Here is a 56,310-nt window from a genome sequence, read left to right as displayed (position 1 = left end):
GCTTCCCCGGGCTGGCCCTGGCGCCGGGGCGGACGAACGAGCCGATCACGTCGTTCGTCAGTAACAGCGTGCGAACCCTGTGGGTGACGGTCGGCGCCGCCCGGTGACCTGACGGCGGCCGGGTCGTTCGGCAGGGCATGAAGAAACTCGCCACCCTGGCCGCCCTCACCATGGCGGGCCTGGCCCTCGCCGCCCCGGCCGCCTCCGCCACCACCCAGACCGCCTCCTCGCCGGACGCCACCGGCGGCCTGACCGACGGCCTCACCCTCTCCCCCGCCGACCTCGCCCTGCAGACCGCGGGCAAGCTCCCCGTGGTCGGGCACACCGCGAACGAGGTGGAGGCCGTCGGGACCAACCAGATGAGCCACCCGGGGCTCAGCGGACAGATCGGCTGACGGGTCGGCGGCCCGCCGAGGCGCCGAACCGCCGACCCGCCGAACCCCCAATCTGTCCCGGGCGACCGGCCGACCCCCGTACGGTCGGCCGCCCGAGTCCTGTTCCCGCAGCTCAGCCCGTGAAGAGGCCGTTGAGCTCCGGGTACGTCAACCCGCCGTCGAGGGCGGTGTACGTGCCGCTCCCGTACACCTCCTCGGCGGCCCGGCGGACCGCCGCGTACGCCGCCTTGGCCAGGCCCGGACCGAGGCTGATCCGGCCTACGCCGAGCTTCGCCAGTTCGGCGACCGACGGGGAACCGGGGCCGGCGAGCACGTTCAGCGGCACGGGGACGGCCGCGACCAGGGCCGCGATGGTCTCCGGGTCGGCCACGCCGGGGACGAACACACCGTCGGCGCCCGCCTCGACGTACGCCCGCAGGCGGCGGACCGCCTCGTCCAGCCGCTCCTCCGGGGCGCCCAGCCCGAGCAGGAACACATCGGTGCGCCCGTTGACGAAGAGCGGCACGCCGGCCTCGTCCGCCGCCGCCCGGGCTGCCGCGATCCGCTCGGCGGCCTCCGCCACCGGGCGGCCCTCGTCCTCCAGGTTCACCCCGACGGCGCCGGTGGCGAGCAGCGCGGTGACCGTCTCGCCGACCCCGGCGGCGGTGTCCGCGTAGCCGGCCTCCAGGTCCGCGGTGACCGGCAGGTCGACCGACCGGACCACCTCGGCGGTCCGCGCCAGCACCTGCTCGCGGTCGGCGCCGCCGCCGTCCGCACTGCCGAGCGACCAGCAGACGCTCGCGCTGGCCGTGGCCACCGCCCGCGCCCCGGCCGCGGCCACCAGCCGGGCGGAGGCCGCGTCCCACACGTTGGCCAGCACCACCGGATCGCCCGGGCGATGCAGCTCCCGGAGCAGCCGGGCCTTCTCCTGCCGCGTCGTCACGTCTGCGGGCCTCACCTCGCGGCCGGGCTCATGCGGGTGCTCACGGCGATCCGGTTCCAGGCGTTGATGGTGGCGATCAGCCCGACCAGGTGGGCCAGCTCCGCCTCCTCGAACTGCCCGGCGGCCTCCGCCCACACGGCGTCCGGCACGTGGCCCTGGGTCAGCAGGGTGACCGACTCGGTGAGGGCCAGGGCGGCGCGCTCACGGGCGGTGAACCAGGGCGCCTCGCGCCAGGCCGGGAGCGAGAGCAGCCGGTGCTCCCGCTCGCCGTGCTTGACGGCGTCGGTCGAGTGCATGTCGATGCAGAAGGCGCAGCCGTTGATCATCGAGGCGCGCAGCTTGACCAGCTCGACGATCACCGGGTCGAGGCCCGTCCGGGAGGCCTGGTCCACGGCCACCATCGCCTGGTAGTAGGCGGGGGCGTGCTTCGGCATCGAGAGGCGCAGGTCCGGGCCGGGCACGTGGTCGTGGGCGCCGTTCGCCGTCTCGGCCCCGTTCGCCGTCGCGGTCTCATTCGTCGTCGTCATGGCTGCCAGCCTAGACACGCGGTGGCCCGCCGCTCTGGTGCATTCGGCGCCGGGTTCCTTGGGCCACTTCCGGCACACGAACGGCCGTGCGAGGATCGCTGGCAGGACGACGACAGGGGGCAGGGTCGTGTGCACGGCGTTCGTCAGCATCGAACCGGGAGCGGCGGTACCGGTGCTGCTGCTGTCCGTCCGGGACGAGTACCTCGGGCGCGCCTGGCTGCCGCCGGACCACCACTGGCCGGACCGGCCGGAACTGGTCGGCGGGCTGGACCTCGCCGCCGGCGGCACCTGGCTGGCCGTCGACCCCGCCCGGCGGACCGCCGCCTGCCTACTGAACGGCTTCGGCCCGCTCGCCCCCGCCCACACCCGGCGAACCCGCGGCCGGCTGCCGCTCACCGCCGTCACCGAGGGCGGCATCGGCCACCTCGATCCCACCCCGTACGACCCCTTCCACCTCGTCCTGGCCCGGCCGGACGGCGCCACCGTGACCAGCTGGGGCGGCGGACGGCTGGAGGAACGCGAACTGCCCGCCGGGCTCAGCGTGGTGCTCAACGACGGACTGGAGGGCCAGGCCGCCAACCGCACCGCCTCCGCGCGGATCGGCGCGCTGATGGCCGCCCGCGCCGACCACTTCCGGGACCGCTTCGCCGCCGCACCCCGGCCCGAGCCGACCGGCGACGGGCCCACCGCGCAGGCCTGGGGTGCCTGGCTGCCGATCGTCACCGGCGACGGGCTCGCGCTGGACCAGGACGCCGCGCTGGTGCAGCGGCGGGACTTCGGCGACGGGCGGATCTGGGGCTCCTCGTCGATCTCGCTGCTCGCCCTCGGGCCGGACGGGCTGCGGTACGACTTCGCGGCCGCGCCGGTGGCGGCGGGCGAGTCCGGCTGGCAGCGGGTGGCGGTCGGCTGACCGGCGCGGGCCCGCCCCCAGCGGGCCGGGCACACCCGGCCGGGGGGATCCGACGGCGAGGACCGGCGGTGCAGGGCCCGACGGCGAAGGACCCGGCGGCGAAAAGGACTTGAACCTGACGCTGCGGGAGGCGGCATCGTGGCGGGCGTCGAACCGGAGGCCGACCCCAGGCAGCCGGCCCGGAAGCCGAACCCAGGGAGCCGCGATGCACCGCCTGCCCGCCGTCCTGACCGTCGCTCTGCCGCTGGTGGGCACCCCGCTCGCGGTGACCGCCGTCGTGCTCCTCGGCGACGCGGCGCACCGGGCCGTCCCGTCCATCGCCGTACTGGCCGCCGTGGCAACGGCGTTGGTCGCACACCTCGGCCCCCATGTCGCCCAGGCGTACGGTCGGTGAACTTCGGGCCGCGGGGCTGCCGGACGTCTACATGCCCGTAGTAGCTTCGCGGCGGCCCCCGGAATGGGCCGGCCGCCGACCCCCGAGCGAAGGTGCGCGATGTCCACCCTGACTTACCCGGAAGCGATAGGCGTCGGCCTGCTGCAGGGTGTGACGGAACTCTTCCCGGTCTCCAGCCTCGGCCACAGCATCCTGCTGCCCGCCCTGATCGGCGGCCGGATCCGGCACGACCTCGACATGACCGCCGAGGGCTCCTCCTACCTCGCCGCCCTGGTCGCCCTGCACCTCGCCACCGCGCTCGCGCTGGTGGTCTACTTCCGCAAGGACTGGGTCCGCGTCATCGGCGGCCTCCTCGGCTCGATCCGCCACCGCCGCGTCGAGACCCGCAACGAGAAACTCGCCTGGCTGCTCATCCTCTCCACCATCCCGGTCGGGGTCGCCGGACTCGTCCTGGAGAAGGCACTGCGCAACGCGCTCGGCAAGCCCCTCCCCGCCGCGGTCTTCCTCGCCCTCAACGGGCTCGTCCTGCTCGGCGCCGAGCGGCTCAAGCGCGGCGGCAACGGCCGCCGCCGGGCCGGGCACGCCGCCCCCGTCGACGAGCCGGGCACGGACCCGGCGGTCGCCTCCGACCACCGGCTGACCAGGCTCGGCTACGGGCGGGGCGCCTGGATCGGCGCCGCGCAGATCCTCGCGCTGTTCCCGGGCGTCAGCCGCTCCGGCGTCACCATGAGCGCCGGCATCCTGCGCGGGCTGCACCACGAGGACGCCGCCCGGTTCTCCTTCCTGCTGGCCACGCCCGTCATCCTGGCCGCCTCGGTGCTGAAGGTCCCCGAGCTGTTCAAGCCGGAGAACTCCGCCGTGCTCGGCCCGGTCGTCGCGGGCAGCGTCGCCGCCTTCGCCGCCGGGTACGTCTCGGTGCGGTTCCTCACCAGGTACTTCGAGACCCGCAGCCTGACGCCGTTCGCGGTCTACTGCTTCCTCGCCGGCGTCGGCAGCGCGGTCTACCTGTCGATCTGAGCGCCTGCTCAGGCCGTGAGGCCCAGAGCGGCCAGGCGGGCCGGGTCGGTGAGGACGTCCATGGCGGTGATGCGGCCGTCGTGGATGGTGAACGACATGACCGACAGCGGGCGGCCCCCGGCGAAGGACACCACGCCGGGCGAGCCGTTGACCAGCACCAGGCGGCCGTCGGCGGCGAAGCGGGCGAAGGCGACCGCCTGCGCGGCGACGTCGGCCGCGCCCCGGCGTAGCACGCTCGGCACCAGCGTGCCACCGTCGGAACGGGCCACCACCTCCGGGTCGAGCACGGTCAGCAGCGCGTCGAAGTCGCCGCCCCGGGAGGCGGCGAGGAAGGCCTCCACCACCTCGCGCTTACGGGCGTTGTCGGTGTCCGCGGCCGGGGTCGCGCCCTGGACCCTGCGGCGGGCACGGCTGGCCAGCTGCCGGGTGGCGGCCGGGGTGCGGCCGAGCACCTCGGCGATCCCGTCGAACGGCACCTCGAACAGGTCGTGCAGGACGAAGGCCACCCGCTCCGCCGGGGAGAGCGTGTCCAGGACCACCATCAGCGCGATCCCGACCGAGTCGGCGACCAGGACCTCGTGCACCGGGTCCAGCGTCACCAGCCCGCTCACCACCGGGTCCGGCAGGCGTGGCGGCCCCTCCTGCTCGGGCAGCGGATCCTCCCGGCGGGAGGTGCGGGAGCGCAGCTGGTCCAGGCAGACCCGGCCGACGACGGTGGTGAGCCAGGCCCCCAGGTTGCGCACCTCGCCCACGTCGCTGCGGCTCAGCTTCAGCCAGGCCTCCTGGACGGCGTCCTCGGCCTCGGTGATCGACCCGAGCATCCGGTAGGCCACCGCGCGCAGTTGGGGCCGTTCCGCCTCGAAGCGCTCGGCCAGCTCGGCCTGACCGGCCTGACCGGCCGGCTCGGCCTGACCGGCCCTGGTCCGCTCGGCCGGCTCGGCCGGCTCGGCCGGCTCAGCCGGTGGGATTTGCTCGCTCACCCTGTCACATCCTCTCGTCGGGATCCGTCGGTCCAGTGACGGACGCTAACGAAGAGGGGATCACCGTGGCCACCGCCCGCATGAGGACCCCGCCACGGTCCTGCCGGTCGCGAGAAGGGCACCACCTGGTGCCCCCCGGATGTCCGTGCCCCGCGCGAGAATGGCCGGGTGACCAGCTCCTGGACCTCCTTCGGCGGCGACCTGCACCTGGACCTCACCGAGCGGCGCGCCGCCGGAAGCGGGCTGCGGGCCGCCCTGGAGGACGCCCTGCGCGAAGCCGTCCAGGACGGGCGGCTCGCCCCCGGCACCCGGCTGCCCTCCTCCCGGGCCCTCGGCGAGGACCTCGGGATCGCCCGGAACACCGTGGTCGAGGCGTACGGCCAGCTCACCGCGGAAGGCTGGCTCGACTCCCGGCAGGGCTCCGGCACCACCGTCGCCCGGCGGGCCGTGCCGGAGCCGCCCGCCCCGAACAGGCGGGCCGGCGCCCGGCCGGTGCCCCAACGGCGGACCGTCGCCCGGCACGACCTGACGTCCGGTCGGCCCGACATCTCGCTCTTCCCCCGCACCGCCTGGCTCGCCGCCGCCCGCCGGGCCCTCGCCACCGCACCGCACGAAGCCCTCGACTACGGCAGCCCGCTCGGCCGGATCGAACTGCGGCAGGCGCTCACCCACTACCTGGCCCGCGTCCGGGGCGTCCGCACCGACCCCGACCACCTGCTGATCTGCACCGGCGTCACCCAGGGCCTCGGCCTGCTCTGCGCCGCCCTGCGGGAACGCGGCGCCCGCGCACTGGCCGTCGAGGAGTACGGGCTGCCGCCGCAGCACGCCGTCGTCCGGGCCGCCGGGCTCGCCACCGTCCCGCTGCCGCTCGACGACGACGGCGCCCGGGTCGACCTGCTCGACGCCCGCCCCGGCGCCGCCCTCCTCACCCCCGCCCACCAGTACCCCACCGGCGCACCGCTGTCCGCCGAACGCCGGGCGGAGACCGTACGGTGGGCGCGCGAACAGGACCGGTACGTCATCGAGGACGACTACGACGGCGAGTTCCGCTACGACCGGCAGCCCCTCGGTGCGATGCAGGCCCTCGACCCGGAACGGGTGGTGTACGCCGGAACGGCCGCCAAGAGCCTCGCACCGGGCCTGCGGCTGGCCTGGCTCGCCCTGCCGGACCCCCTCGTCGAACCGGTGGCCCGGCTGAAGGCGCTGGCCGACACGATGTCCCCGGTGCTGGACCAGCTGACGCTCGCCGAACTGATCACCTCCGGCACGTACGACCGCCACGTGCGGCGCTGCCGGCTGCACTACCGGCGCCGACGCGACCGGCTGGTCGCCGCACTCGCCGAACACGCCCCGCACGTCCGGGTCACCGGCATCGCGGCCGGCCTGCACGCCGTCCTCCGGCTGCCGCCGGGCTCCACCCCGGAGGCCGAACTCCTCGCCCGGGCCCAGGACGCCGGTCTGTCCCTCAACGGCCTCGCCAGGCACCGCGCCGTTCCGTCCGCGGACGCGGACACGGACGCCAACACGGACGCCGACGCCTCGCCCGCCCTCGTCATCGGCTACGGCACCCCACCCGACCACGCCTTCCCCGACGCCGTGCAGGCCCTCTGCGACCTGCTCCGCACCGCGTGAGGGCAGGCGCCGGGGGAAGTGCCCCGCCCGCCCCCTCGGGGGTGGGGGCGGGCGGGACGGCTGGGGTGGACTACTTGGACCGGCTGCCCAGTTCGAAGAGGAGCATGATGAAGCCGGCGAAGACGTGGATCCCGGCGGTGTAGATCACCAGCCGGAGGTAGACCCGCTTGTTGGCCCACTTGCCGGCGTCCATGGTCTTCGGGCCGGTGGCAGTGTCGGCGGCGCCCTGGGTGACGACGGCGGCCTGGGCGACGGCCGGGTTGGCGGTGGCGGGATCGGCCATGGGGATCTCCTCCGGGGTGTTCTGACGGCAGGTCAGTGCGTCGCGGCGGGGCCGCCGCCGAGGCAGAGTTCGCCGCCGGGGCTCTGCAGCAGGGTGTGGACGAAGAGCAGTTCGACGCCGTGGTCCGATTCGGCGGCGATGCAGTGCGGGGTGAGCGAGTCGAAGTGGGCGGAGTCGCCCACGGCGAGGTGGTGGACGCGGTCGCCGAGGGTGAGCCGCAGGGCGCCCTGCAGGACGTACAGCCACTCCTCGCCCGGGTGGACCCGGACCACCGTGTCCTGCACGCCCGGCGGCACGTGGACCCGCAGGGCCTGCATGGCGCGGCCGGGGGCACCCGCCCGGCGGTAGCCCCAGCCGCCGGCGCGCCCGGGTTCGATGGCGACGCCGCGGACCACCGGGTCCGGCTCCGCCATGGTCTCGCCGAGCAGCCCGGACACCGAGGTGCCGTACGCGCGGGCGAGGCCGAGCAGGACGGGCAGGGAGGGCTGGCGCCGGCCGGTCTCCAGGCGGGACAGATACGCTGGGGAGAGGCCGACGCGCGCGGCGGCCACCTCCAGGGTGAGGCGGCTGCTGAGGCGGTGCTCGCGAAGGCGGGCGGCGAGGCCGGAGACCTCCTGGTCGTCGAGTCGGTCGCCTGCGGCGGGGGCGCCGGTGGAGCTGGTGGTCATGTGTCCAGTGGACACCCGACGTGCCGCACGGGCAAGGATTTTGCCTCTCAGGCAAGGCACTTCAGGAGTAGAGCCGGGCCCAGGGCCTGGCCAGCCGCCGGACTCACGGCCGCGGGATGTTCCGCAGGTTGCTCCGGGCCAGGTCGATCATGCGCCCGACACCACCGGAGAGCACCGTCTTCCCGGCTGCCAGCGCGAAGCCCTTCAGCTGGGCAGCGGTGATGTACGGCGGGATGGACAGCGCGTTGGGGTCGGTCACCACGTCCACCAGGGCCGGCCCCGGCCGCTCCAGCGCCTCGGCCAGCACCTCCCGGACCCGGGCCGGCTCGGCGACCCGCTTGGCCGGGATCCCCATCGCCCGGGCGATCCCGGCGTAGTCCACGTCCCCGTTGTCGATCTCGGACTCCGGGTAGCCGGAGACCAGCATCTCCAGCTTGATCATGCCGAGCGCGCCGTTGTTGAAGACGATCGTCTTCACCGGCAGCCGGTGCTTGGCCACGGTGAGCAGCTCGCCGAGCAGCATCCCGATGCCGCCGTCGCCCGCCATCGCGACCACCTGCCGCCCCGGGCAGGCGAGTTGGGCGCCGATCGCGTGCGGGAGGGCGTTGGCCATCGAGCCGTGCAGGAACGAGCCGATCACCCGCCGGCGGCCGTTGGGCTGCAGGTAGCGGGCGGCCCAGACGTTGTTCATGCCGGTGTCCACGGTGAACACCGCGTCCTCGGCCGCCACCTCGTCCAGCACCGAGGCGACGTACTCCGGGTGGATCGGCAGGTGCTTCTCGATGTCCCGGGTGTAGGCGCCGACCACGTCCTCCAGCGACCGGTAGTGCTTGCGCAGCATGCCGTCGAGGAAGGCGCGGTCCTGCTTCCCCTCCAGCAGCGGCAGCACGGCCCGCAGGGTGGCGGCGACGTCCCCGTGGACGGCCAGGTCGAGCGCGGTGCGGCGGCCGAGCCGGGTCGCGTCGTGGTCGACCTGCACGGTGTGCGCCTGCGGCAGGAAGGAGTCGTACGGGAAGTCGGTGCCGAGCAGCAGCACCAGGTCCGCCGAGTGCAGCGCCTCGTGGCAGGCGCCGTAGCCGAGCAGGCCGCTCATTCCCACGTCGTACGGGTTGTCGTACTGGATCCACTCCTTGCCGCGCAGCGAGTGACCGACCGGCGCGTTCAGCGCCCGCGCGGCTTCCATCACCTCGGCGTGCGCCCCGCGCACCCCCGCGCCGCAGAACAGGACGACCCTGCGGGCCGCGTTGAGCATCCGCGCCAGCTCCTGCACCTGGGACCACGGCGGCGCGGCGACGGCCTGCTCGGTGAGGAAGTGGCTGGTGCCGGTCGGCCCGGCGGCGGGCAGCGCGGCGACGTCCCCGGGGAAGACGAACACCGAGACGCCGTGCGAACCGAGCGCGTGCTGGACGGCGATCCGCAGCAGGCGCGGCAGCTGGGCGGGGGTGGAGAGCATCTCGCACCAGTTGCTGCAGTCGGTGAACACCCGCTCGGGGTGGGTCTCCTGGAAGAAGCCGGTGCCGATCTGGCCGGACGGGATGTGCGAGGCGAGCGCGAGGACGGGCAGGCCACTGCGCTGGGCGTCGTAGAGGCCCTGGATCAGGTGGGTGTTGCCCGGGCCGCAGGAGCCGGCGCAGACGGCGAGCCGGCCGCTGAGTTCGGCTTCGGCGGCGGCCGCGAAGGCCCCGGCCTCCTCGTTGCGGACGTGCACCCAGCTGATGCCCTCGGCCCGGCGGATCGCGTCCACGACGGGGTTGAGGCTGTCGCCGACGACGCCGTAGACCCGCTCCACCCCGGCCTGCCGGAGGACCTCCACCATCTGTTCGGCCACGCTCGCCACGGGTGCGACTCCTTCGCTGGGGCGCCGGTCGGCAAACCTCGCCTCCACGGTCCGGCGGGTCGGGGCGGCCCGCCGCCCGCGTGGGCCGAACGGGTGAGCCCGTGGGCGGGCGGCGGGGGCGCTCCGGCGGCCGACCCGGCGCTACTCCGCCGCGAGGTGGTCCTGGTGGCCGAGCTTGCCGGCCGCCAGGCCCGCCTGCGGGTGGCGGCGGGCCGGTTCGCGGCCGGGCGGCTGGGCGAAGCGCTCCTGGCCGGGCGGCGTGGTGGTAGGCAGGGTGACCGGCGAACCCGCCTTGACCTGCACCTCCTCGCCGTCGTGCCGCAGGTGCAGGACCTCGCCGCTGCGCAGCGTGTACGTCGTCTCCTCGTGGGTGATCCGGACGCCGAGCAGGTGTCCGCGCACCAGTAGGGAGAAGCTGAGCCGCATCAGCCCGGACGGCAGCCGGGGCCGGAAGGAGAGCGTCTCGGCGTGGTCGCGCAGCCCGCCGAAGCCCGCCACCAGGGCGATGCAGGCCCCGGCGAGCGAGGCCATGTGCAGGCCGTCGCTGGTGTTGCCGCCGAGGTCGTGCAGGTCCATCAGGGCGGCTTCGGCGGTGTAGTCGTACGCGAGGTCGAGCTGGCCGACTTCGGCGGCGATGACCGCCTGGGTGCAGGCGGAGAGCGAGGAGTCGCGGACGGTGAGGCGCTCGTAGTAGGCGAAGTTGCGGGCCTTCTGCTCGTCGGTGAAGGCGTCGCCGCGGACCTGCATGGCGAGCACCAGGTCGGCCTGCTTGACCACCTGCTTGCGGTACAGGTCGAAGTACGGGAAGTGCAGCAGCAGCGGGTACTTCTCGGGCGGGGTGTTCTCGAAGTCCCAGACCTGGTGGTCGGTGAAGCCGTCGGCCTGCGGGTGGACGCCGAGGTCCGCGTCGTACGGGATGTACATCGCGGCGGCCGCGTCCCGCCAGGCGGCGGTCTCCTCGGTGTCGACGCCGAGGGCCGCAGCCTCGCTCGGGTGGCGGACGGCGGCCTCGGCGGCGGCGCGCAGGTTCGTCTGCGCCATCAGGTTGGTGAAGACGTTGTTGTCCGCGACGGCGCTGTACTCGTCGGGGCCGGTGACGCCCTCGATGCGGAACCGGCCGGCGACGTCGTGGTGGCCGAGCGAGCGCCACATCCGGGCGGTCTCGACGAGCAGTTCGAGCCCGTAGTCGCGCTCGAACTCCTGGTCCCCGGTGGCCCGGACGTAGCGGGCGACGGCGGCGGCGATGTCGGCGCCGATGTGGAAGGCGGCGGTGCCGGCCGGCCAGTACCCGGAGCACTCCTCGCCGCGGATCGTCCGCCAGGGGAACACCGCTCCGGCCAGGCCGAGTTGGGCGGCCCGTTCGCGGGCCAGCGGCAGGGTGGTGTGCCGCCAGCGCAGGGCCTGGTTGACGGCGGCGGGCAGGCAGTAGGTGAGCACCGGCAGGACGAAGGTCTCGGTGTCCCAGAAGCTGTGCCCGTCGTAACCGGGACCGGTCAACCCCTTGGCGGGGATGGCCCGTTCCTCACTGCGGGCGCCGGCCTGCAGGACGTGGAAGACGGCGAACCGCACGGCCTGCTGGAGTTCGACGTCGCCCTCGATCTCGATGTCGTTGGCCTCCCAGAACTCCCGCAGGAAGTCGGCCTGTTCGGCGACCAGGCCGTCCCAGCCGGTGTACCGGGCGGCGGTGAGCGCGGCCTCCACCTGGTCCCGGACTGCGGGCAGCGAGCGGGTGCCGGACCAGCCGTAGGCCATGAACTTGGTCAGCCTCAGCCGCTGCCCGGGGCCGAGCACGGTGGTGACGCTGATCCGGCACTGGTCGGCGTCGGCCTCGGCGACGGTGTCGGACCGCTCCGGGCCGTCGATGACGTGGTCCATCCCGGCCGCGACCCGGATGCCGCTGTAGCGGGTGCGGTGCACCAGGACGGCCTTGAGGGCGCTCGCGTGGTGCGCCTCGGACAGCAGCGGCGCCTCCAGGACGGCGGCGGCGCGCGGATCGCCGTCCGGGCCGCCGGGCAGCTGCTCGTTGGCGACCAGCTCGGACTGCAGCACGACCCGGACCGGGCCGTCCACCGCCTCGACGCTGTACTCGACGGCGGCGATGGCGCGCTGGGTGAGCGAGACCAGCCGGGAGGAGCGCACCCGGATCGTCCGCCCGGCCGGCGAGGTCCACTCGGCCTCGCGGTGCAGCATCCCCTCGCGGAAGTCCAACCAGCGCCGGTGGCTGACGAGTTCGCCGTAGCGGAGGTCGAAGGGCTCGTCGTCCACCAGCAGCCGGATGATCTTGCCGTTGGTCACGTTGATGACGCTCTGGCTGGACTCCGGGTAGCCGTAGCCGCCCTCGCCGTACGGCAGCGGGCGCAGCTCGAAGACACCGTTGAGGTAGGTGCCGGGCAGGCCGTGCGGCTCGCCCTCGTCCAGGTTGGCGCGCAGGCCGATGTGCCCGTTGGAAAGCGCGAAGACGGATTCGGCGCGGGCCATCGAGACCAGGTCCAGGCCCTGTTCGGTGATCTGCCACGGGTCGATCGAGAAGGTGTCCGAGGGGCTCACGACGTCCCTCCCAGCAGCTCGGAGAGGTCGTCGACGACCACGGTGGCGCCGTTGTGGCGCAGTTCGGCGGCCTGTCCGGTGCGGTTCACCCCGACCACCGTGCCGAAGCCGCCCGCCCGGCCGGACGCGACCCCGGCGAGCGCGTCCTCGAAGACGGCGGCGTGCGCGGGCTCGACGCCGAGCGCGCGGGCGGCGTACAGGTAGGTGTCGGGGGCGGGCTTGCCGGGCAGGCCCTCGCTCTTGGCGACGGCGCCGTCCACGATCACGTCGAACAGCTCCTCGATGCCCGCCGCCCGCAGCACGTCCCGGCAGTTGGCGCTGGAGGAGACCACCGCGCTGGGCAGGCCGGCCGCGCGCAGCCGGTGCACGTAGTCGACCGAGCCCTGGTACGGCTGCACGCCCTGCTCGCGGATCAGCCGCAGCACGGTGTCGTTCTTGGCCCGGCTGATCCCTTGCACGGTGCGGGAGTTGGGCGGGTCCTCGGGAGTGCCCTCGGGCAGGTCGATGCCCCGGCTGCGCAGGAACGCCCGGGTGCCGTCGAGGCGCGGGCGGCCGTCCACGTAGGTGTCGTAGTCGGTGACGGCGTCGAAGGGGACGAACGGGCCGCCGGTGCGGGCGGCTTCGGCGCGCAGGAAGGCGTCGAAGGTGTCCTTCCAGGCCGCGGCGTGCACCTTCGCGGTCTGGGTGAGCACCCCGTCGAGGTCGAAGAGGAAAGCGCGGATGTCGTCCGGTAGGCCCAGCATGGGTGCAGTCTTACCCGCGAACGGGGGGAAGGTGCCCATTTCCCGGCGGCGCGTCGCGGAAGGGCGGCTTCCGGTTGGCGGCCGCCGATCCCGCGGCTGCGGCGAGTCGGGCAGCAGCGTCCAGGGTGCCCGCCCTGGCCGGGGCGGGCGCCCTGGAGTCCGGTGGGTACGGTCAGCCGCCGCTGCCGTACGTGGTGTTGGCGCAGATGTCGTCGTCCGCCGAGCGGGCGTCGTTGGTGACGGTGGTGGGCAGCGGCTGCGGGGGCGCCTGCACCCCCGGGGTGGCGGCGGGCGCGCCAGTGCCGGTGCCGAGGCCGACGGCGGCCGCGAAGTCCTGGCCGACGATCACCGAGATGCCCCGCCCGCTGCCGGGCGAGACGTCGGCGCCCGGGAACAGCGCGGCGACCTTGTCGGCGTTGGCCTTCTGCCCGGTGCCGTACTCGATCGTGGTGGTCTTGTACCTGGTGCTCGCCGCCTGGCCCGCCAGGGTTGCGCTGAACTTGGCGGCCTTCAACTGCTCGGTGCCCTTGCCGGCCAGGCCGTTGGCGGTCGTCCCGTTGTAGACCGCCACCTTGATCGCGGCGTTGGACGCGTCCGCGGCCGGGGTGGTGGGCGCGGGCGGCTGCGGGGCCGCACTCGTGCCGCCGGCGGGTGCGTCCGGCTGCTGGCCGGTGGCGTTCTGGCCGTCGATGGTCTGGTCGGCCTTGAGGGTCTCCCAGAGCTTGTTGGCGTCCGACGGGATGAGGTCGATGTTCTGGTCCTCGGTGCGGAAACGCCAGGGCACCGTCACGAACTTGAGGTCGTGCATGTCGATGTTCTTCATCGACAACCCGAAGGAGAGCAGCTTGTCCGCCGAGTCCAGGCCCGGGTCGACGGTCAGCGACTTGGTGGCGGCGTCGGCCAGCGGCAGCAGGTTGGTGGGGCTCAGCCCGTCCTTCTTGATCTTGCTGATGAGGGAGCCCATGAAGGCCTGCTGGCGCTTCATCCGGCCGATGTCGGAGCCGTCGCCGATGCCGTGGCGCAGGCGCACGTAGTCGAGCGCCTTCTGGCCGTCCACGGTCTGCTTGCCCTGCGGGAGGACGAGCGCGCCCTTCTTCTTCAGCTTGGGGTTGATGTCCCCCTCGTAGATCGCCTGCGGGAGGCAGATGTCCACGCCGTTGACGGCCTTGGTCATCGCGGCGAAACCGTTGAAGTCGACCACCATGGTGTGGTCGACCCGGATGCCGGTCATCTTCTCCACGGTGTTCTGGGTGCAGGCCGGGTTGCCGTCGTCACTGCCGCCGGTCGCGAAGGCCGCGTTGAACAGGTCGGAGTTGCCGCCCTTGGTCCACTTCCCGTTGGGCAGCTTGCAGGACGGCAGCTGGACCATCGCGTTGCGCGGGATCGAGATGCCCACGGCGTGCTTGTGGTCGGCGTAGACGTGCAGCAGGATCGTGGTGTCCGAGCGGGCGCCGCCGTCCTCGCCGCCGCCGAGGTCGGCGTTGTTCTTGCCGCGGCTGTCCGAGCCGATCAGCAGGATGTTGACCGGCTTGTTGCCGTCCGCGTCGGCCTTCGCCTCGGGCGGGCGGTCGGTGGCTATCGCGTCGCCGTCGAAGGACTTGATGTTGCCGTTCAGCTTGAAGTAGATCGCGCCGCCCGCGCCGGCGATCAGCACCAGCACGCCGGCCGCCGACCAGGCGACGATCTTCTTGACGTTCTTCTTCGGCTTGGCGCTCTTGCGCGCCGCCGCCCGGCCACCACCGCCGCCGGACTCCGCCCCGCCGGCGCCGCCACCGCCTCGGCCGCCCTTGCCCTGGGCAGCACGACGGGCCTCCGCCCGGCCACCGGAGCGCGGCGACGGCACGGCGCCGCCGCTCTCCGTGCCCTCGGCCGTCAGCGCGCCGGGCGCGTCCTCGCCCCGAGCCGGGCCCTCGCCCCACTGACCTGACATGCGCGTACCTTTCACCGACGGAAGCGACGCCCCGGACGATCTGGCGCACCGCACACAGAGAGACGGCCCGAACCGTTCCCAGGTTGCACATACGACCGTCAGCATCAACCGACGATCGTGGCTTCCGATCATATTTAGGCCCGACGCGATCACGGACCCCCGGTTCGTGGGCAACCCGACCGACAGTCGGGCCACCACCAGGCAGAACACCCGAAACCCCCCGATTCCGACGTGACCCATGCCACTGCGATCCGCTCCCCCAGCGCCGCCGAGCCGCGCCGGGGCGGCGACGAAGCCGGCCGCGAAACTCCCGCTCAGCGAATCGGGCCGGGTGGAAGCCCGCCACTGCGCCGGGCCCCCGCAGACCGACCGGCCGGCGGGAACGGAGAACTGAAGCTCACGGAACACACCCTGCTCATTCACGCCGACGAGCGGGTCCGAGCGGGCCGACCGAGGCGGAGGAGGCCCCCTCGACGCCACCCACGCGAGATTCGACCACGCGAAATTCGGCCACGCCGGGTGGCCATCCCCTACGGCGGGCCGCAACGCAGCTGCGCCGCCCGCCTCCGATCACCCCGAACCGCGCGCGCCACTTACGTCTGCGCGCTCGACGGGACCGCCGTGCCCCTGAGCGGAGGGCGCCGCGGGCGTGGGGACCGGGCCGGATCGAACGTCAAGTCCTTTACCCGGTAGGGCAATCCCTCGATCAACCTTGCCCCCGCACCCCTTGCCCGGCTCATGACAGTCGGCCATCCTGGCTGCCGCGCCACCGCGGCCACCCCCACGGCTCGAACCGGCGTGTGAGTCGCCTGCCCGTCCCCCACGAAGGAGCAAGCATGCGCAACTTCCTGATACGCCTCGTCACCCTGGCGGCAGCAGCCACCACCCTGGCGGTCCCCGCCGCGCCGGCCTCCGCAACTGCCGTACAGGGGCTGGCGTTCCGGCCCCTGCAGTACAACACCAACGGCTACAACTGGGGTGGCTACGCCGCCACGGGCAGTGGGTTCTCCTCGGTGTCGGCGACCTGGACCGAGCCGCGTGCGACCTGCAACTCCACCAATGACCTCTACGCCCCCTGGGTCGGCATCGACGGGTACGGCTCCTCCACCGTGGAGCAGACCGGGGTGGCGACGGACTGCTCCAGCGGCAGCCCGGTGAACCAGGCCTGGTACGAGATGTACCCGGCGAACCCGGTCTACCTGAGCCTCAGCTCGTACCCGGTGTCCGCCGGCGACGTCATCACGGCCTCGGTGACCTACGCCGGGAGCAGCAGGTACACCCTCAAGCTGACGGACTCCTCGCGCGGCTGGACCTACACCACGACCAAGTCGCTCTCCGCACAGCGGACCAGCGCCGAAGTCATCATCGAGTCGCCGACGGGCTCCTACCCCAACTTCGGCACGCTGAGCTTCACTTCGGCCACCGTCAACGGCACGTCCCTCGGGTCCTCCGGCCCGGTCGCCCTCGACCCCAGCGCGAACGGCACGTACGAGGCCCGCACCAGCGGGCTCGGCTCCAGCGGCACCAGCTTCACCGAAACGTTCCTGCACCAGTAACCGCCCAGAAACCCAAGCGGCCCAGAAGCCGAAGCGGCCCGCTCCCCGAACCCGGAGAGCGGGCCGCCCGGCGTACGGCTCTCAGGCGAGGTGGGCGGAAAGGAAGTGCTCGGCCACGGTCCGGTTGCAGTTACGCCGCGCTCCACGCGGTCGGCGTCGCGGGCGCAGGCCGAATGTGGCAGGCCGCAGACCCGTCGGGAGCGGCCCCCGGAGCTGCCGGGCCCCGTTCGCCCCGGGTTCGTTCGTCCGCCGCTTCGCCCCATCGATCGGCTGTTGTACTGTCCCGAGCATGCGGAGCATCGGCGGTAGCATAAGGAGCATGAGCGAGCCTACCCAGAAGTACTCGATCACGATGCCACGCGACATTGCCGAGGCGGCCCGGGCCCGCAGCGGCCCGTCCGGACTGTCCGCCTATGTCGCCGCCGCGGTCGCCCGCCAGATCGAACGGGACAACCTCAACGAGATCATCGCCGTCGCGGAGGCCGAACACGGTCCGATCACCGACCAGGAGATCCAGCAGCGCCGCGACCTGCTGCGCCGCACCCGCGACGAGCAGCACGCCTCGAACGCGAGCGCCGCATGAGCGGGGACGCCGCCGCGCCGGGAGGCACCCTCGTGCTGGACAGCGAGGGGCTCGCCAAGGCCGTCCTACGGGACCGGGAGGTGACGTCCTGGCTCGCGCTCGCCCGGGCGGACGATCTCCGAGTAATCACCAGCGCCGCCACCCTCGTCGAGGTCATCCACCCGCGCATCAACCGGCCGGCCTTCGAATGGACTCTCTCCCGCCTCGTCGTCGAGCCGATCACCGAAACCATCGCCCGTCACGCGGCCGACCTGCTCACCGCCTCCGGACTGCACGGCCACAAGTACGCGATCGACGCGATGCTCGCCGCCACCGCCCTCGCCGCACCAGGCCCCATCACGATCCTCACCTCCGACCCCGAGGACATCACGGCGCTCTGCGGCAACCTGGCGACGGTGATCAAAGCCTGAAGGGCCGACGCTTCCTATGCGAGTGCCAGCTCACCGGGCACTTCCCGACGCGGCCGCCGGAGACTGACTGCACGCACCGTGGCACCCCTCACTACCGGACGGGCTCGCGCGGAAGGTCGGGCCGGCTCCGCCCTCTCGAGTTCGCCGAAGCCCACGGCATCCCGATCGAGCAGGCCGACGAGCCGATCCAGACGCTCGCGTGGATCTTGAGGCTTGGCGCTCCCCGGCAAGAGGTCGCCTGACGTGAGACCACAGCACCAGCCTGGACAACCTTGGACACCAAAAATGCCATGGCCCACTCCGCCCTGGACACTCGAAGGACAGGCCCGTCACCTCCCGCCTGCAGGAATGCACGACACACTCCTGAAGCTCAGTCACCCCGTTGCCGGCACCGCCACGGACCCGCCGGCCAAAATCCGGACAAAATGACATTCAGAAATCGTCGACACTAAATGAAAATGATCCCCAGAAACGACAAAAGACCAGGTCAGAGGCCATCTGATCTGGTCTTTCGAGGTGGGGCACCAGGGGCTCGAACCCTGAACCTACGGATTAAAAGTCCGCAGCTCTGCCAATTGAGCTAGTGCCCCGCGGCCCTTGATCCCGGTGGTGCCTGGCGGGGAGGGCCACGGCGATCCTACCCGGTGGGGCCCGGGGCTTCGCCAGTGGATTGCGCGGGCGCGCCGGGCGCGTGGAGCGGTCCTTGAGGCGGGGTGTAGTGGGCGGCGCGGACGCGGCGGAGCCAGGCCTCGACGGGGCGGGGGTCGGGGGCGGCGGGGAGGACGCCGGGGCGGTCGAGGCGGTCGGCGGCGTCGGCGAGCAGGGACTCGGCGACGGCGGGACGGTCGGCGATGCGTTCGCCCAGGTCGCGGACGCGTTCGGGGTCGGGCAGGCGGATCAGGTTGCGGCCCGTCTCGTGCAGCCGGACGGCCTGTTCGACCAGCCGGACCAGGTGCCGGGCGTGCTTGGCGGCCCGGCGGCGGGCGGCCGGCTCGGCGGTGTCGCGGGTCAGCAACTTGCGGAACTGCTGGTCGGCGTAGCCGAGGTAGGCCTTGCGCACGGCGGGCGCGCTGAGGAAGGCCGTCCGGAGGGCGATGAGTTCGTCGCCGAGCGGGGTGCGGGTCTCGTACAGGTCGTCGGGCAGCCAGACCAGTTCGGAGGCGGTCGGGTTGCAGCTCAGCGCCAGCCGGCACCACTTGGCGGCCTCGTGCAGGGTGAGGTCGGGCCCGGTGGTGACGTGCGACTCGGCGGGGCGGTGCAGGCCGTGCAACTCCTCGGTGGGGGTGGCGAACAGGCCCAGCCGGTCGACGTCGGAGCCGGCGTGGGCGAAGCCGTACGCGGTGGAGCCGACGACGCCCGCGAGGAGGACGGTGCCGGAGGGCAGGGCGGTGCCGGAGGGCAGGAGGGCGGTGGCGGGCACGGGCGGTCTCCTCCCGGGAGGCGTGCGGACGGGCTGCGGAACGGGTTCTGGCATCCTCTCCGGAACGGGCCGCGCCGGGCGAGCGAATTCCGCTCCGGGGCCCGCCCGGCCGCCGATACTGGGCCCCATGGAGCACGATCCCCAGGGGGAAGCGGTGGCACCCGTCGGCGTCGAGAAGCTGCGGGCCTGGTGGTCGCACCGGCAGTGGCTGGACCGTCCGCGCACCGGCGCGTCCGCCGCGGAGGTGCTGGCCGCCACCGGCTGGGCCCGCTCGGTGGGCGGCGCGGCACCGTACCTGGGCCTGTTCGCCCGGGCCGGGCTCGGGCGGGCGGCGCTCGACGCGGCGGTGGCCCGGCTGGAGGTGCACGAGCTGCCGTCCGCGCGGGGGTGCACGTACGTGCTGCCGGCCGCCGACTTCGCGCTGGGCCTGGCCGCCGGTGCGGCCGCCCCGGCGGGTGAACTGGCCTCGGCGGAGAAGCACCTGGGCGTCGGCCGGGACGAGGTGGAGAAGCTCTGCCTGGCCGTCGAGCGCGTGCTGTCGGAGGACGAGCCGCTGGATCCGACGACGATCCGGGAGGCCGTCGGCGACGCCGTCCGGTCGCTCGGCGCGGCCGGGAAGAGGCGCGGTGTGGCCACCACCCTGCCGCTCGCCCTCGGTCTGCTGCAGTCGCGCGGCCGGATCCGCCGGGTGCCCGTCAACGGCCGCCTGGACCAGCAGCGTTACGGCTACGTCGGCTGGGACCAGCCGGTCGCGGGGGACGCCGTCGACCTCGCCCGCCGGTACTTCTCCTGGGCGGGCCCGGCCACCCTCCGGCACTTCCGCTGGTTCTCCGGCTTCACGGCCGCCACCGCCCGCCGGGCCGTCGCCGAGGCGGGCCCGGTCCCGCTCGGGCCCGGCTCCGAACTGCTGCTGCCGCCCGAACTCGTCGACGAGTTCGCCGAGTTCACGCCTCCGCGGGAGCCGCAGCCGCGGCTGCTGGCCGGCATCGACGGCATCCACCTGCTGCACCGCGACCTGCCCCGGCTGCTCGACCCGGCCGACGCCGCCCGCCCGCTGCCCGCCGACCGGACCGGTCGCACCTTCGGCGGTCAGGCCGACCCGCAGACCCACGTCGTGCTCGACCGCGGCCGGATCGTCGGCCTCTGGGAGTACGACACCGAACGGGCGGAAATCGTCCTGCTGCCCTTCGTCCCCCTCGACGACGCCCTGCGGGAGGCGGTGGCCCGCACCGAGGACTTCGTCCGCGACGACCTCGGCGACGCCCGCGGCTTCAGCCTCGACTCCCCGCGCGGCCGCGCACCGAGGATCGCGGCGCTGCGGGCGGCCGGAGGGCGGGGGATCGGCCGAACGGCCGGGTAGCGTACGGCCCATGGCGACCACCACACCCGACCCTGCCGACGCACCAGACCCGACCGGCGCACCCGGCGCCGCCCACACCCCCGGCTCTGCCCGCACCCCCGACTCGACCGGCACCCCCGACGGGGTCCTGGTCGTCACCGGCGCCGGCCGCGGCATCGGCGCCGCCACCGCCCTGCTGGCGGCCCGCCGCGGCTACCGGGTCTGCGTCAACTACCGGACGGACGACGCCTCCGCGGCCTCCGTCGTGGACGCCATCCGGGCCGAGGGCGGCACCGCCCTCGCCGTGCGCGCCGACGTCAGCCGGACGGCCGGCGTGGAGCGGCTGTTCGCCACCGTGGACGCCGAACTCGGCCTGCTCACCGGCCTGGTGAACAACGCCGGCACGCTGGAGAAGCAGTGCCGGCTGGAGGAGATCGACGAGGACCGGCTGAACCGGATCTGGTCCGCCAACATCACCGGCCCGTTCCTGTGCGCGGCGCAGGCCGTCCGCCGGATGTCCACCCGGTACGGCGGGCGCGGCGGCGCCATCGTCAACGTCTCCTCGGCCGCCTCCCGGATCGGCTCGCCGAACGAGTACGTCGACTACGCGGCCGCCAAGGGCGCGGTGGACTCGATGACCCGGGGGCTCGCCCTGGAGGTCGCGGCCGAGGGCATCCGGGTCAACGCGGTGCGGCCGGGCCTGATCCACACCGACATCCACGCGCTCGGCGGCGAGCCCGGGCGGGTCGACCGGGTCGCCCCCAACCTGCCGATGCGGCGCGGCGGCCAGCCGGCGGAGGTCGCCGAGGCGATCCTCTTCCTGCTCTCCCCGGCCGCCTCGTACACCACGGGGGCGTTCCTGGAGGTCTCCGGCGGGCGCTGACGGCCCGCCGCCCGCCCGTGCGACAGCCCGTGCAGCGAGCCGTGCGGCAGCCCGGGGGCCGGTTTCGGACAGCGTCGGCCCAGCACCGAACGGCCCCCTCCGGTTTCCTTCCGCGCGCCCGCCCCCGCCCGTACGGTGGGGCCATGACCGACGCCTTCATCGACATCCCCGGTGTGCGCAACTTCCGCGACGCGGGCGGGATCGGCGCCCTCCGCAGGGGTGTGCTGTACCGCTCCGGGTCCTTCCACACGCTCACCGAGGAGGGCGCCCGGCGGCTCAAGGCCCTCGGCCTGCGAACGGTGATCGACCTGCGCAGCCCGTTCGAGCTGGAGGTCTGGCCCGACCAGCGGCACGACCTCGACCACGAGACCCTCCACGTGCCGACCCTGCCCGCCGACCGCGGGGACTCCGACCGGCCCTGGCCGGAGGACCAGGCCGCCCTCTACCCCTTCATGGCCGAGACGGCCGGCTCCTCGCTCGCCGCCGTCATCCGCCGCCTCGCCGCACCGGAGTCTCTCGCCGTCGTCGTCCACTGCGCCGTCGGCAAGGACCGGACCGGCCTCACCATCGCCGTCCTGCAGTCCCTGCTGGGCGCCTCCGAGGCCGACATCACCGCCGACTTCCTGCGCTCCAACCTCGGCCTCGGCCTGGACCGGGGCCCCACCCCGTACCTCGACGAGACCGGCACCGAGCGCGTCTCCCGCCCGATCAGCGCCGAACTCCTCGCCTCCTCCCTCGCCTGGATCCACACCCGCCACGGCACGATCCACGCCTACCTCCGCCACCACGGCGCCACCGACGCCGAACTCGACGCCGTCCGCGCCAACCTCTCGGCCTGAGAGTTGAGGGCTGAGGGCTGAGGGCTGAGGGCTGCGGGCTGCGGGCTGCGGGCTGCCGAGAAAGGCGCGAGCCCGACGACCCGGGCGGGAGCCGCTACGCCCGCCGCTCGAAGCGCCACCACTGGGTCGGGGAGTCGGTGTCCTCCCACTGCCGGACGCCCTCCTCGGGCGGCTCCGGTGCCGTCAGCGGCTTGCCGCTGATGAAGCTGGTGACGGTGTACGTCCCCGGGGCGTCGACGTGGGCCTCCAGCAGCCACTCCTGGGCGCCGAACGCGTTGGCGCCCCACTGCTGGATGGGGACGCCGTCGTCCGGGGACGCGCCGGTGACGTCGAGGCGCTTGCCGCTGGCGGCGTTCTCGACGTGGAAGAGCGCGCCGCCGGGGTGGACGGCCGTGAGGTGCCAGAGCTGGTTGTCGGTGCCGTCGTCCGCGCCCAGCACGATCCGGGCGCCGCTGCGCCGGGACGCGCCGGCGACCTGGAGCAGCAGGCCGCTGCCCACGTTGCGGACGAGGTAGCTGCCGTCGGTGACCGCCGGGTCACCGGCGCTCCCGGTGCCGCTGCCGATCGTGCTGCCACTGATTCCGCCGCTGCCGCTGTCAGTCACGGTCGGAGTCTGCCACCGAGCACCGACAGGCCTCCTGGCCGAGGCCGTTTCGACCGGACCGGCTCGCCCGCCTATGCTGCCGCGAATGTCCACCGAGCAGATCCCGTCGCCCCGTCAGCAGCCCGGCTTCCTCTACGCCGTGGCCGAACTGGAGGCGGTGGTCGCCGCCGGGGACGACGAGCGCTTCGGCCCCGTCCTCGGCACGGTCGGCGGGCTGTTCGGCGCGGCCGCCCCGGTCGAGCGGGTGGCGGCCGGCCCCCGGCTGGCCGCGCTGCTGCCGGACGCCCCGCCGTTCCCCCGTTCGCACCTGGCCATGCTGGTGGGCGCCTGCGTGGAACACGGCGCCGACCCGGTCGCCTGCGCGGGCCCGGTGCTGGCCGGTCTGCGCGGAGCGCTGACGGGGGTGGAACTGCTGCTGCGGCGCTGGGCCGAGACCGGCGGCGGCCCGCTGCCCGACCGGGAGGAGGACGATCCGGCCGAGGCGCACGAACGGATCGCCGACCCGGCGCACCTCGACGAGTGGCACGCGCACCTGGCCGTGGTCGGCTGGTGGACGCTGCACCTGTGGCAGCAGGCCTCCTGGGCGGTGTACGCGCACGCACCGGTCCGGGCGGAGGCCCGCGCCTCGGGCGTCACCGAGGTGCTGGTGGAGTTGTTCGGCCGGTACGCGGGCGGGCAGCACGACCTGAAGGGCCTCGCCCACCTGGCGCTGGTGCTGGACGACGAGCCGCTGCTGGTGCTCGACCGCCCCACCGGCACCGGCTACCTGCTGCGGATGAGCGGCCTGAGCGACACCTTCCAACTGCACACCCTGCTCGCCGACGTGCTGATCGGCGGCGGCCACCTGCCCGGCGTCCCGCAGGACCCGGAGGTGGTGGCGCTGGCCCGGACGGCCTTCCTGGACGGCCGACGGGTGACCGCGACCGGCGCCTTCAACCTGGTCGCGCCGGACGGCTCCTGGCTCTGGAACGAGGGCACCCCGAGCGACGTCCCGGTGCTGGACGGCGTGCGCACCCTGGTCCTGGAGCCGCTGCCGTACGGGCGCAGTTGGGCGGCCGGACGGTTCGTCCAGGAGGTCCCGGGCGACCTGCGGCTGGAGCGGGTGCTCGACCCGGCGGAGGCGGCGGAGCGACTCGCCCGCACCGTCCCGGGGCTCTCCGTCGAGCAGGCCTTCCACTAGGGATCGCCGCTCGCCTCGCACAGCCACCGCGCCTACCCGCCCGCGACAGGTACCGCGACAGGTACCGCGACAGCTACCGCGACAGGCGCCGCGGGAGGTGGCCGGCTACCGGGCGGCCGCACCGAACCGGGCCTCGAAGGCGGCCCGGTTCACCGAGACCGGCGAACGGTCCCAGACCGCGAACACCACCCGTTCGAAGGCCGCCCCCTGGCGCGCCAGCGCGCCGTCGAAGGCCTCGGCGACCTGCGCCGGGTCGTTGCGGAACACCCCGCAGCCCCAGGCGCCGAGCACCAGCGTGCGCACCTCGTGCCGGGCGGCCGCCGCGAGCACCCGTTCGGCCCGCTCGGCGAGCACGCCGCGGACGTCGGCGGCGGCCGAACGCCGTTCCAGCTGACCGGCGTTGGGCGCCGGCGAGGTCAGGAAGGTGACGGCGTACGGCTGCGCCAGCAGGTCGCCGCGCCCGCCCCGGATCACCGGCACGTCGGGCGAGACGATCACCCGGTGGCTGTACCGGAGGTCGGTGGAGGCCCGGTGCGCCTCGTAGTAGTCCGGCGCCGCCAGCAGGCAGCTGTACAGCAGCGCGCTGCGGCACAGGTCCTCCTCCTGGGCGCGGGCGCCGCGCAGGTAGCCGCCGCCGGGGTTGCGGGCGGAGGCGAAGTTCAGCACCCCGACCGGGCCGGCTCCGGCCTCGACCAGCCGCCGGGCGGCTTCGATGCTCCCCTCGGCCGTCACCTCGACGCTCCCGCGCGGCCCCGCCCCCGGCCCGTCCGCCGCCACCAGCGCGTCCAGCGCCCGGGGCGCGTAGGACACCGTGCCGGCCCGCGCCGCCGCCAACTGCTCCCCCACCTGCACGAGTCCGCCCCCGGCCGTCCGGTAGCTCCCCCGCTCGGCGATCTCCTCGTTCACCCTTGCCACGTCATGCAGTCTGCTGCTCATGTCCCGGACGCTACGGGACTACCGCGCTGGGGCGCCACAGGTTATTCTCACTTCCAGAACAACGCCTCGGGGGGACCTGGCGAGGCGTTGGCGGTACCGGGGGCAGGGGATATCGGGGGATATCAGCGGTACCGGTGATACCGGGGGGTATCGGGGGAACGTGAAGGGCCCGCTCCGTGGGACGGAGCGGGCCCTTCACGCGTTCAGTTCGGCCGGCGGTCGATCACCGGCCGGACCGGGTCAGTTCTTCCAGCGCGGCTTGCGGTCGTCGCGGTTGAAGCCGCCACCGCGGTTGTCGCGGTCGCCGAAGGAACGGGCGCCACGGTCGTCACGGTCCCGGTTGAAGGCGGGGCGGTCGGACTGCGGACGGCCACCGGTGCGGTGGTCGTCGCGGCGCGCGAACGGACGGTTGTTGCTGCCGCCGCGCTCGTCGCGGTCCCGGCCGAAGGCGGGGCGGTCACCGAAGGAACGGGCCGGACGGTCTCCGAAGGAGCGGCCGCCGCGGTCGTCGCGGTCACGGTTGAAGCCGCCGCCGCGGTTGTCGCGGTCACCGAAGGAGCGGGCTCCACGGTCGTCACGGTCCCGGTTGAAGCCACCGGAGCCACCACCGCGGTTGTCACGGTTGAAGCCGCCACCGCGGTTGTCGCGGTCGCCGAAGGAGCGGCCGCCACGGTCGTCACGGTTGAAGCCGCCGGAGCGGGCACCGCGGTCGTCACGGTCACGGTTGAAGCCGCCACCGCGGTTGTCGCGGTCACCGAAGGAGCGGGCGCCACGGTCGTCACGGTCCCGGTTGAAGCCACCGGAGCCACCACCGCGGTTGTCACGGTCACCGAAGGAGCGGCCGCCACGGTCGTCACGGTCACGGTTGAAGCCGCCGGAGCGGGCACCACCGCGGTCGTCACGGTCACGGTCCCGGCCGTACGCCGGACGCTCGCTGCGCGCCTCGCGGTACGACGGGCGGTCCTCGCTCTGCGGCGCGGCGGCGGGGGCCTCGGCGGCGGCCGGTGCGGCCTCCGCGGCGACCGACTCGCCGGTCTCCTCGGCGGCAGCCGGCTCCTCGTCCTCGATGCCCAGCTCGGCCCGCTCGCGCGCCGCACGGGCGGCCAGACGGTCGGCCTCCTCGCGCAGCTCGGTGGCGCGGCGCTGCGCGCGCTCCAGCTGGCGGGTCATGTCGGCGATCTCGCGCTCGGCGGCACCGGCGATGTTGGCGGCACTCTCCGCCTGCACCTCGGTGAGCGAGCGGGCGCCGGTGATCCGGGCGACCTCCGGGTCGAAGGCGTGGTCCAGGATGTGGCGGCCGGCCTCGACGCCCGCGTCCTCCATCAGGCGGAAGACGCCGCGGCGCTGGTGCGGCAGCACCAGGGTGACGACGGTGCCGGAGCGGCCGGCCCGCGCGGTGCGGCCGGAGCGGTGCAGGTAGTCCTTGTGGTCGCCGGCCGGGTCCACGTTCAGGACCAGGTCGATGCCGTCGACGTGGATGCCACGGGCGGCGACGTCGGTGGCGACGACGACGTTGGTGTAGCCGTCCTTGAAGTCGCCGAGGACGCGGGTACGGGCGCCCTGCGTCATGCCGCCGTGCAGCGCGTCGGCCTTCACACCGGACTCGATCAGCTGCTCGGCGACGCGGTCGGCGCCCATCTGGGTGCGGACGAAGATGATCGTGCGGCCCTTGCGGGCGGCGATCGCGTTGGTGATCGGCGCCTTGTCCTTGGGCTTCACCACGAGGATGTGGTGGGTCATGGTGGTGACGGCGCCGGCCGACGGGTCGACCTCGTGGGTGACCGGGTTGCTCAGGTACCGCTTCACCAGGGTGTCGATCTCGTTCTCCAGGGTGGCGGAGAACAGCAGGCGCTGGCCGCCGGCCGGCACCTGGTCGAGGATCTCGGTGACCTCGGGCAGGAAGCCCATGTCGGCCATCTGGTCGGCCTCGTCGAGCACGGCGACCTGGACGTCGTCGAGCTTGGCCGAGCCCCGGTTGAGCAGGTCGCGCAGGCGGCCGGGGGTGGCGACCAGGACGTCGACGCCGCGCTCCAGCGCGTAGATCTGGTTCGACATCGAGGTGCCGCCGCAGACCACCTTGAGGCGCAGGCCGAGCACCGAGCCGAAGGGCTCCAGGGCGTCGGCGACCTGCATCGCCAGCTCGCGGGTCGGGACCATGATCAGACCGCGCGGCTGCTTGGCGCGGGTGCGCTCGCCGGCGGCGAGGCGGGTCAGCAGCGGCAGGCCGAAGCTGAGGGTCTTGCCGGAGCCGGTGCGGCCACGGCCGAGCACGTCCTTGCCGGCCAGCGCGTCCGGGATGGTCGCGGCCTGGATCGGGAACGGGGTGGTGACGCCGCGCTTGGCGAGGGCACGGACGATGTCGTCCGGCAGGCCCAGGTCGCCGAAGGTGAGGGTCGGCTCGGCGGCCGCCTCCTCGGTAGCCTCCACGGCCTCGGCGATCACCTCGTCCGCGGCGGTGTCGATGGTGTCGATGGTGTCGGTGACATCGGCGGCGGCCTCGTTCGCGGGCATGGCGAAGCGGGCGTCGTCAACGAGAGACATGCAAAACCTTCCGGAAGTGGCACGCGCCAAAGTCCGGGGTTCTGTTTCACAACCGCCTCTATGCGGTCAGCCACGGATCGCCGGAACGCGCCAAGGGCGCCAGATGGGATTAGGGCGCCAGTCAAATGAATCAAACGAACGATCTACCACCATAGAGGACACTTGGGACCAGAGGCAAATGCCCTGGCGAAACCGCTGCAGCCCCCTGTCTGGTGCCCGCCGGTCAGTGCCCGCCGGTCAGTGCCCGCCGGGGCGCGGGCTCGGGGCCGGGGAGCCGGAGCTGCCGGACGACGGCTCCGGGCCCGGCGGGACGGTCGCGGGCGGCGAGCTGTGCTCGGGCTCCGGGGTGCTCGACGGTCGGCCGCTCGGGGTGGCCGACGGGGTGCCCGCCGAGCCGCCCGACCGGCCCTCGCCGGTGCCGCCCGCCCCGCCGGTACCGCCGCCGCCCGTCGCACCGCCGGAGCCGGACGACGCCCCGCCGCCCGGATGCGGCGCGGGGCTGGCGCTCACTCCGCCCGCCGAACCGCCGCCGCCCGCTGCGCCTTCGGGCGCCCCCGGGCCCGGCAGCACGCCGGCCACCGCGCCGCTCGCGCCGGGCACCGCCTCGCCCGGCGCGACGGCCGCGGCCCCGCCCGGCACGTTCTCGGCCGGCGAGCCGCCCGGCCGCTCCGGGTGCCCAGACGCGCCGCCCGGGTGCCCGGCCCCCGGCGAGGCCGAGGGGCCGGCCGGCGCCCCCGGCCTGCCCGCCGGACCGGCGTGCCCGACGGGCACCACCCCGCCGTGCTTCTCCTCCGCCGCCGGACCGACCGACATGCAGCCGGTCAGCCCCAGTCCGGCCATCGTCAGCACCGCCGCCCGCACCGCGCGCGACCGCAGGACCGCCGCGTCCGGCACCCGCACCGCCCGCACTGCCCGCACTGCCCGAACCGCTCGTACCGCCCGAACCGCCCGCACCGAAGCCACCGAGGTCCCTCTCTACCGCCCCACCCGGGCCGCCCAGCGCGCGGCCGCTTTCGGTGCCCAACGCGCGCCCGGCCCGGCGGGACACGGGTGGCACGGCAGTTCTCCGGCGCCTCAGCCCCGCCTCAGCCCCGTCTCAGCCCCAGAACGCCGAGGCCAGCTCCGCCCCCGCGTACACCGCGGCCAGCCCCGCCACGACGCTGCCGGCCACGTTGGCCAGCGCGTACCTCCCGGCGCCGGTCTCGGTGAGCCGCAGCGTCTCGTACGAGAAGGTCGAGTACGTCGTCAGTGCCCCGCACAAGCCTGTGCCCAGCAGGAGTTGGAGCTGGGAGGACGCCGCGCCCGCCGCCACCGCCCCGGTCACCAGCCCGAGGACCAGACAGCCGGCCACGTTCACCGTGAACGTCCCCCACGGGAACACCGAATCGTGCCGGGACTGCACCGCCCGGTCCGTCAGGTACCGCAGCGGGGCGCCGACCGCCGCACCCGCCACCACCAGCAGCCAGTTCACTCCGCCGCCCCTCCCCGACCGGTCTCCCCCTGGCCGGCCTCCCCCGTGTCCGCCTGCTGCGGGCCGTCGCCCGGGCCGTCCGCCGGGCCGCGCCCCGCGTAGGTCACGACCTCGCAGCGGTCCAGCAGCACCAGCCCCTCCGCCACCAGCCCGTCCAGCTGCGGCAGGAAGGCCCGCACCCGCTCCTCCCCGTCCACGATCACCACCGCCACCGGCAGGTCCTCGCTCAGCGACAGCAGCCGCGTCGTGTGCACCAGCGACGACGCCCCGAACCCCTCGATCCCCCGGAACACGCTCGCCCCGGCCAGCCCGGCCGCCCGCGCCCGGTGCACGATCTCGCTGTACAGCGGGCGGTGGTGCCACCGGTCGCTCTCCCCGACCAGCACCGTCAGCCGCAGCGCGGGACCGCCCAGCCGGCTCACCGCGCGCCCCCGCCCGCCGAAGGCCCGGCCTCCGGGGCGCCGGCCTCCGGGGCGCCCCGGCGGGCCGCCCGGTGGACCAGACGGCGGGTCAGCCCGGCCGCCAGCCACACCGCGCCCAGCGCGCCCAGCAGCGTCACCCCCAGGTACGCCAGCCCGGGCCCCAGCCGGCCCGCCTCCAGCAGCCGCCGGACGTCCACCGCGTACGTCGAGAACGTGGTGAACCCGCCCAGCACGCCGGTGCCGAAGAACGGCCGCAGCAGCGGGTGGGCCGGGCGCCCCTCGGTGATCACCACCAGGAACACCCCGATCACCGCGCAGCCGACCACGTTGACCAGCAGCGTCGTCCACGGGAAGCCGGTCGGCCCGGTCTCCCAGCCCAGCCCGGCCGCGTACCGGGCCGCCGCCCCGACCGCCCCGCCGACCGCGACCACCGCCACCGCCGGCCCCTGCCCGCGCACCACCGGCGGGCGGTCGCGCACCCGCGCCACGGCCGGCGCCACCACCGGCGGCCGGCTCGGGGCGGGACCGTCCACGGCGTCGTCCAACGCGCCCTCCGAGGTCGTCACAGCCCCATCAAACACCGGCCTCCGCCACCTGGCACCCCGTCACCCCAGACCCGACAATGGTCCGGTGCAGATGACCCGGGAAGAGTTCGAAACGGTGGTCGGCGACGCGCTCGACCAGATTCCCCCGCAGCTCGCGGCCATGATGGACAACGTCGCGATCTTCGTCGAGGACGAACCCGACCCGAGCGACCCGGAACTCCTCGGCCTCTACGAGGGCACCCCGCTCACCGAACGCGGCGAGTGGTACGCCGGCGTCCTGCCCGACCGCATCCTGGTCTACCGCGGCCCCACCCTCCGCCACTGCGAGACCCGCGACCAGGTGGTCGAGGAGGTCCGCACCACCGTGATCCACGAGGTCGCCCACCACTTCGGTTTCGACGACCACGAGCTGGACGAGCTGGGCTGGTCCTGACCGCCCCCGAGCCCCCACCCCCACCCGGCCGAAACCCGTTTTGGCGATCCGCCCGGCATCCCATATGCTTCTCGACGTCCCCGAACGTTGGAAACAGCGGGACGGCCGCAAGCCCTCATCGTCTAGTGGCCCAGGACGCCGCCCTTTCAAGGCGGTAGCACGGGTTCGAATCCCGTTGGGGGCACGCAGTACCGTAGTACAGTGCAGTGCGCAAGACCTGGGTGGTTCGCCACTCCTAGGTCCCGTGGAGCAGTTGGTTAGCTCGCCACCCTGTCAAGGTGGAGGTCGCGGGTTCAAGTCCCGTCGGGATCGCTCGTCTCGTCAGAGACGGTGCAGTACGGCCAGGTAGCTCAGTTGGTACGAGCGTCCGCCTGAAAAGCGGAAGGTCGCCGGTTCGACCCCGGCCCTGGCCACATAGCCTGACCAGGCACGATGCCCTCGAAGCAGATCGCTTCGGGGGCATTTTCGTGCCGTTTGACGCCAACGCTGACGCCAACGGGGCCACACATCGGCGATCATAAACGGCAGGTCGGACAGCCCCACCGCAGATCGGATGTGACATGCATCACAGCGCATACTCTTTCCGCCTTTCTCTCGAGACGAACGGGACAGCCGCCGGTGTGACCAGGCAGTGACGTGCCGCGGACCGACAATGGGACGTTGGACGGGGAGCGAATCGGCGGGGCCTGATACCACGTCTGAGGGCGGACTTGGATGGATGCCGAGTACTTCCTCGATGATCTGATCGTCTGCGCGGACGGTGCGGTGTGATGCCAGGACCGCACTGGCCTGGCCGACCTGGCGGCAATGTGTCAGGAGAGGCGTCACAGCACCGGAAGGGGAGACAGTGGGGGCGATGGGCGTAGTGCTCGAGCGGTTGGCCACAGCGGGTTTCTCGGACTTGGCAACGGCACAGCCGGCCGTGCTGACCAGCGGCGATTCGGATAGCGGGTCAATGTTCGAGGGGGATCGCGTCCCGGTACTGACGGCCGCCACCGGGCCAGCACCACCATCGAACGCGCCTACCCGGCCTTCGACGACGACCAGGACGTCGCCCGCGCGGAGGCTGTGATCCGGGGCAGCCTCGAAGTCCTCGACACGCTCGCCGCCACCAGCCCGACCCTCAGCAGGAAAGAACTCCACCAGGCAGCACGGGCCCTGGAGTACACCCGCACCGCCCACACCCGCGCCGCCGGCGCCGACCTGCGCGCGATGCGCTCCGCCGCCCGCGAACTCCTCCACGCCGGGCCCTCCACCGGCCGGGGCGAGGACGGCACGGCCGCCGCCACGGCCCTGACCAGCCTCGTCCTGCTCGCCATCGTGATCGCCAAGTGGCACGCCGCCCAAGGCCACCGCCACCAGGCCGACGCCGCCCGCACGGCGGCCGACCACCTGCGCGCCGCCTACACCCGGCACGCCGCCAAGCCGATCGCCCACCTCACCCTCGAAGGCCGACTCCTCCCCAATCCCGACCACGACCGGCAGGCCGACGCCATCCGCCGCACCCTGCCCGCCGACCAGGCCACCCGCCTCCTCGCCGAGGAGAACTGGACAGCCCTCGCCGCCACCCTCGCCCAAGCCGAAGCCGCCGGCCACAACCAGGCCACCCTGCTCACCAACGCCGCCGGACGACGCGAACTCGCCACCGCCGACTCACCCGCCGCCGTCCTCACCTGGCGCATCCGCCGCGACGCCAACCTCCCCACCCCCACACCGGCCGCAACCCCCGACGAATTGCGCACCAGGGCAGCCCGCGCCCGCACCACCACACGCACCCCCGGCACAGCGGCTACCCCGGTCATCACACCGCCGACGCCGGTCGCACCCGACCAGATGCGCCGGACGCGCTGACCAACCCAGGTGGGCGGGAACGGAGCCCCCGCACCCGTCCACCAGCCACCACCCACCAATCCCGCCCAGCACGGACGCCACCCGTCAGCCGCCGAAAGCAGGACCCAGCCGAGGCAGACCGCCGGGATTCCCCGAGGAAACCCGGCGTGGCCGGAACGCCACAACTACCTTGCAGCAAGGTGACGGTGTCGATTCGACGTCCTTCTCGCTGGGAGGGATCCATTCCGGCCGCGCACGTCGTATGGTCCCTTGCTGCCCCGCTGCCGACCCGAAGGGACCGCATGACCGACTACGACCACGACTTCTACAACCCCGCCCCCGAACCCGCGCGTGCCGTCATCCGCGCCGTCCCGCACCCTGCCGAGCTCAACCCGCGCGGCATCACCATCACCTGCACCGGCTGCGGCGCCCGCCGCGACTGGCTCCTCCTCACCGTCCGCGACCAGATCTTCGTCCGCTGCCGCTGCGCCCACGAATGGCGCGAGCCCGACCTCGTCCGGGCAGACTTCGACCGGCACTACGTCGAACCCGAGCATGAAGGGGACGACTTCGATACCGCTATGAGAGCCCTTGCCTTCGACGGACTCCTCGCCGGAACGACCTGGAACCTGGACTGAGGTCCACGCTGCACCCGCCACTGTTCACTTCCGATGCTTGTCGCGTGATGCCCGGACGAGCGAGGACAGCGGGGCACACGGGCGGCGCTTCGGCTACCGGCGGAGGTCGACCTGGATGGCGGCGTGGCGGCCGTTGGTGCGCCACGGCGTCCCGGCGCTGTCGAGCTGAGCAACGACGGCAGCACCGACGCCGACGATCACGTCCGACTTCAGCGTCCGCAGCGCCGTGACGGCTGAGGGGAAGTGGGCGGTCACCTCGGCAAACGCAGTGGTGGGCGCCCACAGCTGATCGCCCACCAGCCGACGGTAGTTGAGGTCGCCCTTCAGGATCGTCATCGCTGCGGCGGCGAACTCGGACCGGAGGTCGGCCGGCATGTCGTGGAACGGCAGCGGCGCGCAGAAGAACGGGTGGGTGCGGACCACGAGCGCGCCGCTGTTCATCGCTCGCCACAACCGCTTGCCGATCGTCGCGGCAGCCGCAGTGGTGGCGGTGCGCAGGCGCTCGACCGTGGCGAGGACATCGGCCATCGACGCGTCCGACACGTAGTACGGCTGCGGCTTCACGTACACGACGACCTGCGCCGCCAGGCCGGAGGCCAGGAGGTGGTCGACCAGCACCAGGTCCGGCAGGAGCTCCCGACCGGCGTTGTCCGCGATGATGCAGACACGCCCGCCTTCGGCCCGCTCCAGCTCGGCCCAGAGCGACTTGCTGTCGTCGACCACCAGGTCGGACGCGATCGACACTCCGGCCTCCGCCGTGATCTGGAAGCTCAGGTCGGCGCGGTTGCCCCAGAGCGCCGAGGAGAGAAGCGCGGCAGCTCGCTTGTCGGTGAAGTCCGAGGGCAGGTCGCCGAGGGCCGCCAGCTCGGCGTCGACGGCCGGGCCGACGAGTTCGGCGTTCTTGAACGGTGCGAACGGGTCGATCCCCTGCCAAGCCCCTGGCCGGAAGTAGCCGGTGGCTTCGAGCAACCTGCGATAGAAGTAGCTCTCGGCCCACAGGAACGGTGCCTCGCCCCACGGCCGTCCGAACAGGCCCTCACCCCACTCCAGCCACTGCTGGTGATCGTGGGCACTGATGCTCAGCGATTCCAGCACACCGCTGATGCTCTCGGCGAGGAGGTCCTCGACCGCGGCCCGCTCGCCCGGTCCGTACGGCAGCGCGTCGAGGACCTGCTGGATGAGCTTGGGGTGACGGTCGTGGAAGACACCCCAAGCGAAGGATCCGGGGACATCGCTGCGGATCACGGGTGCAGTCATCACGGTCGGGCTCGTCTCTCTGATCGGCATCTCAGCTGACAGCTGTCCAGCCCCACGGGCGTGGACCGCTCTGCCCCTGCAGGCAGGAGAGACGGTAGTGGGCTTCCGCCTGGTGTCGAGCCGGATCGGCCGCCGCGTGCTGGAGAGCGAAGCAGGTGACCCGGAGCTCGCGGATGCTCCGCAGCACCGGGTAGCCGTCCCAGGTCATCACGTCGGCGCCGTACGCCTCGCAGAAGGCGGTGTACTCGCTGTCCGAAACGGTGCCGAAGGTGCCGTAGCCGACCGCGGTAGCGGTGAGGTCCCACTCGGGAGGCCCGAGGGAGGTTCGTTCGAAGTCGAGCAGGTAGGTGGTGGTCGGTGTGACGGCCACGTTGCCGCCCCATGCATCGCCGTGAATGACGCTCGCAGGCAGGCCGGGCGGGAGGCTCAGCCACGCTGCTTGGAGCTCTGCCAAGCGGTCCCGCAGCCACTGTCGCTGCGTGTCGTCGAGGGTGGCGGCCCCGTCGATCCTGGTGGCCAGCCGAACGAACGGGTCGAGCTGGCCCAACGGGAAGTCAGGAACGGAAAGCTTGTGGACCTGCCGCAGGAGCGGCGCGATGTCGGCAGCGGTTCCTGGGCGGTGCTGGGGCAGCTCGTGCCAGAAGGTCACGGGGTTGTTGTCGACATCCACTGGCTCCCGCAGGTGCTCGAGTGGGCGAACTGCAGGAACCCCGCAGTCGCGCAGCCAGCGTGCGACCGCCAGTTCGCGTCCGGCGGCAGCCGACTGGCCGGGGCGGCTGATGCGAGCCACGATCCCCCGCGGCAATCGCCACAGCGCGTTCTCCCCGATCCGGATCGGTTCGGCGCCCGCTGCGGACAGGCCCACTGTCGCGCACGCCTTGAGCAGTAGGGAGTGGGAGTCCTCGATGTTGCTCACGCTGCCACCGTATCGGCGATCTGTTCCCGCAGGTCCCGGATGTCGCCGAGGTTGCGGTGGCGATGGGCGACCCGGCCGAGTTCAGCCAGCTCGTGGTTGGCACGCAGCGAGCGGAGGTCGCTGACCTCGGCGAGGGCGGTCCGGCCCTCGGCCAACGCCTGCTCAGGGTCACCGGCAGCCATCTGGAGCGTGGCGAGCTTGGTTCGGGAGAACGCGCGGGATCTGGCGAATCCGTCGCCGTGGCCGTCGACCGCTGCCTGGAGTCGCCGGAGGGCTTCCTGCGGCGGATGACCGGCGAGGGCGAGGTCGAACAAGGCGTGGCCGGTGTCGCCGTGGTGCTGGGCGCCGTCGTAATACGCCATCCACGGCCCCTCGGTGGCCGGGGTGATCGAGGTGTACGAGTCGTCGGACGCGCCGATCGCGGCCAGGGTCTGCTGGGCTCGTCCCATCTTGGCCAGGGCCCGCGCGCGAGCGTTGTGGAGCATGGACTGCTCCGCGGGGGAGAGGCGGTCGGCGCGGGCCAGGCCGAGTTCGGCGAAGGTGAGACCGGCATCGGGATCTCCGCACCAGATCGCTTGGCGGGAGCGGAGGTTGTAGGAGATGGCACGTAGCGGCCAGTTGTCCACTTCCTCGGCGCACGAGGTGGCGAAGGCGAAGAGCCGGCGGGCGTCTTCGTGGGCGAAGGCGTCGAAGGCCGAGGCGCCGACCACGGTCGCCAGGCGGCTGACGGCTCCGAACAGTTCAGCCCGCAACGGAGCGGGGCAGCGACTCTTCAGGAGACCGGCTGCCCAGCGCAGTTGGGCGAGCGCCGTGTCACGGACGACGCCGGCTCCGCCGTAGAGGTTGTCCCAGCTGCGCAGTGTGGTCGCTGCGGTGCGGATCTGCTCGACGTCGGCGGGCCGGACAACTGCGGGTACCTCGGCGGCTGGGGTGGAGGTCAGGAGCTGGGCCAGAGGGCCGGCGGCGAGAGCTGCACTCGTCACGGCAAGGAAGTTGCGTCGTTCCACGGGGTCGGACTCATTCCACTCGGGGGCTGGCGGTGGCATTTCCAGCGTGCCCCCGAGCACCTCCCTTCGGGGAGGCTTGGCGGCCCCGTTGCGCCGTTTGTCCATTACCTCTGAGCGGTTGTCCAATTCAGCCGCGGCCAGCACGACGCTTCGCGCGAGCACTCCGCCGGTGTCCAAGACCGCGTCTAACGCCTGGGCGTGGTGGAGCTTGCAGGGCCGCTCCGCCCGCTCGATCTTGCTGATCAGGTCCCCACTCAGGTGGACCAACTGCCCGAGCCTGTCCTGGCTCAGCCCCCTGAGCTTCCGCCAGTACTGAAGTTCCGCGCCGAACCAGTGGGCCGCGGATCGGGTGGGGTCCAGAGGCTTGAGTGGTCGCGGCACTTGATCCCCCAGGGCGTCTCTTGTGGACAGCGGTCGCTGTCCGAATGCCGGTACTGGTCGAGCGGTTCACGGCAGGGCTGAATGTGTCCGAGCGCTAAGCGCCCATTACACACCGCTACGAGCCTGACGGGCAGGTGTTCGGCACAACTACGCGTCGAACGCCCCCCGCGGGCTGCCGCCGTAGCCGGACCGACGGAAGAGGAGATCGCCATGCAGCGAGTCAGCACGACCGTGGAGCACAGCAGCATCACCATCGAGACCGGGCGTCCGCTCCCCACCGACCTCGTCCTGCTGGAACGCAAGGGACTCGGGCACCCCGACACCCTCGCCGACCACCTGGCCGAGGAGCTCTCCCGCGCGTACAGCCGCTACACGCTCGACCGCTTCGGCGCCGTGCTCCACCACAACTTCGACAAGCTCGCCCTGCTCGGCGGCTCCTGCGAGGTCCGCTACGGCGCCGGCCGGATGACGGCTCCGGTGAAGGTCCTGGTCAACGGCCGGGCCGCGTACGCCTGCGGCGGCGAGGACATCCCGGTGCGGGAGTTGGTCGAGCAGGCCGTCCTGGCCTTCTTCCACGACCGGCTGCCCGAGCTCGCCGGCCACCTCGACCTGGTCTTCAACATCACCAGCAACCCCAGCCCCGGCGCGGTGGTCACCGATGAGAGCGGCACCGACCGGTCGCGCTGGTTCGCGCCCCGCTCGGTGGACGACCTGCGCGAGCGCCACACCCTGATCGCCAACGACACCTCGCTCGGCACCGGCTGGGCCCCGATGGCCCCGTTCGAGCAGTTCGCCCACGCGCTCGTCAACCACCTGTCCGGCGTCAGCGAGTTCACCCGGGCGAACCCCTGGTGCGGATCCGACGTGAAGCTGATGGGGCACTTCGACGGCGCCAAGGCCGAGGCCATCCTGTGCGTCCCGCAGAAGTCCAAGCACGTGCCCGACCGGGCCTCGTACCTCGCCAACAAGGAGGAGGTCCTGGCCGAGTGCGCCCGGTCCGCCGAGCAGCACCTCCCCGGCGTGGAGGTCACCTTCCTCCTCAACGCCCGTGACGTCCCCGAGAAGGACGAGCTCTACCTGACCTACACCGGCAGCTCCATCGAGTCGGGCGACGAGGGCGTCGTCGGCCGCGGCAACCGGGTCAACGGCCTCATCACCCCGCTCCGCCCGATGAACCTGGAAGGGGCCAGCGGCAAGAACCCCGTCTACCACGTCGGGAAGCTCTACAACCTCGCGGCCACCCGCCTCGCCCAGCGCCTGTACGACGAGACCGGCAGCTACGCCGAGGTCCACCTGGTCAGCGCGACCGGCCAGCGACTCGACCAGCCCTGGAAGGTCCTGGTCCGGCTCTCGGCCGAGGACCCCGAGATCGACAAGGTGCAGGCCCAGGTCGCCCTGGCCCTCGGGGGCTTCCCGGAGCTCACCGCCGAGCTGGTCCACCACGGCGTCCGGCTCAGCTGATGCACACCGGATCGCCCACGCTCCTGCCCCCGCGCAGCGCTTGGCAGCGGCTCCGGGAGCACTACGGTTCGGGGGTACACGGGTGGCTGGCCCGCGCCCCTGAGGTCTTCAACGAAGCCGCACGCCGCTGGCAGTTGACCCTCGACAGCTACCACGATGCAGGCCACGCCTCCCTGTTGATGGTGGCGCGTGAGCGAGCCAGCGGGCGCGAGGTCCTGTTGAAGGCATGGCCCGACCACAGCCGCTGCCGCAACGAGATGATCGCGCTGGGGATCTGGGCGGCCGGGCCGGCCGTCAGGGTGCTCGAGCACGCGGACGACCTCGGCGTCGCTGCCCTGGAGATGGTGGCAGCCGTACCCGGCGGTTCCGTCAGACCGGAGATGCACGAGTACGAGACAGTGGCCGCCGCTCTGCGGCAACTGCATCGCCTCGGCCGGGGCGCGAACACCATGGCCGCAGCACTTCCTAGCCTCCACGACTTCCTCGAATGCGAGTTGGTCCCGCGAGTGCACCGTCGCCTGGCGGCGCAACGCCCCGAGCTGGAGGTCGACTGGGCGAGACTCGGCGAGCGCTTGGTCACCGGACTGCGCCCGGACACGGCACGGGCATCGGTCCTCCACGCGGACGTCTACCGCGAGAACGTCCTCTTCGACGACCGCCGGAACCCGGTCCTGGCGGACCCCCTGCCGATGGTCGGCGACGAGGTCTTCGACTGGGCGTTCTGGACCGTTTACTACAACCTGGGCGCGGACACCCGGGACCGATTCGAGATCGCTGTCACCACCGCCGACCTCGATCCGCGGCGGCTACGCCACTGGAGCCTCGCACTTTGCGTGGACGGGCTTCTCTACTACCGCGAGGTGGGAGACCACCGCGCCTCCGTGATGGAGCGGGTGATCGCAGGGCTCGCCGGCGACCTCGATCTCACTGCGGTGCCAGAGAAGGGCGGCCAGACGTGACCACCTACCTCCTGCGCCATTCCAGCACCCACTACAGCACAGCTCACCGGGTCAACGGCGACCCGACTGTCGATCTTCCACTGGATCCGGCGGGACGCGCCGCCTGCCGGACCGGTAGCAGCGTGCTCGCTGCCGTTCAACCGAAGATCTGGCTCACCTCGGCGTTCGCCCGGACGGGTGAGACGGCCCAGCTGCTGATGGGCGATGCTAATCAGCCCGTCAGGGTCGAGCCGGCCCTCAATGAAGTCGACTACGGGCAGTTCGAAGGCGGCCTCTTCACGGAGTACGCGCGCTGGCTCGTCGCCGCCGGACCATGGGAGAGCCCGCCCGGGGCCGCCGAGTCCCAGCGCGAAGCCATCCGCAGAATGCTTGCCGGCCTCCGGAGCGCACTCCATTTGCCCTCGCCTCGAATGGTCGTCGCGCACGGGCTGCTGGCCTCTGTGCTGCGGTGGCACAGACGGACCTGGCGCGACGCCCCCGGGCGGGCCATGCCGATCTTCTTCGACGAGGTGCCCTGCCTGTACCTGGTCAGGATCGAGGACGGCGAACTCGAAGACCTGACCGCGACCCTGCTCGAAGTCCTGGCTGCGGAGGAACAGGAGACCGCCGGAGCGGGCGGATGGTCATCGCGGCCAGAAGACCAGCGCACGCTTGCTACCTTCGATGGACCATCTGTCCAGCTGGAGGAGACGAACTCCCATGCATGATCCCCGCGCCCTCATCGAGATGGGCTCCGAGGCGGTCCGCCGCCTCGCCCGCCGCGGCTACACCCTGGATCTCTCTGCGTTGGAGTCTCTTCAGTCCAGCCGATCCCAGCTCATCACTCGCGTGGACGAGCTGCGGGCCGAGTCGAAGCGGGTCGCCCAGGAGGTCCAGCAGGCGGCCCGCCAGGGCGGCGACACCGAGACGCTGAAGGACCGAGCCCGCGAGCTCAAGGAAGAGATCCGGTCGGCCGAGGCGGCGCAGGAGCAGGTGCAGCAGGAGTTGCGCGACTTCCTGCTGACCATTCCCAACCTGCCGCTCGACAGCACCCCCGAGGGCGACTCGGACGAGCACGCCGTCGAGATCCGTCGCTTCGGCGCGCCGCCGTCCTTCTCCTTCGAGCCGAAGGACCACGTGGACCTCGGCGAGGCCCTCGGCATCCTCGACTTCGCCCGTGCCAGCAAGCTCTCCGGCTCCCGGTTCAGCGTTTCGCGTGGTGCCGGCGCCGCCATCGAGCGCGCCCTGGCGACGCTCTTCCTGGACCTGCACACCAAGCGGCACGGCTACGTCGAGCACGCCGTCCCGTATCTCGTCACCCGGCAGACCATGACCGGCACCGGCCAGCTTCCGAAGTTCGAGGAGGACCTCTTCGCCACAGGTATGGGGGAACGCGAGCTCTTCCTGATCCCGACCGCCGAGGTCCCGCTCACCAACCTCTACGCGGACGAGATCATCCCGCCCGCCGAACTCCCCCTGGCCCTCACCGCGTACACCCCGTGCTTCCGCTCCGAGGCCGGCTCCTACGGCCGAGATACCCGCGGCATCCTGCGCCAGCACCAGTTCTCCAAGGTCGAGATGGTCCGCATCTGCGACCCCGAGGACTCCCAGGCCGAGCTGGAGAAGATGCTCAGCCACGCCGAAGCCTGCCTCAAGGAGCTGGGACTGGCCTACCGGGTCGTCCAGCTCGCCGCCGGCGACCTCGGCTTCTCCGCCCAGATCACCTACGACATCGAGGTCTGGCTGCCCAGCCAGCAGACCTACCGGGAGATCTCCTCCGTCTCGGACTGCGGCTCCTTCCAGGCCCGCCGCGCGGGCATCCGCACCCGTGACGAGCACGGTAAGACCAAGCCCGTCGCCACCCTCAACGGCTCCGGACTGCCCATCGGCCGCACCCTGGCCGCCCTTCTCGAACAGTGCCAGCAGCAGGACGGCTCCATCGTCCTGCCCGAGGCCCTGGTGCCCTACCTCGGATTCCGCCGGATCTCGGCGGACGGAACAACGGAGGCATAAGTGTTAGTCGGCATCTGCGACTTCCCCAGCAGCTACACCTTCCCGCCCGTCGGCTACGGCGGGATCGAACGCTGGCTCTGGGCAGTGGCGGAAGGCGCCCGAGCCGCAGGCGCCGACGTACACCTCCTCGGCCCCCGCTGGAGGACCGACCTTGGAGCGGACTGGACTACTCGTCCGATCCGCCTTGAGGACCTCCAGCCGGGTACCCGGCAGACTCGTGACCTGCGTTCCACCGGCTACGACCTGCTCGTGGTCGGACATGAGTACCCATCGCTCCCCGGGTGGCGTCGGGTCTGGGCCGATCTCGACTGCGATGTCGCGACCTTCCAGCACTCGCCGGTCTTTCGGCACGCCGCCGACGCCTTCGACGCGAAGCGCTCCCGGCTGTACTGCTACTCGCCCGAGATGGCGGGGCTGTACGCCGCCCACACACCGGTGCTGGAGCACGCTGTCCACCTCGGGCTCGGTGAAGCCGAACCTCCCGCCCGACCCGGCCGCGACCTCGTCTGGCTCGGCCGGATCGACGAGGAGAAGGCGCCGCACCTCGCGGTGCGCGCGGCCCAACTGCTCGGCTGGCGGATACACGTCGTCGGACCTGTCTTCGACGACGACTACGTCCGGCGTCACCAGGCACTCTTCGCGGCTGATCACGTCAGCTGGGTCGGCGAAGTCGGAGGGGCAGCAAAGACGGCCGCGTTCTCCGACGCCTCGGTCTACCTCTACACCTGCTCACGAAGCTACGTGGAGGCCGGCGCCGCCGTGTTCGGGGAGTCCCTGCGTGCCGGCACGCCCGTCGCCGCGCTCTGCTGGCGAGACGGCACCTGTGCGGAGGCGGCTCTGTGCGAGACCACCGGAGCCGTCGCCAGGGTCGATCCTGAGCACGACGACGAGGACGCGGCCCTGGCGCTTGCCGCTGCGATCGAGCGGTGCCTGGAACTGGACGCGCCGACCGTACAGGACATCGGCCTGAGCCGGTTCGACCCCGAGCGACACTTCCGCGCCCTGGCGACCAGGCCGTGCTGACCGCGGACCCACCGTCGAGGCCGCTCGATCTCCTGAGCGACCGCCTCGGGCTCGGCCCGCAGTGGGAGATCGAGCATGACGCCGACGGCCGCTTCGAGATCCGCCACCGCGACCGGGGGACGTCGTACCGGCCGGCCAGTCGGCCGATCCAGTGGGCCGGTTTGCTGCAGCAGTTGGAGAGCGGCTTCCGCGCGGCTGGCGTCGCCCGTGCGAGACCGCTGCCCATGCGGTGGGGCCGGGACACCGAGTTGACGATCTCCGCCGTCCAGGCAGTCGACCCTCTTCTCAAGGACGGCAAGCCTTACGTCTTCCGCCGTGGCTACCTCCCCCAGCCGGTCGTCCGACTGACCGGCGAGCGGGACCACGTCGGCGCCCTGAGGGAGGGATTCCTCACCTCGTTCGTCAACATCTCGCGCATCGAACCCGTTACTTGGACAGCCGAGTTCACCGGGATCTTCGACCACTGGCTCACACTGCTGTCCGGCATCGGCCTCCACGCCAGACACCTCACCATCCACGGCCGCAACGCCGTCTGGCAACGCCGCGAAGTCTGCGGCCTCACCGTGCACTTCCGGCACCTGGACCTTCCCATCGGTGACATCGTCCTGCTCTGGAACGCTGCGGATCCCAGCTGCATGGCGGTGGACCTGGGCTCCGGCCTTGAGCGCCTGGCCTGGGCCCGCACCCGTCGCCCATGGTGGGAGCTGGCCTTCGGCCGCTTCGCGACGTCCGGTGTGGCTACCGACGTGCTCGACGCCGTTCGAACCGCGACGCTGCTGGTCGGTAACGGCATCGCCCCTGCGGCCCGAGGGGCCGGCGGTGTGCTCCGCCGCATCCTTGCCGCCGTCACTGCCGACGCCGCACCGCTCGGAGTCAGCGCCCTGGTCCGGGCGAGCCATGAATTCTGGAGCCTCACCTCGCCGATGGCCCTGCCGTGGCCCGAGGTCGCCTTCGTTATCGAGCGCGAGATCCACCGCCGCGACGCCACCTCTGCCAACCCACTCCCCCAACCTCGGTCGAGCTGGAGCAGCCGAACGTGAGACCCCGACGTGACCGGAACCCGCCCGCCGAGTTCCGACTCCGTTTCGCCTGGACGACCGGGTTCTGCTTCAAGTGCGAGGAAGTCACACAGGTCGCCGAGTTGGGCACACTCACCGTCGAAGGCGAGACCGTCACACTCGCGGCCTGCCACCTCTGCGCCTGGCGGCTGGAGCGGCAGCACTACCACGCCCGCCAGGTCCACCTCCGCGCCCAGCTCGCCGGTGCGTGGGCTGACGCCACGAGACGGGCAGCAGCATGCATGTGAGGAGGGGACATGCGGCGAGGCCCAACAGCGCACCGCGCCAAGGCTGCCCCTCCCCGGCATACGCTCATCACGGGCTGGGAGGTTCGGCGTCCAACCTGACGGATCGTCGCTTATGCGCGAAGGAGCTGCTGACTGTGGCAGGCAGAGGACAGGATTTCGACCGCGGCTCGGAGAGCCAGTCGAACTACGTCGGCCGCTTTCGGGCGGGGCGACTGGTGGACAACCGACCGCAGTCACTGGACGCATGGCGCGTGACGATGGTTTCCCCCGACGTTGCCGCAGGTGTCGCGAGCCTGCTTGGCGGTGAGCCCGTGGAGTGGGAGAGCACGGCCGAGGATCCCTTGGAGGTGCTGACCGACTACGACACAGTGCGGATCATCGTTGAAGGACCATCCGCGGTCCAGGCCCGCATACTGCTCTTCGGCAACAAGGGCAAGGTACTTCACGACTGCGACGGCACCCGGTTGCTCGCACCGGAGGCGGACGCCGGCAAGCCGTGCGGGTGTCCAGAAAGCATCGAGGAACGGAGGCTGACGGCGAAGTCCGGTCGAGGCCCCCTGCCCAGCATCGGCATCGACTTCAAGCTCGCCCAGAAGCCGGCACTCGGGCTCTTCCGCTTCGTGAGCAGCTCCTGGGAGCTGGCCAAGACGATTGCCGACTTTCAGCGTGCCCTAACCGAGACCGATGGCCCCACGACGTGCGACCTCGCACTTGAGCTGGTGGAACTCACCACCGCGTCCGGTGTAGCCGTTCGCTACCGGAAACCGGTGGTCCGCGTACTGGGTGATCCGGCGACACCCCCTCCTCGCGCCGTCGTGAGGCCCACCAGGCTGTCGTCGCCTCTGCCACCCGAGTCAGTGGGCCCGCCCGCCCGGTCTTCCAAGCCGCTCACGCGGTCCGGCCGCCTGGAGCCTGCGGCAGCGCGTCGAAGCCTGCACCCCAACGCGAGCGAACCCGAATCCGTGAGTGGCGCCGAACCCACGTGCACCCTTGACGCACCCGAGGCCGTTGCCCAGCCACGCACCGCCGCTGGCGTGCTGTTCTTCGACGAGGCTGACCGCGTGCTCCTGGTGAGGCCCACGTACAAGCCGGGCTGGGAAATCCCGGGCGGCTACCTCCACCCCGGCGAGACCCCGAGCGAGGGTGCGGCCCGAGAGGTCAAGGAGGAACTCGGTATCACCCCGCCCATCGGTCGCCTCCTCGTCGCGGACTGGGCACCCACCCGACCGAGGGCGACAAGATCCTCTTCGTGTTCGACGGCGGCGTCCTCCCCGCCAACGAATTGGACAACATCACCGTCGACCAGGTCGAGATCGGCGACTATGTCTTCCACACCACCGACGAGCTTGACGAACTCCTCATCCCGCGCCTCGCCCGCCGCGTCCACGCCGCCTGCGACGCCAGGAATCGGGCCGCAACCGTCTACTTGGAACATGGCGCGACCCGTCCATAGGGGCTGCGCTATGACCTTTTCCTGCAAGGGGTACTGCCTTCACTCCTTGGCTTTGGGAGCCCATTCCTGGGCGAAGGTCTCCATCTGCTTGAGGACGAGGTCGACAGCCTCGCGCTCCTCCTCCGGCGGGTAGTCGAACTTAGCGAGGACCCGACGGATACGACTGCGGAGCTTGGCGCGGACCGGTTCGCGGGAGAGCCAGTCGACGGACAGGTTCTTCCGGATGTCGGCGACCAGGGCGCGGGCGATCTCCGCCAGCGTCTCGTCACCGCCAGCCATGAGCTCGGCCATGTCGCGGTGGGCCACAGCATCGTAAAAGGCAAGCTCAGCGTGGTTGAGGGGCGGGTCGAAGCGCTCACCGCGGCGGGCCTCGGCTGACACCTCCTTGGCCATGGCGGCGAGTTCGGCGATCACCTGGGCGCTGGTGAGCTGCTGGAGCATGTAGCGCTTCATCAGGTCGTCCAGGCGCTCGGAGAAGCTCTCATGGCGAACAATGTTGTGCTTGGTCACCTCGCGCATCTTCTGCTGGATCATGCGGCGCAGGGCCTCGGCAACCAGGTGCGGGGTCTCGGAGCTCTCCAGCTTGCGCAGCTGTGCCTCGTTCAGGCGGGTGATGTCGAGCCTGCCGATGCCGGCCTCGGCGTACAGGTCGGTGATGTCGTCGGCGTCGACAACGGATGCGGCGAGCTGTTCGAGGTACAGCCGGACCTCCGCGGTCAGCGGCTGGCCCGTAGCCTCGCGGTCGGCCGCGTCGAGCTTGACCATCCAGGCCCGCACTTCGGTGAAGAAAGCGATGTCGCGGCGCCAGTCCTCCAGGTCCGCGCAGCGCTCGGTGATATCGCGGCTCATCGAGCACAGCCGGTAGAAGCGCTCCAGTCGGGCGGCGCTCTCCTTGAAGCGGGTGGAGAGCGGCTTGACGCCAGGGTCGACCTTGTTGCCGGTAGTCAGCGGGTCACGCAGGTAGTTGGAGACCAGCCGCAGAGCGCGCGTGCGTGGCTTGGGGTGGGCGGTGTCGGCGAGCAGCTCCTTCCAGTGGGTTCCCGCCAGCAGGCCCTTGATAGTGGTGAGTTCGTTCTTTACCTCGGTGATGGCGCGTTCGATGTCGGCGCCTAGGGTCTTGTCCTGCTGGTCGCTGGGCGAGTACTCCGCCAGCGCCTTGGTGAGGTTGTCGGTGAGCGGTGCATACCCGACGAGGAGGCCGTCCTGCTTGCCGCGGAAGCGGCGGTTGACGCGGGCCAGGGCCTGCATCAGGTTGGCGCCGCGCATGGGCCGGTCCATGTAGATGGTGTGGATGGGTGGCGCGTCGTAGCCGGTGAGCAGCATCGAATGGACGATGAGCAGTTCGAGTTCGTCGTCGGCATTCTTCGCGCGAGCCTGGACGACCTTCTGCTGGGACTTGCGCAGGGCGTGCTTGCGCAGGTGCTCGGGGTCGGTACGGTCGCCATGGAAGACGATCTTCATGACGCCCTTGTCGGCATCGTCGCTCGCCCACTGCGGGCGGAGTTCCGCCAGCGCGTCGTACAGCCGGACGCAGATCTCCCGGGTGGCGCACACGATCATCGCCTTGCCCGGCCCGCCGATCTGTGGCTTCATCAGCTCGCGGCGCTGATCCCAGTGGGAGACCAAGTCGTCGGCGAGGGTAGCTATGCGGTCGGGTGCGCCATAGACAGTGTTCATGGTTGCCGCGTACTGCACGGCGCGGCGGCGCTCGGCATCGTCCATACCCTCGGTAAGGGCGTTGGCCTGCTCGTCGATGGCGTCCGGGTCGATGCCCGGCGGGAGCGACACGTCGATGACCCGCGGTTCGTGGTAGACGCGGACGGTCGCGTCGTCGTCCACGGCCCGCTTGAGGTCGTAGATGTCGATGTACTCGCCGAAGACGGCCCGGGTGTCGGCCTCGGCCTTCGAGATCGGGGTGCCGGTGAAGGCGATCAGCGTGGCGTACGGGAGCGCGTCGCGCAGGTGGCGAGCGTATCCGTCGAGGCTGTCGTAGTGCGAGCGGTGCGCCTCGTCGACGGTGACCAGGATGTTGCGGCGCTCGGACAGCAGCGGGTGGGCTGCGCCGGTGGCCTTCTCCTCCTGGGTCAGGCCGAATTTCTGCAGGGTGGTGAAGACGATTCCACCGGTGCGGCGGTTGAGCAGTTCGGTGCGCAGCTCTTCTCGGGTGGTGACCTGGAGGGGGGCCTGTCCCAGGAGCATCTGGCTGTCCTGGAACGTGTCGTAGAGCTGGTCGTCGAGGTCGTTGCGGTCGGTGATCACGACGATGGTCGGGTTGTTCAGGGCGGGGTGACGGGAGACCAGAGCGGAGGTCTCCACCATCTCCTCGGACTTGCCGGCGCCCTGGGTGTGCCAGACCACGCCGGCCTGCCCGTGGCTGCGGGACGCCTTGATGATGGCATCCACAGCCTTGGTGACCGCGAAGTACTGATGCGGCTTGGCGATGCGCTTGCCAGTGGAGGTGAAGTTGATGAAGTTGGCGGTGAGGGAGAGGAAGCGGGGCTGCTTGAACAGCCCGTGCAGGGCGAGGCTCAGCGCCTCGACGCCGTCGTAGTCAGGCGCGTTGGTGTCGACACGGTCACCGTCCTCGTCGACGTTCCACGGCGCGAAGTGCTCGTACGGTGTGAAGACTGTGCCGTACTTGGCGGTGATCCCGTCCGAAACGAGGCAAAGGACGTTGTAGCGGAAGGCGATCGGGAACTCTGCGACGTAGGTCTGAAGTTGCGCGTGCGCGTCCTTGAGCGTCGCATTCTCGGCCGCGGCGCTCTTTAGCTCGATCACGGCGAGCGGAAGGCCGTTTACGTAGAGCACGGCGTCGAAGCGACGGTGGTGGTCGCCGTCCATGAGGGTGACCTGGTTAACGGCGTGGTAAGTGTTCACATCCGGCGAGTTGAAGTCAACCAGGCGCACGGTGGGCGTCTGCTCGGCCCCGAAGTCATCGATATACGTGAGCCGGATACCGAAGGTGAGGTACGCGTGCGCCTGCTTGTTCTCCGGGTACGCCTCGCGGGAGGCGGGGTCGGTTGCGACACGGAGCGCCTCGCGGACGGCGGTGGGCGGAAGGTCCGGGTTCAGCCGCTCGATCGCCGCCTTGAGCTCATCGTGCAGGATCAGGTCGTCCCAGTCCTTGCGGTGCCCGGAACCAGGGGCGATCTCCTTGCCGGACAGGGGCTGCCAGGCAAGCTCGGCGAGCTCGTCCATGGCCAGGCCCTCCCAGGTGGACTCCGTCATCTTCCTATCGTGCTTGGCGCTGTCGCTGGTCATACGGCGTCCTCCACGATCCGTTCCGCGTCGCGGACACGCAGCTTGCCGGACATGAGTTGGGGAAGCAGGGTGTCACGCAAGGCGGCGAGGGTGCGGGACTCGTCGGCCGCCTGAGCAGCCCTGGCGTGTAGCGGAGCGGCGACTCGGGCAAACTCGGCGAGGATCTCATCGCTCGGCTGCCGAATCGGCATTGCCTTGAAGTTCTTCCGGCTCAGCTCCAGGAAAGTCGATCCGTTTGCAAGGCTGATCATCTCGTCCACGCGAGATCGCATCTCATGCAACAACCACCAACGCAATTCATCGCTCGGCGGCAATACCACAATGAATCCCTGGTTTACAGCAGTCGGCATCCGAGGAAGCGCAAATGCGCCAATAGTTGCACGCGAAGTCATGAAGATGGACTGCGCCGGGTAGAGCTGAGAAGCGCAGTTCTCCAGGCCCGTGGAAGTAATAGTTCTTCCCGTCTCAAACAGATACGGCGACGAAAGCCCCGTCACGTCAGAAGGAGTCGCCCACGAGATCCCACCTCCCCAGTACTCACCTTCCTTTGTGCTGGGAGTACCACCACCGGCGACCGTGGCCACAGAACCAAAGGTCGCGGAGCCGAATTCAAGCCCCCGGGCGATGGATGAAAATTGGGAGTCAGCAAGATCGAGAGCCTTGGCCGCAATGCTCTCGTTGACGGCAATCTTGTCGTCCAGCACCCCGAGGACACCAACTACATCCTCTTGCTGCGCCCGAGAGGGGACCCGCAGCTTGAGCGACAAAATGTCACCCAAGCTAATGAAGTCCGCCATGTCGGTTTGCCCCTTTAGGGCATTCGCCTGAATCCAAAAATCGGCACTCCTGAACCAGTAGTACAGATATCGCACTACCAGTGGACCATCCGCGCGCGGCCGAAAATAACACAACTGTGGGCTGTAGGCAAAGCGCGGGCCTTCACTTGGGATCAAGGCAACCCGACCCACAGTTCCCTTAACGGTGAGGACAATGTCTCCAGGACGTGAGACCTTTGGTCCAAGGTCCCGAGAATGACTCTCCAGAGATGAGCTGTAATCGGATGACCCAATCTTGCCATCCAAGACATCTGCAACCCTCAAAATGGGGAGTGGATCCCGATCCTGGTTGACTGATCGAGGCCGTCCAGCACCGACTTCAATCTGATTCTCGTCGACCAGCTCTGCAAGCGACACCGTTCGCTCAGCCATCGATCCTCCCCAGCTGCTCCCGAACCACCGCGTCCAGCCGCGCCGACTCGTCGAGGTGTGCAAGGAGTTCCTTCGTCAGGCGTACGATGCGCTCCTCGACCGGTTCGGCATCCGAGTCCTCCTCAGCTTCCGCTGCTCCCACATATCGTGCCGGCGTGAGCACATGGTCATATTTGGCGATCTCCTGCAGCGTGGCGCTGTAGCAGAAGCCGGGGATGTCCTCGTACGAAAGTGCCTTCTTCTTCGCGGACTTGGTGCCGCGCCATGCGTGATAGGTGTCGGAGATTTTCTCCAGGTCCTCGTCCGTGAGGATGCGCTCGGTGCGGTCGATCATCGTTCCCATCGCACGCGCGTCGATGAACAGCACCTCGCTGCGCCGGTCAGTCAGGGCCTCGGCGCCTTGAGGGGTCTTGTCCTTGGTGAGGAACCACAAGCACGCCGGGATAGCCGTGGTGCGGAACAGGTTGCCCGGCAAGGCGACCATGCAGGCGACCAGGTCGGCCTCGACAAGCGCAGCGCGGATCTCGCCCTCGCCGGACTGCTTTGAGGACATGGAGCCGTTGGACAGGACGACGCCGGCGCTGCCGCGGTCCCCCAGCTTGGAATGGATGTGCTGGAGCCAGGCATAGTTGGCGTTGGACTGCGGCGGGACGCCGTACGTCCAGCGCGGGTCGTCCGCCCTCCGCGCCCAGTCGGACATGTTGAACGGAGGGTTGGCCATGATGAAGTCGGCCTTGAGGTCCGGCAGTTTGTCATCCGCGAACGTGTCGGCCCAGCGGTCGCCGACGCCCTTGGGGTCGATGCCGTGGATGGCAAGGTTCATCTTGGCCAGGCGCCAGGTGCGCTCGTTGGCCTCCTGGCCGTACACGGCGATGTCGTGGCTATGGTCGCGCCCTCGGTGCCGAAGCACGAACTTCTCCGCCTGGACGAACATGCCGCCCGAGCCGCAGGCCGGGTCGTAGACACGCCCCTCGTACGGCTCCAGCACCTCGACGAGCAGCCGAACCACGCTCGCGGGAGTGTAGAACTCGCCGGCGCGCTTGCCCTCAGCCCTCGCGAACTTCTCCAAAAAATACTCGTAGACCTCGCCGAGCACGTCCTGTGCCGGACGATCGCCGTGCCCGGTGAAGCGGGCATCGCTGATGAGGTCAACGAGCTCCTTCAGGCGCTTCCGGTCGACGTTGTCGCGGTTGAAGATCTTCGGGAGGACGCCGGTGAGGGCCTTGTTGGCCTTCATGACCTCGTCCATGGCGTCGTCGAGGAGCTTACCGACGCCGCCCTCCGCGCTGGTCGCATTCTCAGCGATGTAGTCCCAGCGGGCAGTGGGCGGCACCCAGAAGACGTTCTTCTCGGTGTATTCGTCCTTCTCCTCCAGGAATGCAGCCCGCCGGTGCTCGGGGATCTCCGCCAGCTCCGGGTCGGCAGCAAGTTCCGCTCGCCGCTCAGCGAAGGCATCCGAGACGTACTTCAGGAACACCAGGCCCAGGACGAACTCCTTGTACTGGGCGGCGTCCATGGAGCCGCGGAGCTTATCCGCGGCCTTCCACAGGATGTCCTGGATCTCCTTGGTGCTGGAGACACCGGGCAGTTCGCCCTGAGCTGTGGTGGCTCGCTTGCGCGGGGGCATCGTTCCTTCTTCCTGGTCCGTGGTTCGATTGGTCAGTCTGGCAGGGAACGCGGGGGTAAGGGCCGCGTATCACCAAAGGTGAGGGTGCCGTCGGCCAGGCCCGCGATAGTCAGTCGCCGTGCCTCGACGAGCGCATCAGCCTGTGTCCGCAGCATCCGCTCTCGGCGCTCGATCTCAGCCAGTAGTGCATCGAAGCGATCCACGTCGTCGCGGTCGAGGTCGGGGAGCTCGTAGTCCTCGATGCGGTGGGCAGGGCGTACGGCGCTGGGGCTGCGGCCGGCACCTCGGGCTACTCCAAGTAGGGCTGCCAGCACGCGTGGTGTCAGCGGGCGTTTGGCGTCCGGGTTGACGCGCAGCACCCGCGCCGGGAAGGCGGCAACGCTGAACCCGTCATGGTCGATGAGCAAGCCGAGTTCGGGCGACAGTGTGTAGACGAGATCACCTGGTTCGGTGAGCGCGACCTGCTCGTACGCCGTCGCCAGTACTAGCCGGTCAATGCGCCGGGCCCCGACAGCACTTCGTCCGGTGACCTCCTCCGGGCCGAGCACGGTGTGGTGGCCACCTTGGCCGCCTCCGGTCAGGTGCCGCTGGTCAAGGCGGTGGCCCTTGATCTTGGTGACCCGGTCCTCGGCGATCAACGCGCCGAGGGTAGTGCGGCGGGGACGCGGTCCGGTGCGGCGAACGACGCCGCCCCGGTAGGGGCCGTACTCGTCGTCGTACGATCGGCCTGTCTTGGCAGCGCGCTCCAGGCGGCCCTCGGCCTCGGCGATGAGGGCGGGACGCTCCCTGACGGCAAGGGCCAGGATCTGGGAGGCGGGCGGACCCGGCGGGGTGAGTGGGCCACCGAAGGCATGGTCCAGCTCGGCGACGCGCACCGCGCGACCGTAGCGAGGGTCGTGGCCGTCGAGGGCACGGAAGCCTTCGGCACGCCACAGAAGGATGTCCTCGGCCAACCGCATGCGTACCGCCTCGGTGAGGGGCTCGGCACTGATATCGGCAAGCAACACGTTGCCCTCCGCCGACGAGACCTGGCCGCGGGTGAGCACCCACAGCGCCGCGCGGTAGCCAGGCCGGTAGGGCAGCACGCCGCCGGGCAGGGCGACCACAGCCTCCACGACCTTGCTTCGCAGCAGGGCGGAGCGCAGCTGGGACTCCGCTGTGCCGGGCAGAGCGTCGACGAGTGCGTCAGCCGGGCCGAGAACAAGGGCAGTACAACCGGGGCCAAGCAGGTCGGCGATGCGCTCGATGCCCTCCAGAGCGGCGAGCACCGAACGGTCTTCGCCGGGCTGGAAAGGAAGCTGGGTGACGATCAGGTCAGGGTCCGCGAAGCTCTCCTCGAGAGCCTGACCGACCTGGACGTCGAGCGAGAACTCGTCGATGCCGGCCAGCAGCAGGCGGCGCCGGGCGATACGGGCCAGCCGCTCGTCCGGGTCGGCAGCCATGGCCGTGATGGCGTCAGGCGCAGCAGCCTCGCGGATTTGGGCAACGAGTAGGTCGCCCGCGCGGGCATGCGGATCGGCAAGCGTGACCGAGCCTTGTCGGTCGAGGCGGCCTCGCAGGTCGGTGAGATCGACGACGAGACTTTGGAGCTCGGTGGTCAAGGCATCGGCCGTCAGCGCGGGCAGGCGGAGCCGGGAGCGCGAGGCAAGAAGCCACTCGTGCGCTCCCCGCTCTCCATAGGCGGCCTCCACGATGGCTTCGGCCAGGTGGGAGAGGGGGACTACTACATCGGCACCCGCCGTGCGCAGCTCGCGAAGGACGAACTCATCCTCCGGGTCCATACGCTCGGCCCGGCGCAGGAGGACGTCACGGGCTTCATCGGGCCTGCTCACCATCGCCTCGTCGGCGACCGGCCGCTCGTCCAGGTGGCGCAGGCACAGCAGGGCACCGAGGATCTCGACGGTGCGAAGGGGGTCGGTTCGGTCAGCCTGGGCGGCGATGCCGTGGAGAACGATCTCTGCGCGCAGCTGACCCGGGTGGGTGTTGCCCAGACCGGTAGCGGTGAGCCACTCGACCACCTGCTGACCTTCGAACAAGAGGTGGCCGGCGTTCTGGGCAGCGGGCGCGGGAAAGTCGGCGTATCTCCGGCGCCAGGTGGAGACCACGGGCCGCTTGACCTGTGCCAGTTCCGCGATCTCAGCCATGGAAACCAGCAGCACACCGCCACTCACCCTCGCGGTGCCAGGGATTAACGACTCGGCGGACATGGCGCTGATCTCCTCTCTCGGCTGGTCACTAAGCGGCCTCGAGTTGAGGCGATCGCCGACTCTCGATGCTTCGGATGCCGCCACTCTAGGACGCCATCGTCGGCAGATCTGCCCGGCGGACTGATAACCCCGGTTATCAAGTAACGAGTGGCTCGAGTCGCGCCAGCACGGTCACTCTCGGATCGCACCACTCGTCGTTCGGACCAGCACCGCGGACCGCCGCCGTGCCCCACCGCCTGTCGCACCGAGAGGAAGCGCCCCATGAGCCTGACCATGCCGACCGCCACCGTTGAGGGCATCCAGCTGACCGTGACCCCGTTCCGCCCGGACGCGGTGATCGGAACGATGGCACTGCCGACCCTCCTGCAGCTCGTGCCCTCTCCGAAGGCCGAAGAGGACACGCGGGCCCTGAAGTACGCCTCCGGCACTCTGCGCCGGCACGCCGAGGTTCGCGCGCTGGTCCAGCGGATGCTGAAGGCATCTCAGAAGGGCCGGAACGTCGTCTCGTACGCCTCCTACATCGCTTCCGGGATCAACGGTGACCACGGCTGCGCGTGGTCGACCCCGCCCATCACCCTGTGGCTGGACGGGCACCCCGGCGCCGTGAGCGAGGAGCTGGTACCCGGCAGCGGCATCCGTACCGTCACCGTCCTCCCGGGCTCCCCCGTCGTTGCCATCGACGGCGAGACCCAGGTCACCGCCTGGCACGAGCTGTACGACAACCCGGAGCGCTTCGGAACCACCTACCAGAAGCTGAGCGCCGTCCGGGTACCGTTCGAGCTGTACTTCGGCCTGAGTGTCGAGGACGCCCGGCAGATCTTCTACGACCGCAACGTCGAGGGCGTCCCCGTCGCCAAGAACCTGGCCATGTCCATGGACCAGCGCGACATCGGCACCCAGCTCGCCCACCGCGTCGCGAGCACCGTCAAGATCGAGCACGACGGGAAGATCATTCCGTTCGCCAAGCTCGTTCAGGCCCGCAAGCGGCAGCTGACCAAGACCGATCCGGAGGTCGTGACTCTCTCCGCCCTCCGGGCGCTGGTGATCACCAGCCTGCATGGGCGGCGCGGGCTCGGGCTGTCGTCCGCGACCGTGCACGAGGGCGCCCTGCCCGAGGGCGTCACCACCGAACACATCGAGCAGCAGCTCGTTCCGCTGCTCTCGCGGCTCATCGCCCGCCTCTACCCGCACTTCGCCTCCCGCAGCGCCATTTCCGCCCCTGCCGTGCTGGCCGGCCTCGGCGTCGCCGCTCACCAGGCCACCAACTGGGCCGCCTCCGGCCAGCAGCTCACCGAGGACCAGCTGACCGCACTGCTGGACTCCGTGCGCTGGGAACGCGACGCCCGCTTCTGGGACGGCATCGCCGCCAGCGCGAACGCCGCCGGCGTGCTGAACTTCGGAGGTGGCGCCAAGGACGCCGGCGGTCGGGTCGCCGACGCTCTGCTGTACCCCGATACCGAGTACGGACGCAGGGTCCGCGGCTGGTAATAGGGTTGCCAGTCCAGGAAGTTGAGACGGATCCTCACGGGACAAGGGGCACGGTGTGAGTGAGATTGCCAAAGCGGTAGCCGCACTTGAGGAACAGGCCGCCGAGGCTCGCGAACTTCGACAGACCCTCGAACGCATCGAGGCCGAGGTCGACGCACATCTGGACGACCTTCGCGGCATCGGCAGTGCGATCCTCGACCTTCATTTCGACCTTGACAACCAGATCGCCGAGCACGACTACTCGGCTGTCGAGCAGGCGGTCGGAACCCTCGGGGGCCTCGTGGACGTCGCGGAGATCCTTCCCAAGATCGACGCCGTCTTGCTGCTGACCGCGCTCCTGGAGGGCACGCCCACCCCCGACCTCACGGTGCCGATCGAGCTGTTCAATGCTGGGGAAACGCCTGCCTTCGAGCACCCGCGGCTGACCCAGGAGGACCTCGACCGCCAGTTCCAGAACGAAATGGCCGACTGGTCGGAACCGGACGAGCAGGACGACCGATGGGCTGAGGACCACCGGAGCGCCGAGCAGGAGGCCATCCGTAACCGTGCCCACAAGGCCGGCCTGCACCTGATGGAGCTCTTCGACCACATCGGAGACAACCTCTGGCCCGAGCTCATCGAGTCAGTCGAGACCGGTAGGCGCGACGACGCGGTCCACGCGCTGGCAGCCGTCGCTGCAGCAGCGCGCGACGCAGGGCCCGCCTACAAGCTGTACGAGGTCAACCTGTCGTTCCAGTACGAGGCAGACCCGTCATCGCTCGGGGCGATGGGAGAGTTCCTGTCCGGCTTCGAGACCTGGCTGTTTTCGCAGAAGGACTCGTAGAGGCAGAGGCACCTCACCCATCGCACGACCAGGCGATAGGTGAGGTGCCCCGCATGGCACCCCGAGCCTCCGTCCTACCGGCCACCATGCCTCGGGCTGCTTCCCGATTGACGCCAACGCTGACGCCAACCGGCCCGGATGGCGACGTCCAAGGGCAGCCGTCCACGGACGGCAGAATCACCCAAACTGGGGCATCTCACCGCCCTGGCTTGGCCTGAAAAGCGGAAGGTCGCCGGTTCGACCCCGGCCCTGGCCACCAGCCCGGACCAGGCACGATGCCCTCGAAGCAGCTCGCTTCGGGGGCATTTTCGTGTTGTTTGACGCCAACGCGACGGCGGACGGTCAGCCCTCCTCGTCTTCAACTCAACGCTGCCAACCCCGCGTCACGCCGCGTCGATGCGCCGGCGGGGCACAAAGCGCATCGTCGTCCTTCCGTCCAACGGGGCCAGCTGGATGTCGAGGTCCGCCTCCAGCGCCTCGGCGAGCCGTGTCAGGAGGGGGAGAGTGGGGGTGGTTTCTCCCAGTTCCACGCGGGAGATGCCAGGCTGCGTCATGCCGGCCCGCCGGGCGAGTTCGGCCTGGGAGATTCCCAGTTGCCTTCGTCTCTCGCGTAGAGCGGCCGACAAGTGCTGGCCGAAGTCCATGACGCCCTCTCAGGCAGCGCGAGCGGTGAAGCTGACTGCTGTGCCCGAGATCGCGAGGTGGACGTCCACGGACACCTCCAGAGCCGCGGCAATCCGGAGCAGCAACTCCGAGGTGACCGGGAGAACTCCCCCAACCTCGAGGTGTTCCACCTCGTCGGCGGTGACACCGAGGCGAATCGCCAGCTCGTCCTCGCTCAGGCCCAGCTGGGTGCGCCGGTCGTAGACCAGCTGACCGAGCGCCATAGCCAGACGGATCTGCTCTCGCTCGGCGACGATCGCGGGGGGCTCGAACTCCCCGTGCAGCGCGCGCTTGTCCCGAGCCAGCTGCCAGCGTGCGTGGTTCACCGCTCCTCCTCCGCCGTGTTGCGCGTGTAGATCTCATGAGCTCCCGGATGCCCCGCCTCGCACACCAGCTTGGCAGCCTTGGCCCGCTTGACCTCCGCCTCTTCGCGCATTCGGGTCTTGCGGAAGACGGTGAGCAGAACGACGCGGCGTCCAGGTGCCAGCCAGTAGGTGACACGCACAGCGTTTCCGCTGAGGCCGAGGCGCAGTTCCCGTACCCCGTCGCCCAGGTTCCGTGAGTGCGGCTCGTCCAATGTGGTCGGATACTCCGCAAGGAGATCCGCCTTCTCCTCGACCTGCCGATAGTGCTGCGGGGTGAGACTCGCCAACCAGAGACGCACCTCCGGCTCCAGTTCGATGGAGTAGCGCTCACCCATACCATCCACTGTATATCACCTGGATAATATGGGTGGGCGCTCATGGAAGACACCCAAGTACGCGCATAAGCTTGTTGTTTAACCTCGCAGGTCACCCAACCTGCTGATCTGCGGTTCTTCGCGAGACAGCAGAGGCGGCCGCCCCTCACGCTTCGAGATGTCG

At 71.2% G+C, this 56,310-nt stretch carries 52 protein-coding genes, 4 tRNA genes and 3 pseudogenes (1 of these 59 only partly in view); 30 read left to right on the top strand and 29 right to left on the bottom strand.

Features of this window, described 5'->3' with window-relative positions; genetic code table 11:
• Positions 1-107: the final stretch of a cytochrome P450 family protein gene (locus AC0B61_RS29300; RefSeq protein WP_471744254.1), read on the top strand. 1,027 nt of this gene lie to the left of the window's left edge; the window shows 107 of its 1,134 coding nt (coding positions 1,028-1,134); its start codon lies beyond the left edge, outside the window; the stop codon is at positions 105-107.
• A gap of 30 nt (positions 108-137) precedes the next feature.
• A complete protein-coding gene (locus AC0B61_RS29295; protein WP_471744253.1) occupies positions 138-395 on the top strand; it encodes a hypothetical protein in 258 nt (85 codons plus the stop codon).
• A gap of 112 nt (positions 396-507) precedes the next feature.
• Here AC0B61_RS29295 and AC0B61_RS29290 read toward each other — a convergent pair whose 3' ends face one another.
• Positions 508-1,317, bottom strand: coding sequence for an isocitrate lyase/PEP mutase family protein (locus AC0B61_RS29290; protein WP_471744252.1), 810 nt, complete (start codon positions 1,315-1,317; stop codon positions 508-510).
• Positions 1,318-1,328: 11 nt separating this feature from the next.
• Complete coding sequence (locus tag AC0B61_RS29285) at positions 1,329-1,844, bottom strand: carboxymuconolactone decarboxylase family protein (protein ID WP_471744250.1); 516 nt, start codon at positions 1,842-1,844, stop codon at positions 1,329-1,331.
• A 127-nt stretch (positions 1,845-1,971) separates the two neighbouring features.
• Between AC0B61_RS29285 and AC0B61_RS29280 the strand changes: the two genes are divergently transcribed.
• The 3 genes from AC0B61_RS29280 to AC0B61_RS29270 all read left to right on the top strand — a co-directional run bounded on the left by AC0B61_RS29280 (position 1,972) and on the right by AC0B61_RS29270 (position 4,165).
• Positions 1,972-2,754 carry an NRDE family protein gene (locus AC0B61_RS29280; RefSeq protein WP_471744248.1) on the top strand — a complete coding sequence of 261 codons (783 nt, stop codon included), beginning with the start codon at positions 1,972-1,974 and terminating at the stop codon, positions 2,752-2,754.
• Positions 2,755-2,959: 205 nt separating this feature from the next.
• A complete protein-coding gene (locus AC0B61_RS29275) occupies positions 2,960-3,148 on the top strand; it encodes a hypothetical protein (protein ID WP_471744246.1) in 189 nt (62 codons plus the stop codon).
• 99 nt (positions 3,149-3,247) lie between these two features.
• Complete coding sequence (locus tag AC0B61_RS29270; protein WP_471744244.1) at positions 3,248-4,165, top strand: undecaprenyl-diphosphate phosphatase; 918 nt, start codon at positions 3,248-3,250, stop codon at positions 4,163-4,165.
• An 8-nt stretch (positions 4,166-4,173) separates the two neighbouring features.
• Here the strand turns inward: AC0B61_RS29270 and sigJ are convergent, their stop codons facing one another.
• Complete coding sequence (gene sigJ, locus AC0B61_RS29265; RefSeq protein WP_471744305.1) at positions 4,174-5,040, bottom strand: RNA polymerase sigma factor SigJ; 867 nt, start codon at positions 5,038-5,040, stop codon at positions 4,174-4,176.
• Between the two features lie 273 nt (positions 5,041-5,313).
• Here sigJ and pdxR point away from each other — a divergent pair, with 273 nt between their 5' ends.
• On the top strand, positions 5,314-6,777 hold the full coding sequence (pdxR, locus tag AC0B61_RS29260) for a MocR-like pyridoxine biosynthesis transcription factor PdxR (RefSeq protein WP_471744242.1): 1,464 nt from the start codon (positions 5,314-5,316) through the stop codon (positions 6,775-6,777).
• Positions 6,778-6,847: 70 nt separating this feature from the next.
• Here the strand turns inward: pdxR and AC0B61_RS29255 are convergent, their stop codons facing one another.
• The 6 genes from AC0B61_RS29255 to AC0B61_RS29230 all read right to left on the bottom strand — a co-directional run bounded on the left by AC0B61_RS29255 (position 6,848) and on the right by AC0B61_RS29230 (position 14,785).
• A complete protein-coding gene (locus AC0B61_RS29255) occupies positions 6,848-7,060 on the bottom strand; it encodes a DUF6126 family protein (protein WP_471744240.1) in 213 nt (70 codons plus the stop codon).
• A gap of 32 nt (positions 7,061-7,092) precedes the next feature.
• Entirely contained in the window at positions 7,093-7,728 is a 636-nt protein-coding gene (locus AC0B61_RS29250; protein WP_471744238.1) for a helix-turn-helix domain-containing protein, read from the bottom strand.
• Between the two features lie 103 nt (positions 7,729-7,831).
• Positions 7,832-9,565: a pyruvate dehydrogenase gene (locus tag AC0B61_RS29245; protein ID WP_471744236.1), complete on the bottom strand. Its 1,734-nt coding sequence runs from the start codon at positions 9,563-9,565 to the stop codon at positions 7,832-7,834.
• Between the two features lie 141 nt (positions 9,566-9,706).
• Complete coding sequence (locus AC0B61_RS29240; RefSeq protein ID WP_471744234.1) at positions 9,707-12,112, bottom strand: glycoside hydrolase family 65 protein; 2,406 nt, start codon at positions 12,110-12,112, stop codon at positions 9,707-9,709.
• Positions 12,109-12,855, bottom strand: coding sequence for an HAD family hydrolase (locus AC0B61_RS29235; protein ID WP_471744232.1), 747 nt, complete (start codon positions 12,853-12,855; stop codon positions 12,109-12,111). Before AC0B61_RS29235 ends, AC0B61_RS29240 begins: the two co-directional genes overlap by 4 nt.
• Positions 12,856-13,027: 172 nt before the next feature.
• Positions 13,028-14,785 carry an LCP family protein gene (locus tag AC0B61_RS29230; RefSeq protein WP_471744230.1) on the bottom strand — a complete coding sequence of 586 codons (1,758 nt, stop codon included), beginning with the start codon at positions 14,783-14,785 and terminating at the stop codon, positions 13,028-13,030.
• 836 nt (positions 14,786-15,621) lie between these two features.
• Here AC0B61_RS29230 and AC0B61_RS29225 point away from each other — a divergent pair.
• The 3 genes from AC0B61_RS29225 to AC0B61_RS29215 all read left to right on the top strand — a co-directional run bounded on the left by AC0B61_RS29225 (position 15,622) and on the right by AC0B61_RS29215 (position 17,334).
• A complete protein-coding gene (locus AC0B61_RS29225; protein ID WP_471744229.1) occupies positions 15,622-16,341 on the top strand; it encodes a G1 family glutamic endopeptidase in 720 nt (239 codons plus the stop codon).
• A 319-nt stretch (positions 16,342-16,660) separates the two neighbouring features.
• Positions 16,661-16,924 carry a CopG family transcriptional regulator gene (locus AC0B61_RS29220; RefSeq protein ID WP_471744227.1) on the top strand — a complete coding sequence of 88 codons (264 nt, stop codon included), beginning with the start codon at positions 16,661-16,663 and terminating at the stop codon, positions 16,922-16,924.
• Positions 16,921-17,334, top strand: a complete 414-nt coding sequence (locus AC0B61_RS29215; protein ID WP_471744225.1) for a PIN domain-containing protein — start codon at positions 16,921-16,923, stop codon at positions 17,332-17,334. The genes AC0B61_RS29220 and AC0B61_RS29215 overlap by 4 nt, the downstream gene beginning before the upstream one ends.
• 517 nt (positions 17,335-17,851) lie before the next feature.
• Here the strand turns inward: AC0B61_RS29215 and AC0B61_RS29210 are convergent.
• A tRNA-Lys gene (locus AC0B61_RS29210) sits at positions 17,852-17,924 on the bottom strand.
• A gap of 47 nt (positions 17,925-17,971) precedes the next feature.
• Positions 17,972-18,754: a nucleotidyltransferase domain-containing protein gene (locus AC0B61_RS29205; RefSeq protein WP_471744223.1), complete on the bottom strand. Its 783-nt coding sequence runs from the start codon at positions 18,752-18,754 to the stop codon at positions 17,972-17,974.
• A gap of 127 nt (positions 18,755-18,881) precedes the next feature.
• On the opposite strand from AC0B61_RS29205, the gene AC0B61_RS29200 reads away from it, so the two are divergent.
• From AC0B61_RS29200 to AC0B61_RS29190, 3 genes are all read left to right on the top strand, one after another.
• On the top strand, positions 18,882-20,114 hold the full coding sequence (locus AC0B61_RS29200; protein ID WP_471744222.1) for a DNA glycosylase AlkZ-like family protein: 1,233 nt from the start codon (positions 18,882-18,884) through the stop codon (positions 20,112-20,114).
• Between the two features lie 10 nt (positions 20,115-20,124).
• Complete coding sequence (locus AC0B61_RS29195; RefSeq protein WP_471744220.1) at positions 20,125-20,976, top strand: SDR family oxidoreductase; 852 nt, start codon at positions 20,125-20,127, stop codon at positions 20,974-20,976.
• Positions 20,977-21,119: 143 nt separating this feature from the next.
• Positions 21,120-21,815: a tyrosine-protein phosphatase gene (locus AC0B61_RS29190; RefSeq protein ID WP_471744218.1), complete on the top strand. Its 696-nt coding sequence runs from the start codon at positions 21,120-21,122 to the stop codon at positions 21,813-21,815.
• Between the two features lie 94 nt (positions 21,816-21,909).
• Here the strand turns inward: AC0B61_RS29190 and AC0B61_RS29185 are convergent, their stop codons facing one another.
• Positions 21,910-22,419 (bottom strand): RICIN domain-containing protein, encoded by a 510-nt coding sequence (locus tag AC0B61_RS29185; RefSeq protein ID WP_471744216.1) that lies wholly within the window; start codon positions 22,417-22,419, stop codon positions 21,910-21,912.
• A gap of 85 nt (positions 22,420-22,504) precedes the next feature.
• Between AC0B61_RS29185 and AC0B61_RS29180 the strand changes: the two genes are divergently transcribed.
• Positions 22,505-23,599, top strand: coding sequence for a hypothetical protein (locus AC0B61_RS29180; protein WP_471744214.1), 1,095 nt, complete (start codon positions 22,505-22,507; stop codon positions 23,597-23,599).
• A gap of 105 nt (positions 23,600-23,704) precedes the next feature.
• Here AC0B61_RS29180 and AC0B61_RS29175 read toward each other — a convergent pair whose 3' ends face one another.
• The 6 genes from AC0B61_RS29175 to crcB (AC0B61_RS29150) form a co-directional block, all read right to left on the bottom strand.
• Entirely contained in the window at positions 23,705-24,535 is an 831-nt protein-coding gene (locus tag AC0B61_RS29175) for a TIGR02452 family protein (RefSeq protein WP_471744212.1), read from the bottom strand.
• Positions 24,536-24,775: 240 nt separating this feature from the next.
• Positions 24,776-27,076 carry a DEAD/DEAH box helicase gene (locus AC0B61_RS29170; RefSeq protein WP_471744211.1) on the bottom strand — a complete coding sequence of 767 codons (2,301 nt, stop codon included), beginning with the start codon at positions 27,074-27,076 and terminating at the stop codon, positions 24,776-24,778.
• 237 nt (positions 27,077-27,313) lie between these two features.
• Positions 27,314-27,994 (bottom strand): hypothetical protein, encoded by a 681-nt coding sequence (locus tag AC0B61_RS29165; RefSeq protein WP_471744209.1) that lies wholly within the window; start codon positions 27,992-27,994, stop codon positions 27,314-27,316.
• 178 nt (positions 27,995-28,172) lie between these two features.
• Complete coding sequence (gene crcB, locus AC0B61_RS29160; protein WP_471744207.1) at positions 28,173-28,547, bottom strand: fluoride efflux transporter CrcB; 375 nt, start codon at positions 28,545-28,547, stop codon at positions 28,173-28,175.
• Positions 28,544-28,969 carry a DUF190 domain-containing protein gene (locus AC0B61_RS29155; RefSeq protein ID WP_471744205.1) on the bottom strand — a complete coding sequence of 142 codons (426 nt, stop codon included), beginning with the start codon at positions 28,967-28,969 and terminating at the stop codon, positions 28,544-28,546. Before AC0B61_RS29155 ends, crcB (AC0B61_RS29160) begins: the two co-directional genes overlap by 4 nt.
• Positions 28,966-29,472: a fluoride efflux transporter CrcB gene (crcB, locus tag AC0B61_RS29150; protein ID WP_471744303.1), complete on the bottom strand. Its 507-nt coding sequence runs from the start codon at positions 29,470-29,472 to the stop codon at positions 28,966-28,968. Before crcB (AC0B61_RS29150) ends, AC0B61_RS29155 begins: the two co-directional genes overlap by 4 nt.
• A gap of 133 nt (positions 29,473-29,605) precedes the next feature.
• On the opposite strand from crcB (AC0B61_RS29150), the gene AC0B61_RS29145 reads away from it, so the two are divergent.
• The 6 genes from AC0B61_RS29145 to AC0B61_RS29120 all read left to right on the top strand — a co-directional run bounded on the left by AC0B61_RS29145 (position 29,606) and on the right by AC0B61_RS29120 (position 32,415).
• Positions 29,606-29,947: a metallopeptidase family protein gene (locus tag AC0B61_RS29145; protein ID WP_471744301.1), complete on the top strand. Its 342-nt coding sequence runs from the start codon at positions 29,606-29,608 to the stop codon at positions 29,945-29,947.
• A gap of 111 nt (positions 29,948-30,058) precedes the next feature.
• A tRNA-Glu gene (locus AC0B61_RS29140) sits at positions 30,059-30,131 on the top strand.
• A gap of 54 nt (positions 30,132-30,185) precedes the next feature.
• Positions 30,186-30,259, top strand: a tRNA-Asp gene (locus tag AC0B61_RS29135).
• A 27-nt stretch (positions 30,260-30,286) separates the two neighbouring features.
• Positions 30,287-30,360, top strand: a tRNA-Phe gene (locus AC0B61_RS29130).
• Positions 30,361-31,015: 655 nt separating this feature from the next.
• The gene (locus AC0B61_RS29125) at positions 31,016-31,798 is read left to right on the top strand and encodes a hypothetical protein (protein WP_471744203.1); all 783 of its coding nucleotides are present in this window, start codon (positions 31,016-31,018) and stop codon (positions 31,796-31,798) included.
• Between the two features lie 281 nt (positions 31,799-32,079).
• A complete protein-coding gene (locus AC0B61_RS29120) occupies positions 32,080-32,415 on the top strand; it encodes a hypothetical protein (RefSeq protein ID WP_471744201.1) in 336 nt (111 codons plus the stop codon).
• 93 nt (positions 32,416-32,508) lie between these two features.
• Here AC0B61_RS29120 and AC0B61_RS29115 read toward each other — a convergent pair whose 3' ends face one another.
• The 4 genes and pseudogenes from AC0B61_RS29115 to AC0B61_RS29100 form a co-directional block, all read right to left on the bottom strand.
• The gene (locus tag AC0B61_RS29115) at positions 32,509-33,672 is read right to left on the bottom strand and encodes a damage-control phosphatase ARMT1 family protein (protein ID WP_471744199.1); all 1,164 of its coding nucleotides are present in this window, start codon (positions 33,670-33,672) and stop codon (positions 32,509-32,511) included.
• Positions 33,673-33,703: 31 nt separating this feature from the next.
• Entirely contained in the window at positions 33,704-34,588 is an 885-nt protein-coding gene (locus tag AC0B61_RS29110; RefSeq protein ID WP_471744198.1) for a phosphotransferase family protein, read from the bottom strand.
• Positions 34,585-35,571 carry a hypothetical protein gene (locus tag AC0B61_RS29105; protein WP_471744299.1) on the bottom strand — a complete coding sequence of 329 codons (987 nt, stop codon included), beginning with the start codon at positions 35,569-35,571 and terminating at the stop codon, positions 34,585-34,587. Before AC0B61_RS29105 ends, AC0B61_RS29110 begins: the two co-directional genes overlap by 4 nt.
• A gap of 189 nt (positions 35,572-35,760) precedes the next feature.
• Positions 35,761-35,976 (bottom strand): annotated as a pseudogene (locus AC0B61_RS29100) (helix-turn-helix domain-containing protein); the annotation flags it as partial.
• A 210-nt stretch (positions 35,977-36,186) separates the two neighbouring features.
• On the opposite strand from AC0B61_RS29100, the gene AC0B61_RS29095 reads away from it, so the two are divergent.
• The 9 genes and pseudogenes from AC0B61_RS29095 to AC0B61_RS29055 all read left to right on the top strand — a co-directional run bounded on the left by AC0B61_RS29095 (position 36,187) and on the right by AC0B61_RS29055 (position 44,170).
• Positions 36,187-37,437: a methionine adenosyltransferase gene (locus tag AC0B61_RS29095; protein ID WP_471744196.1), complete on the top strand. Its 1,251-nt coding sequence runs from the start codon at positions 36,187-36,189 to the stop codon at positions 37,435-37,437.
• Positions 37,437-38,396 (top strand): aminoglycoside phosphotransferase family protein, encoded by a 960-nt coding sequence (locus AC0B61_RS29090; RefSeq protein WP_471744195.1) that lies wholly within the window; start codon positions 37,437-37,439, stop codon positions 38,394-38,396. Before AC0B61_RS29095 ends, AC0B61_RS29090 begins: the two co-directional genes overlap by 1 nt.
• Positions 38,393-39,103 (top strand): histidine phosphatase family protein, encoded by a 711-nt coding sequence (locus AC0B61_RS29085; RefSeq protein ID WP_471744193.1) that lies wholly within the window; start codon positions 38,393-38,395, stop codon positions 39,101-39,103. Before AC0B61_RS29090 ends, AC0B61_RS29085 begins: the two co-directional genes overlap by 4 nt.
• Positions 39,096-40,388, top strand: a complete 1,293-nt coding sequence (serS, locus tag AC0B61_RS29080; RefSeq protein WP_471744191.1) for a serine--tRNA ligase — start codon at positions 39,096-39,098, stop codon at positions 40,386-40,388. The genes AC0B61_RS29085 and serS overlap by 8 nt, the downstream gene beginning before the upstream one ends.
• The gene (locus AC0B61_RS29075; protein WP_471744189.1) at positions 40,389-41,411 is read left to right on the top strand and encodes a glycosyltransferase; all 1,023 of its coding nucleotides are present in this window, start codon (positions 40,389-40,391) and stop codon (positions 41,409-41,411) included.
• A complete protein-coding gene (locus AC0B61_RS29070) occupies positions 41,405-42,451 on the top strand; it encodes a hypothetical protein (protein WP_471744187.1) in 1,047 nt (348 codons plus the stop codon). The genes AC0B61_RS29075 and AC0B61_RS29070 overlap by 7 nt, the downstream gene beginning before the upstream one ends.
• Entirely contained in the window at positions 42,448-42,717 is a 270-nt protein-coding gene (locus AC0B61_RS29065) for a hypothetical protein (protein ID WP_471744185.1), read from the top strand. Before AC0B61_RS29070 ends, AC0B61_RS29065 begins: the two co-directional genes overlap by 4 nt.
• A pseudogene (locus tag AC0B61_RS29060) lies at positions 42,708-43,430 on the top strand (recombination directionality factor); the annotation flags it as partial. The gene AC0B61_RS29065 and the pseudogene AC0B61_RS29060, both read left to right, overlap by 10 nt.
• A 249-nt stretch (positions 43,431-43,679) precedes the next feature.
• Positions 43,680-44,170: pseudogene (locus AC0B61_RS29055) on the top strand (NUDIX domain-containing protein).
• A 39-nt stretch (positions 44,171-44,209) separates the two neighbouring features.
• Here the strand turns inward: AC0B61_RS29055 and AC0B61_RS29050 are convergent.
• Genes AC0B61_RS29050 through AC0B61_RS29035 form a run of 4 tightly spaced genes read right to left on the bottom strand, consistent with a single transcriptional unit; the run spans position 44,210 to position 52,473 of the window.
• Positions 44,210-47,431 (bottom strand): type I restriction endonuclease subunit R, encoded by a 3,222-nt coding sequence (locus AC0B61_RS29050; RefSeq protein ID WP_471744183.1) that lies wholly within the window; start codon positions 47,429-47,431, stop codon positions 44,210-44,212.
• Complete coding sequence (locus AC0B61_RS29045; protein WP_471744181.1) at positions 47,428-48,639, bottom strand: restriction endonuclease subunit S; 1,212 nt, start codon at positions 48,637-48,639, stop codon at positions 47,428-47,430. Before AC0B61_RS29045 ends, AC0B61_RS29050 begins: the two co-directional genes overlap by 4 nt.
• On the bottom strand, positions 48,632-50,266 hold the full coding sequence (locus AC0B61_RS29040) for a class I SAM-dependent DNA methyltransferase (RefSeq protein ID WP_471744179.1): 1,635 nt from the start codon (positions 50,264-50,266) through the stop codon (positions 48,632-48,634). The genes AC0B61_RS29045 and AC0B61_RS29040 overlap by 8 nt, the downstream gene beginning before the upstream one ends.
• Positions 50,267-50,298: 32 nt before the next feature.
• Positions 50,299-52,473 carry an N-6 DNA methylase gene (locus AC0B61_RS29035; protein WP_471744177.1) on the bottom strand — a complete coding sequence of 725 codons (2,175 nt, stop codon included), beginning with the start codon at positions 52,471-52,473 and terminating at the stop codon, positions 50,299-50,301.
• Between the two features lie 261 nt (positions 52,474-52,734).
• On the opposite strand from AC0B61_RS29035, the gene AC0B61_RS29030 reads away from it, so the two are divergent.
• On the top strand, positions 52,735-53,961 hold the full coding sequence (locus AC0B61_RS29030; protein ID WP_471744175.1) for a DNA sulfur modification protein DndB: 1,227 nt from the start codon (positions 52,735-52,737) through the stop codon (positions 53,959-53,961).
• 55 nt (positions 53,962-54,016) lie between these two features.
• Positions 54,017-54,784, top strand: coding sequence for a hypothetical protein (locus AC0B61_RS29025; protein ID WP_471744173.1), 768 nt, complete (start codon positions 54,017-54,019; stop codon positions 54,782-54,784).
• 383 nt (positions 54,785-55,167) lie between these two features.
• Here AC0B61_RS29025 and AC0B61_RS29020 read toward each other — a convergent pair whose 3' ends face one another.
• Genes AC0B61_RS29020 through AC0B61_RS29010 form a run of 3 tightly spaced genes read right to left on the bottom strand, consistent with a single transcriptional unit; the run spans position 55,168 to position 56,147 of the window.
• Positions 55,168-55,428 (bottom strand): helix-turn-helix domain-containing protein, encoded by a 261-nt coding sequence (locus AC0B61_RS29020; protein WP_471744171.1) that lies wholly within the window; start codon positions 55,426-55,428, stop codon positions 55,168-55,170.
• A 9-nt stretch (positions 55,429-55,437) separates the two neighbouring features.
• On the bottom strand, positions 55,438-55,773 hold the full coding sequence (locus AC0B61_RS29015) for a helix-turn-helix domain-containing protein (protein ID WP_471744169.1): 336 nt from the start codon (positions 55,771-55,773) through the stop codon (positions 55,438-55,440).
• On the bottom strand, positions 55,770-56,147 hold the full coding sequence (locus tag AC0B61_RS29010) for a type II toxin-antitoxin system RelE/ParE family toxin (protein WP_471744167.1): 378 nt from the start codon (positions 56,145-56,147) through the stop codon (positions 55,770-55,772). Before AC0B61_RS29010 ends, AC0B61_RS29015 begins: the two co-directional genes overlap by 4 nt.
• Positions 56,148-56,310: the final 163 nt, after the last annotated feature.

The organism is Kitasatospora sp. NPDC023385 (assembly GCF_055664045.1).
The sequence above is the reverse complement of the archived record's forward strand: the minus strand, read 5'-3'. Positions and strand labels throughout refer to the sequence as shown.

Bases quoted from the DNA above. Each gene is read 5' to 3' on its own strand.
- AC0B61_RS29285 (WP_471744250.1), bottom strand. From the start codon at position 1,844: ATGACGACGACGAATGAGACCGCGACGGCGAACGGGGCCGAGACGGCG.
- AC0B61_RS29235 (WP_471744232.1), bottom strand. From the start codon at position 12,855: ATGCTGGGCCTACCGGACGACATCCGCGCTTTCCTCTTCGACCTCGAC.
- AC0B61_RS29170 (WP_471744211.1), bottom strand. From the start codon at position 27,076: ATGTCTCTCGTTGACGACGCCCGCTTCGCCATGCCCGCGAACGAGGCC.
- AC0B61_RS29090 (WP_471744195.1), top strand. From the start codon at position 37,437: ATGCACACCGGATCGCCCACGCTCCTGCCCCCGCGCAGCGCTTGGCAG.
- AC0B61_RS29220 (WP_471744227.1), top strand. From the start codon at position 16,661: ATGAGCGAGCCTACCCAGAAGTACTCGATCACGATGCCACGCGACATT.
- AC0B61_RS29010 (WP_471744167.1), bottom strand. From the start codon at position 56,147: ATGGGTGAGCGCTACTCCATCGAACTGGAGCCGGAGGTGCGTCTCTGG.
- AC0B61_RS29030 (WP_471744175.1), top strand. From the start codon at position 52,735: ATGAGCCTGACCATGCCGACCGCCACCGTTGAGGGCATCCAGCTGACC.
- AC0B61_RS29255 (WP_471744240.1), bottom strand. From the start codon at position 7,060: ATGGCCGATCCCGCCACCGCCAACCCGGCCGTCGCCCAGGCCGCCGTC.
- AC0B61_RS29200 (WP_471744222.1), top strand. From the start codon at position 18,882: ATGGAGCACGATCCCCAGGGGGAAGCGGTGGCACCCGTCGGCGTCGAG.
- AC0B61_RS29115 (WP_471744199.1), bottom strand. From the start codon at position 33,672: ATGACTGCACCCGTGATCCGCAGCGATGTCCCCGGATCCTTCGCTTGG.
- AC0B61_RS29295 (WP_471744253.1), top strand. From the start codon at position 138: ATGAAGAAACTCGCCACCCTGGCCGCCCTCACCATGGCGGGCCTGGCC.
- AC0B61_RS29045 (WP_471744181.1), bottom strand. From the start codon at position 48,639: ATGGCTGAGCGAACGGTGTCGCTTGCAGAGCTGGTCGACGAGAATCAG.
- AC0B61_RS29175 (WP_471744212.1), bottom strand. From the start codon at position 24,535: ATGAGCAGCAGACTGCATGACGTGGCAAGGGTGAACGAGGAGATCGCC.
- AC0B61_RS29225 (WP_471744229.1), top strand. From the start codon at position 15,622: ATGCGCAACTTCCTGATACGCCTCGTCACCCTGGCGGCAGCAGCCACC.
- AC0B61_RS29095 (WP_471744196.1), top strand. From the start codon at position 36,187: ATGCAGCGAGTCAGCACGACCGTGGAGCACAGCAGCATCACCATCGAG.
- serS (WP_471744191.1), top strand. From the start codon at position 39,096: ATGCATGATCCCCGCGCCCTCATCGAGATGGGCTCCGAGGCGGTCCGC.
- AC0B61_RS29020 (WP_471744171.1), bottom strand. From the start codon at position 55,428: ATGGACTTCGGCCAGCACTTGTCGGCCGCTCTACGCGAGAGACGAAGG.
- AC0B61_RS29250 (WP_471744238.1), bottom strand. From the start codon at position 7,728: ATGACCACCAGCTCCACCGGCGCCCCCGCCGCAGGCGACCGACTCGAC.
- AC0B61_RS29215 (WP_471744225.1), top strand. From the start codon at position 16,921: ATGAGCGGGGACGCCGCCGCGCCGGGAGGCACCCTCGTGCTGGACAGC.
- AC0B61_RS29195 (WP_471744220.1), top strand. From the start codon at position 20,125: ATGGCGACCACCACACCCGACCCTGCCGACGCACCAGACCCGACCGGC.
- AC0B61_RS29270 (WP_471744244.1), top strand. From the start codon at position 3,248: ATGTCCACCCTGACTTACCCGGAAGCGATAGGCGTCGGCCTGCTGCAG.
- AC0B61_RS29050 (WP_471744183.1), bottom strand. From the start codon at position 47,431: ATGACCAGCGACAGCGCCAAGCACGATAGGAAGATGACGGAGTCCACC.
- AC0B61_RS29180 (WP_471744214.1), top strand. From the start codon at position 22,505: ATGTCCACCGAGCAGATCCCGTCGCCCCGTCAGCAGCCCGGCTTCCTC.
- AC0B61_RS29275 (WP_471744246.1), top strand. From the start codon at position 2,960: ATGCACCGCCTGCCCGCCGTCCTGACCGTCGCTCTGCCGCTGGTGGGC.
- AC0B61_RS29230 (WP_471744230.1), bottom strand. From the start codon at position 14,785: ATGTCAGGTCAGTGGGGCGAGGGCCCGGCTCGGGGCGAGGACGCGCCC.
- AC0B61_RS29190 (WP_471744218.1), top strand. From the start codon at position 21,120: ATGACCGACGCCTTCATCGACATCCCCGGTGTGCGCAACTTCCGCGAC.
- AC0B61_RS29120 (WP_471744201.1), top strand. From the start codon at position 32,080: ATGACCGACTACGACCACGACTTCTACAACCCCGCCCCCGAACCCGCG.
- AC0B61_RS29145 (WP_471744301.1), top strand. From the start codon at position 29,606: ATGACCCGGGAAGAGTTCGAAACGGTGGTCGGCGACGCGCTCGACCAG.
- AC0B61_RS29040 (WP_471744179.1), bottom strand. From the start codon at position 50,266: ATGCCCCCGCGCAAGCGAGCCACCACAGCTCAGGGCGAACTGCCCGGT.
- AC0B61_RS29035 (WP_471744177.1), bottom strand. From the start codon at position 52,473: ATGTCCGCCGAGTCGTTAATCCCTGGCACCGCGAGGGTGAGTGGCGGT.